The sequence below is a fragment of the Pseudomonas sp. TWI628 genome (assembly GCF_039673865.1).
Taxonomy (GTDB): domain Bacteria; phylum Pseudomonadota; class Gammaproteobacteria; order Pseudomonadales; family Pseudomonadaceae; genus Aquipseudomonas.
The window spans coordinates 1-57,258 of sequence record NZ_JBDJMM010000029.1 but is presented as its reverse complement, the minus strand read 5'-3'; the positions used below and the strand labels follow the sequence as shown (position 1 = coordinate 57,258).

Annotated in this window: 53 protein-coding genes and 2 tRNA genes (1 of these 55 only partly in view); 15 read left to right on the top strand and 40 right to left on the bottom strand. The window is 63.0% G+C overall.

What is annotated here, in order from left to right:
• Positions 1-751: the 3' portion of a nicotinate phosphoribosyltransferase gene (pncB, locus tag ABE528_RS21355; RefSeq protein ID WP_346654000.1), read on the top strand. It extends 455 nt beyond the left edge of the window; only the last 751 of its 1,206 coding nucleotides appear in the window; its start codon lies off the left edge, out of view; it ends in the stop codon at positions 749-751.
• Between the two features lie 3 nt (positions 752-754).
• Positions 755-1,582, top strand: coding sequence for an ammonia-dependent NAD(+) synthetase (gene nadE, locus ABE528_RS21350; protein ID WP_152956981.1), 828 nt, complete (start codon positions 755-757; stop codon positions 1,580-1,582).
• A 43-nt stretch (positions 1,583-1,625) separates the two neighbouring features.
• Here nadE and azu read toward each other — a convergent pair whose 3' ends face one another.
• The gene (gene azu, locus ABE528_RS21345) at positions 1,626-2,072 is read right to left on the bottom strand and encodes an azurin (protein ID WP_261942484.1); all 447 of its coding nucleotides are present in this window, start codon (positions 2,070-2,072) and stop codon (positions 1,626-1,628) included.
• 348 nt (positions 2,073-2,420) lie between these two features.
• Between azu and ABE528_RS21340 the strand changes: the two genes are divergently transcribed.
• Positions 2,421-3,008 (top strand): TIGR00730 family Rossman fold protein, encoded by a 588-nt coding sequence (locus tag ABE528_RS21340; protein ID WP_152956982.1) that lies wholly within the window; start codon positions 2,421-2,423, stop codon positions 3,006-3,008.
• Positions 3,009-3,052: 44 nt separating this feature from the next.
• Here ABE528_RS21340 and ABE528_RS21335 read toward each other — a convergent pair whose 3' ends face one another.
• The 8 genes from ABE528_RS21335 to rnr all read right to left on the bottom strand — a co-directional run bounded on the left by ABE528_RS21335 (position 3,053) and on the right by rnr (position 12,611).
• Positions 3,053-5,356 (bottom strand): YgiQ family radical SAM protein, encoded by a 2,304-nt coding sequence (locus ABE528_RS21335; protein ID WP_152956983.1) that lies wholly within the window; start codon positions 5,354-5,356, stop codon positions 3,053-3,055.
• A 119-nt stretch (positions 5,357-5,475) separates the two neighbouring features.
• Positions 5,476-6,873 carry a replicative DNA helicase gene (gene dnaB / locus ABE528_RS21330; RefSeq protein WP_152956984.1) on the bottom strand — a complete coding sequence of 466 codons (1,398 nt, stop codon included), beginning with the start codon at positions 6,871-6,873 and terminating at the stop codon, positions 5,476-5,478.
• 111 nt (positions 6,874-6,984) lie between these two features.
• Positions 6,985-7,431 carry a 50S ribosomal protein L9 gene (rplI, locus tag ABE528_RS21325; RefSeq protein ID WP_012316464.1) on the bottom strand — a complete coding sequence of 149 codons (447 nt, stop codon included), beginning with the start codon at positions 7,429-7,431 and terminating at the stop codon, positions 6,985-6,987.
• 20 nt (positions 7,432-7,451) lie between these two features.
• The gene (locus ABE528_RS21320) at positions 7,452-8,315 is read right to left on the bottom strand and encodes a hypothetical protein (protein ID WP_152956985.1); all 864 of its coding nucleotides are present in this window, start codon (positions 8,313-8,315) and stop codon (positions 7,452-7,454) included.
• 33 nt (positions 8,316-8,348) lie between these two features.
• Positions 8,349-8,579 carry a 30S ribosomal protein S18 gene (rpsR, locus tag ABE528_RS21315; RefSeq protein ID WP_003249563.1) on the bottom strand — a complete coding sequence of 77 codons (231 nt, stop codon included), beginning with the start codon at positions 8,577-8,579 and terminating at the stop codon, positions 8,349-8,351.
• A gap of 28 nt (positions 8,580-8,607) precedes the next feature.
• Positions 8,608-9,033, bottom strand: coding sequence for a 30S ribosomal protein S6 (rpsF, locus tag ABE528_RS21310; protein WP_013974420.1), 426 nt, complete (start codon positions 9,031-9,033; stop codon positions 8,608-8,610).
• A gap of 258 nt (positions 9,034-9,291) precedes the next feature.
• Positions 9,292-10,038 (bottom strand): 23S rRNA (guanosine(2251)-2'-O)-methyltransferase RlmB, encoded by a 747-nt coding sequence (gene rlmB, locus ABE528_RS21305; RefSeq protein WP_027920757.1) that lies wholly within the window; start codon positions 10,036-10,038, stop codon positions 9,292-9,294.
• Entirely contained in the window at positions 10,035-12,611 is a 2,577-nt protein-coding gene (rnr, locus tag ABE528_RS21300) for a ribonuclease R (protein ID WP_152956986.1), read from the bottom strand. The genes rlmB and rnr overlap by 4 nt, the downstream gene beginning before the upstream one ends.
• Positions 12,612-12,882: 271 nt before the next feature.
• Here rnr and ABE528_RS21295 point away from each other — a divergent pair.
• The 4 genes from ABE528_RS21295 to ABE528_RS21280 all read left to right on the top strand — a co-directional run bounded on the left by ABE528_RS21295 (position 12,883) and on the right by ABE528_RS21280 (position 15,912).
• Positions 12,883-12,969 (top strand) — tRNA-Leu (locus tag ABE528_RS21295).
• Between the two features lie 88 nt (positions 12,970-13,057).
• Positions 13,058-13,144: transfer RNA gene (locus ABE528_RS21290), tRNA-Leu, on the top strand.
• A 189-nt stretch (positions 13,145-13,333) separates the two neighbouring features.
• Positions 13,334-14,347, top strand: coding sequence for an extracellular solute-binding protein (locus tag ABE528_RS21285; protein WP_346653999.1), 1,014 nt, complete (start codon positions 13,334-13,336; stop codon positions 14,345-14,347).
• Positions 14,347-15,912: an iron ABC transporter permease gene (locus ABE528_RS21280; RefSeq protein WP_346653998.1), complete on the top strand. Its 1,566-nt coding sequence runs from the start codon at positions 14,347-14,349 to the stop codon at positions 15,910-15,912. Before ABE528_RS21285 ends, ABE528_RS21280 begins: the two co-directional genes overlap by 1 nt.
• A 50-nt stretch (positions 15,913-15,962) precedes the next feature.
• On the opposite strand, the gene ABE528_RS21275 is transcribed toward ABE528_RS21280, so the two are convergent.
• The 16 genes from ABE528_RS21275 to ABE528_RS21200 all read right to left on the bottom strand — a co-directional run bounded on the left by ABE528_RS21275 (position 15,963) and on the right by ABE528_RS21200 (position 33,102).
• Complete coding sequence (locus tag ABE528_RS21275; RefSeq protein ID WP_152958505.1) at positions 15,963-16,337, bottom strand: hypothetical protein; 375 nt, start codon at positions 16,335-16,337, stop codon at positions 15,963-15,965.
• The gene (locus ABE528_RS21270; RefSeq protein WP_152958507.1) at positions 16,334-17,305 is read right to left on the bottom strand and encodes a hypothetical protein; all 972 of its coding nucleotides are present in this window, start codon (positions 17,303-17,305) and stop codon (positions 16,334-16,336) included. Before ABE528_RS21270 ends, ABE528_RS21275 begins: the two co-directional genes overlap by 4 nt.
• A 9-nt stretch (positions 17,306-17,314) precedes the next feature.
• Entirely contained in the window at positions 17,315-17,803 is a 489-nt protein-coding gene (locus ABE528_RS21265) for a type VI secretion system tube protein Hcp (protein WP_152958509.1), read from the bottom strand.
• 231 nt (positions 17,804-18,034) lie between these two features.
• On the bottom strand, positions 18,035-18,526 hold the full coding sequence (locus ABE528_RS21260) for a DUF2867 domain-containing protein (RefSeq protein ID WP_346653997.1): 492 nt from the start codon (positions 18,524-18,526) through the stop codon (positions 18,035-18,037).
• A gap of 183 nt (positions 18,527-18,709) precedes the next feature.
• A complete protein-coding gene (locus tag ABE528_RS21255; RefSeq protein WP_346653996.1) occupies positions 18,710-20,644 on the bottom strand; it encodes a methyl-accepting chemotaxis protein in 1,935 nt (644 codons plus the stop codon).
• A gap of 183 nt (positions 20,645-20,827) precedes the next feature.
• Positions 20,828-22,120 (bottom strand): adenylosuccinate synthase, encoded by a 1,293-nt coding sequence (locus tag ABE528_RS21250; protein WP_003249542.1) that lies wholly within the window; start codon positions 22,118-22,120, stop codon positions 20,828-20,830.
• 56 nt (positions 22,121-22,176) lie between these two features.
• Entirely contained in the window at positions 22,177-23,364 is a 1,188-nt protein-coding gene (locus ABE528_RS21245; protein ID WP_152958513.1) for an ATP phosphoribosyltransferase regulatory subunit, read from the bottom strand.
• Between the two features lie 301 nt (positions 23,365-23,665).
• Positions 23,666-24,535 carry a protease modulator HflC gene (gene hflC, locus ABE528_RS21240; RefSeq protein WP_152958515.1) on the bottom strand — a complete coding sequence of 290 codons (870 nt, stop codon included), beginning with the start codon at positions 24,533-24,535 and terminating at the stop codon, positions 23,666-23,668.
• Positions 24,535-25,713: an FtsH protease activity modulator HflK gene (gene hflK / locus ABE528_RS21235; RefSeq protein ID WP_152958517.1), complete on the bottom strand. Its 1,179-nt coding sequence runs from the start codon at positions 25,711-25,713 to the stop codon at positions 24,535-24,537. Before hflK ends, hflC begins: the two co-directional genes overlap by 1 nt.
• Before the next feature lie 96 nt (positions 25,714-25,809).
• Positions 25,810-27,111, bottom strand: coding sequence for a ribosome rescue GTPase HflX (hflX, locus tag ABE528_RS21230; protein WP_060510652.1), 1,302 nt, complete (start codon positions 27,109-27,111; stop codon positions 25,810-25,812).
• 12 nt (positions 27,112-27,123) lie between these two features.
• Entirely contained in the window at positions 27,124-27,384 is a 261-nt protein-coding gene (hfq, locus tag ABE528_RS21225) for an RNA chaperone Hfq (RefSeq protein WP_060510654.1), read from the bottom strand.
• A 95-nt stretch (positions 27,385-27,479) separates the two neighbouring features.
• Positions 27,480-28,451, bottom strand: coding sequence for a tRNA (adenosine(37)-N6)-dimethylallyltransferase MiaA (gene miaA, locus ABE528_RS21220; RefSeq protein WP_152958520.1), 972 nt, complete (start codon positions 28,449-28,451; stop codon positions 27,480-27,482).
• Between the two features lies 1 nt (position 28,452).
• Complete coding sequence (gene mutL, locus ABE528_RS21215; protein WP_152958522.1) at positions 28,453-30,342, bottom strand: DNA mismatch repair endonuclease MutL; 1,890 nt, start codon at positions 30,340-30,342, stop codon at positions 28,453-28,455.
• Complete coding sequence (locus ABE528_RS21210) at positions 30,339-31,769, bottom strand: N-acetylmuramoyl-L-alanine amidase (protein WP_152958524.1); 1,431 nt, start codon at positions 31,767-31,769, stop codon at positions 30,339-30,341. The genes mutL and ABE528_RS21210 overlap by 4 nt, the downstream gene beginning before the upstream one ends.
• Positions 31,770-31,780: 11 nt before the next feature.
• Entirely contained in the window at positions 31,781-32,254 is a 474-nt protein-coding gene (gene tsaE / locus ABE528_RS21205; RefSeq protein WP_079229917.1) for a tRNA (adenosine(37)-N6)-threonylcarbamoyltransferase complex ATPase subunit type 1 TsaE, read from the bottom strand.
• Positions 32,242-33,102 (bottom strand): NAD(P)H-hydrate dehydratase, encoded by an 861-nt coding sequence (locus ABE528_RS21200; protein ID WP_346653995.1) that lies wholly within the window; start codon positions 33,100-33,102, stop codon positions 32,242-32,244. Before ABE528_RS21200 ends, tsaE begins: the two co-directional genes overlap by 13 nt.
• Before the next feature lie 64 nt (positions 33,103-33,166).
• Between ABE528_RS21200 and queG the strand changes: the two genes are divergently transcribed.
• Positions 33,167-34,231, top strand: a complete 1,065-nt coding sequence (gene queG / locus ABE528_RS21195) for a tRNA epoxyqueuosine(34) reductase QueG (RefSeq protein WP_346653994.1) — start codon at positions 33,167-33,169, stop codon at positions 34,229-34,231.
• Positions 34,232-34,257: 26 nt separating this feature from the next.
• On the opposite strand, the gene ABE528_RS21190 is transcribed toward queG, so the two are convergent.
• Together ABE528_RS21190 and orn are read right to left on the bottom strand one after the other, a co-directional pair.
• Positions 34,258-34,869, bottom strand: a complete 612-nt coding sequence (locus ABE528_RS21190; protein WP_054887870.1) for a trimeric intracellular cation channel family protein — start codon at positions 34,867-34,869, stop codon at positions 34,258-34,260.
• Positions 34,870-34,960: 91 nt separating this feature from the next.
• Complete coding sequence (gene orn / locus ABE528_RS21185; RefSeq protein WP_054887871.1) at positions 34,961-35,503, bottom strand: oligoribonuclease; 543 nt, start codon at positions 35,501-35,503, stop codon at positions 34,961-34,963.
• 141 nt (positions 35,504-35,644) lie between these two features.
• Between orn and rsgA the strand changes: the two genes are divergently transcribed.
• Both rsgA and ABE528_RS21175 read left to right on the top strand, forming a co-directional pair.
• Positions 35,645-36,676 carry a small ribosomal subunit biogenesis GTPase RsgA gene (gene rsgA, locus ABE528_RS21180; RefSeq protein ID WP_346653993.1) on the top strand — a complete coding sequence of 344 codons (1,032 nt, stop codon included), beginning with the start codon at positions 35,645-35,647 and terminating at the stop codon, positions 36,674-36,676.
• A gap of 113 nt (positions 36,677-36,789) precedes the next feature.
• A complete protein-coding gene (locus ABE528_RS21175; RefSeq protein ID WP_346653992.1) occupies positions 36,790-37,269 on the top strand; it encodes a molecular chaperone Tir in 480 nt (159 codons plus the stop codon).
• Positions 37,270-37,299: 30 nt separating this feature from the next.
• Here ABE528_RS21175 and motB read toward each other — a convergent pair whose 3' ends face one another.
• The gene (gene motB / locus ABE528_RS21170; protein WP_152958537.1) at positions 37,300-38,334 is read right to left on the bottom strand and encodes a flagellar motor protein MotB; all 1,035 of its coding nucleotides are present in this window, start codon (positions 38,332-38,334) and stop codon (positions 37,300-37,302) included.
• 3 nt (positions 38,335-38,337) lie between these two features.
• Positions 38,338-39,189 carry a flagellar motor stator protein MotA gene (gene motA, locus ABE528_RS21165; RefSeq protein ID WP_152958538.1) on the bottom strand — a complete coding sequence of 284 codons (852 nt, stop codon included), beginning with the start codon at positions 39,187-39,189 and terminating at the stop codon, positions 38,338-38,340.
• Positions 39,190-39,319: 130 nt separating this feature from the next.
• Between motA and ABE528_RS21160 the strand changes: the two genes are divergently transcribed.
• The 3 genes from ABE528_RS21160 to asd are packed head-to-tail and all read left to right on the top strand — an operon-like array spanning position 39,320 to position 42,587.
• A complete protein-coding gene (locus ABE528_RS21160; protein WP_346653991.1) occupies positions 39,320-40,855 on the top strand; it encodes an HDOD domain-containing protein in 1,536 nt (511 codons plus the stop codon).
• 44 nt (positions 40,856-40,899) lie between these two features.
• Positions 40,900-41,727, top strand: coding sequence for a rhodanese-like domain-containing protein (locus ABE528_RS21155; RefSeq protein WP_346653990.1), 828 nt, complete (start codon positions 40,900-40,902; stop codon positions 41,725-41,727).
• Positions 41,724-42,587 (top strand): archaetidylserine decarboxylase, encoded by an 864-nt coding sequence (gene asd / locus ABE528_RS21150; protein ID WP_346653989.1) that lies wholly within the window; start codon positions 41,724-41,726, stop codon positions 42,585-42,587. The genes ABE528_RS21155 and asd overlap by 4 nt, the downstream gene beginning before the upstream one ends.
• Before the next feature lie 58 nt (positions 42,588-42,645).
• Here asd and serB read toward each other — a convergent pair whose 3' ends face one another.
• Positions 42,646-43,860, bottom strand: a complete 1,215-nt coding sequence (gene serB, locus ABE528_RS21145; protein ID WP_346653988.1) for a phosphoserine phosphatase SerB — start codon at positions 43,858-43,860, stop codon at positions 42,646-42,648.
• Positions 43,861-43,995: 135 nt separating this feature from the next.
• Here serB and ABE528_RS21140 point away from each other — a divergent pair, with 135 nt between their 5' ends.
• The gene (locus tag ABE528_RS21140) at positions 43,996-45,459 is read left to right on the top strand and encodes an AhpA/YtjB family protein (RefSeq protein ID WP_346653987.1); all 1,464 of its coding nucleotides are present in this window, start codon (positions 43,996-43,998) and stop codon (positions 45,457-45,459) included.
• A 96-nt stretch (positions 45,460-45,555) separates the two neighbouring features.
• Here the strand turns inward: ABE528_RS21140 and ABE528_RS21135 are convergent, their stop codons facing one another.
• The 9 genes from ABE528_RS21135 to ABE528_RS21095 form a co-directional block, all read right to left on the bottom strand.
• Positions 45,556-46,266, bottom strand: a complete 711-nt coding sequence (locus tag ABE528_RS21135) for an ABC-type transport auxiliary lipoprotein family protein (protein ID WP_346653986.1) — start codon at positions 46,264-46,266, stop codon at positions 45,556-45,558.
• Between the two features lie 175 nt (positions 46,267-46,441).
• Positions 46,442-48,700: a DNA topoisomerase IV subunit A gene (parC, locus tag ABE528_RS21130; RefSeq protein ID WP_346653985.1), complete on the bottom strand. Its 2,259-nt coding sequence runs from the start codon at positions 48,698-48,700 to the stop codon at positions 46,442-46,444.
• Between the two features lie 10 nt (positions 48,701-48,710).
• A complete protein-coding gene (locus ABE528_RS21125) occupies positions 48,711-49,229 on the bottom strand; it encodes a TIGR02281 family clan AA aspartic protease (RefSeq protein WP_346653984.1) in 519 nt (172 codons plus the stop codon).
• A complete protein-coding gene (locus ABE528_RS21120) occupies positions 49,226-50,212 on the bottom strand; it encodes an esterase-like activity of phytase family protein (protein WP_346653983.1) in 987 nt (328 codons plus the stop codon). Before ABE528_RS21120 ends, ABE528_RS21125 begins: the two co-directional genes overlap by 4 nt.
• Entirely contained in the window at positions 50,209-52,113 is a 1,905-nt protein-coding gene (gene parE / locus ABE528_RS21115; protein WP_152958556.1) for a DNA topoisomerase IV subunit B, read from the bottom strand. Before parE ends, ABE528_RS21120 begins: the two co-directional genes overlap by 4 nt.
• 35 nt (positions 52,114-52,148) lie before the next feature.
• Positions 52,149-52,757, bottom strand: coding sequence for a YqiA/YcfP family alpha/beta fold hydrolase (locus tag ABE528_RS21110; protein WP_346653982.1), 609 nt, complete (start codon positions 52,755-52,757; stop codon positions 52,149-52,151).
• 145 nt (positions 52,758-52,902) lie between these two features.
• Positions 52,903-53,706 carry a 3',5'-cyclic-AMP phosphodiesterase gene (cpdA, locus tag ABE528_RS21105; protein WP_346653981.1) on the bottom strand — a complete coding sequence of 268 codons (804 nt, stop codon included), beginning with the start codon at positions 53,704-53,706 and terminating at the stop codon, positions 52,903-52,905.
• An 85-nt stretch (positions 53,707-53,791) separates the two neighbouring features.
• A complete protein-coding gene (locus ABE528_RS21100) occupies positions 53,792-54,244 on the bottom strand; it encodes a DUF1249 domain-containing protein (RefSeq protein WP_054887887.1) in 453 nt (150 codons plus the stop codon).
• Complete coding sequence (locus ABE528_RS21095; protein WP_152958561.1) at positions 54,235-54,852, bottom strand: NUDIX domain-containing protein; 618 nt, start codon at positions 54,850-54,852, stop codon at positions 54,235-54,237. Before ABE528_RS21095 ends, ABE528_RS21100 begins: the two co-directional genes overlap by 10 nt.
• A gap of 185 nt (positions 54,853-55,037) precedes the next feature.
• Here ABE528_RS21095 and ABE528_RS21090 point away from each other — a divergent pair, with 185 nt between their 5' ends.
• On the top strand, positions 55,038-55,784 hold the full coding sequence (locus ABE528_RS21090; protein WP_346653980.1) for an RsiV family protein: 747 nt from the start codon (positions 55,038-55,040) through the stop codon (positions 55,782-55,784).
• On the opposite strand, the gene cytX is transcribed toward ABE528_RS21090, so the two are convergent.
• Complete coding sequence (gene cytX / locus ABE528_RS21085; protein ID WP_346653979.1) at positions 55,753-57,036, bottom strand: putative hydroxymethylpyrimidine transporter CytX; 1,284 nt, start codon at positions 57,034-57,036, stop codon at positions 55,753-55,755. The genes ABE528_RS21090 and cytX overlap by 32 nt on opposite strands.
• Between the last annotated feature and the right edge of the window lie 222 nt (positions 57,037-57,258).

The window sequence follows — 57,258 nt, the reverse complement described above, 5'->3', positions numbered from 1 at the left end:
GTATCGCAAGTTCGACTGGCTGCGCGCCCACGCCAGCGAAGACGAACTGGCCGAGCTGCAGGTGGCCGATTTCGGCACCCGCCGGCGCTTTTCCAGCCGCGTGCAGGAAGACGTGGTGCGGGTACTGCGCGATGACTTCCCAGGCCGCTTCGTCGGTACCAGCAACGTCGACCTGGCATGGAAACTGGATATCAAGCCACTGGGCACCATGGCCCACGAGTGGATCATGGCCCATCAGCAGCTCGGCCCGCGCCTGATCGACAGTCAGATCGCCGCGCTGGACTGCTGGGTTCGCGAATACCGCGGCCTGCTCGGCATCGCCCTGACCGACTGCATCACCATGGATGCCTTCCTCAACGATTTCGACTTGTACTTCGCCAAGCTGTTCGACGGCCTGCGCCATGACTCGGGCGAGCCGGTGGCCTGGGCGGAAAAAGCCATCGCCCACTACCAGATGCTGGGTATCGACCCGATGACCAAGACCCTGGTGTTTTCCGATGGCCTCAACCTGACCCGCTCGCTGGAAATCTTCCGTGCCCTGCGTGGTCGCATCAACGTCAGTTTCGGCATCGGCACCAACCTCACCTGCGACATCCCTGGTGTGGCGCCGATGAACATCGTGCTTAAAATGACCGACTGCAACGGCTCGCCGGTGGCGAAAATCTCGGACGAAGCCGCCAAGACCCAGTGCCGCGACGAGAACTTCGTCGCCTACATGCGTCACGTATTCAAAGTCCCCAGCAAGGAGTAACCCATGCAAGCGGTTCAGCAAGAGATTGCCCAGGCGCTGAAGGTTCAGCCGCCGTTCGCCGACGCCGCTGCGCTCGAGGCCGAAGTCGCCCGGCGCGTGGCGTTCATCAAGGACTGCCTGGCCAACGCCCGGCTCAAGACCCTGGTGCTGGGCATCAGTGGCGGCGTCGATTCGCTGACAGCTGCCCTGCTCGCCCAGCGCGCCGTCAACGAGCTGCGCGCCGAAACCGGCGACAAGGCCTACACCTTCATCGCCGTGCGCCTGCCGTACCAGGTGCAGCATGACGAGCACGACGCCCAGGCCTGCCTGGAGGTGATCAAGGCCGATGAAGTGCACACCGTCGACATCGCCCCGGCCGTGCGCGCGCTGGCGGCGGAAGTGGTGGAATTGAAGAACGGCTCGCCGACCCTGGTGGACTTCGTGGTCGGCAACGTCAAGGCGCGCACGCGCATGGTTGCCCAGTACACCATCGCCGGCGCCCGCGCGGGCCTGGTGATTGGCACCGACCACGCTGCCGAGGCGGTGATGGGCTTCTTTACCAAGTTCGGGGACGGTGCTTGCGACCTGGCGCCGCTGAGCGGGCTGGTGAAAAACCAGGTGCGGGCGATTGCGCGCAGCTTTGGTGCGCCGGAGTCATTAGTGGAAAAGGTGCCGACTGCGGACCTGGAAGACCTGGAGCCGGGCAAGCCGGACGAGGCTTCCCATGGCGTGACCTACCAGCAGATCGATGCCTTCCTGCATGGGCAGCCGGTGGATCAGGAGGCGTTCGACATCATCGTCGCTACCTACCGCAAGACCCAGCACAAGCGCGAACTGCCGTTCGCCCCGTGAAAACGAACGGGGCCGCCATGCGGCCCCGGTTATCACTGCATGCTTACTTGAGCGTGACAGTGCCTTTCATCATCGATATGTGGCCCGGGAACGAGCAGAAGAAGCCGTACTTCTGATCAGCGGCCAGCTTGGATACATCGAACGTCAGCTTGTCTGTCTCGCCAGCGCCAATGATCTTGGTGTGGGCGATGACGCGCTCATCACCGGCCTTCAGGTAGTTCTTCTCGATCCCGGCGGCCAGGCCGTCGGTAGCGATCGGCTGCATGTCAGCTTCCTTGCTGATGACCACGTTGTGGCCCATGACGTTCTTCGGCAGGCTGCCGGAGTGGGTCAGGTTGACGGTGAATTCCTTGCAGCTCTTGTCGACGACGATGTCCTTGGTGTTGAAGGACATCTGGTCGGTCGAGTCGACAGTTACCGAACATTCGGCTGCGAAGACAGAAGCGCTGGCGAGGGTCAGCAGGGATACCGCTACAGCTTTCGCAAACATCATGAATCTCCTTGGCAGGGTTTTATCAATTGCGAGACTGCCTGAAACCGTTCAGCCCCCTGCTGATATGGGTCAAGGGGGTGTCAAGTGGCCAGCCAGTTGAATTGTTCAATTGATTGTATACAACCAATCTAAGGGCACATCATGCCCTTTTAATAGACGATGGGACAACCTCTCATTCAGGAGCAATCGCAATGTCCCTCGCAAGTTTCATGAACAGCCTGCTCGCCGCCTACGCCCACGGGGCCACGGGTGCCAGTTGCGAATTCTCCCGACCGGAGTGAAACCGGCCTTGGAACCGGCGGGCATGCGCCGTACCCTGTCGCCTTGAGTGACTGGAGATGAGCAATGCCTGTACGTTCCGTTTGTGTCTTCTGCGGCGCCAGCATCGGCGCCAACCCTGCGTACCGTGAAGCGGCTGTCGCGCTTGGCCAGGCCATTGCCCGCCGCGGCCTGACGCTGGTCTACGGCGGTGGCGCGGTCGGCCTGATGGGCACCGTCGCCGATGCGGCCATGGCGGCCGGCGGTGAGGTAATCGGGATCATCCCGGAAAGCCTGATGAACGCCGAGATCGGCCACAAGGGCCTGAGTCGCCTGGAAGTGGTGGACGGCATGCACGCGCGCAAGGCGCGCATGGCCGAACTGAGCGACGCCTTCATCGCCCTGCCGGGTGGCCTGGGTACGCTGGAGGAGCTGTTCGAGGTGTGGACCTGGGGGCAATTGGGCTATCACGCCAAGCCGCTGGGGCTGCTCGATGTGAACGGCTTCTATGAAAAGCTTGGCGGGTTCCTCGACCATATTGTCGAAGAAGGCTTCGTGCGCCCGCAACATCGGGCCATGTTGCTGCTGGCGCAGCAGGCGGATGAACTGCTGGACGGGATGGAGCGGTTCGAATCGCCGGTGCTGCCGAAGTGGGTCGACAAGAAGCCTGACTGAAGGCTGACATCCTGGGACCGCAAAACGGTCCCAAACTGGATCAGTTAACGAGGAATGACTGGCTGACGCGGCTTCTTGCCCTTGCCGCCACCACCCTTGGCCGCTTCCTTGCGCTCCTTGGCCGCCTGCTGGTTGCGGGCAAACGCCTCGGCCTTGGCCTTCTCGCGCTTGTCCCACGGCTTGCTGCCATCGCTGCCACGCGGTGGCAGGCCAGTGTGCTGGGTGAGGATCTTCTGATCCTTGCCCACCTTGTGGCTGCCGGCCGGGGTCGAGTTCTTGCGGCGCGCACTCTGGTACGTGTCGGTCTGCGGCTGGTGCAGCGGGATCAGCTGGTGCTTGCCCGGCCCGATCAGGTCGGCGCGGCCCATGCGCTGCAGCGCTTCACGCAGCATCGGCCAGCCCTTCGGATCGTGATAACGCAGGAACGCCTTGTGCAGGCGGCGCTGCTCGTCGCTCTTGACGATCTCCACCCCTTCGCTCTTGTACGTGACCTTGCGCAGCGGGTTCTTGCCCGAGTGGTACATGGCCGTGGCCGAGGCCATCGGCGACGGGTAGAACGCCTGCACCTGGTCGGCGCGGAAGCCGTTACCCTTGAGCCACAGGGCCAGGTTCATCATGTCTTCGTCGGTGGTGCCTGGGTGCGCTGCGATGAAGTACGGGATCAGGTACTGCTCCTTGCCCGCCTCTTTCGAGAACTTCTCGAACATGCGCTTGAAGCGGTCGTAGGTGCCGATGCCCGGCTTCATCATCTTGTCCAGCGGGCCACGCTCGGTGTGCTCCGGGGCAATCTTCAGGTAGCCGCCCACGTGGTGGGTGACCAGTTCCTTGACGTACTCCGGCGATTCTACCGCCAGGTCGTAGCGCAGGCCCGAGGCAATCAGGATCTTCTTCACACCCGGCAAGGCACGGGCCTTGCGGTATAGCTCGATCAGCGAGCTGTGGTCGGTGTTGAGGTTTTCGCAGATGCCCGGGAACACGCACGACGGCTTGCGGCAGTGCTTCTCGATTTCGTGGCTCTTGCAGGCGATGCGGTACATGTTGGCGGTTGGGCCACCCAGGTCGGAGACCACGCCAGTGAAGCCCGGCACCTTGTCACGCATCTCCTCGATCTCGTGCAGGATCGACTCGTGGGAGCGGTTCTGGATGATGCGGCCTTCGTGCTCGGTGATCGAGCAGAAGGTGCAGCCACCAAAGCAGCCACGCATGATGTTCACCGAGAAACGGATCATCTCGTAGGCCGGGATGCGCTCCTTGCCGTAGGCCGGGTGCGGCACACGGGCGTAAGGCATGCCGAACACGTAGTCCATTTCCTCGGTGCTCATCGGAATGGGTGGCGGGTTGAACCACACATCCACTTCGCCATGCTTCTGCACCAGGGCGCGGGCGTTGCCCGGGTTGGTTTCCAGGTGCAGCACGCGGTTGGCGTGGGCATAGAGCACCGGGTCGTTACGCACCTTCTCGAAGGACGGCAGGCGGATCACTGACTTTTCCCGGGTCACGCTCGGGCTGTCGAGAATCTGCACCACCTTGGCTTCGTTCGGGTCTTCCTGGTCGCCCTTGGCCTGCTCGATGGCACAGGCCTGGGTGTCCTGGGTGTTCACGTACGGGTTGATGATCTTGTCGACGCGGCCTGGGCGGTCGATACGGGTAGAGTCGATCTCGTACCAGCCTTGCGGCGTGTCACGGCGCACGAACGCGGTACCGCGCACGTCGGTGATGGTTTCGATGGTCTCGCCGTTGGACAGGCGCTGGGCCACTTCGACCACCGCGCGTTCGGCGTTGCCGAACAGCAGGATGTCGGCACTGGCGTCGATCAGGATCGAATGGCGGACCTTGTCCTGCCAGTAGTCGTAGTGGGCGATGCGGCGCAGCGAAGCCTCGATGCCGCCGAGCACGATCGGCACATGCTTATAGGCTTCCTTGCAGCGCTGGCTGTACACCAGGCTGGCGCGGTCCGGACGGCTGCCGGCCAGGCCACCTGGGGTGTAGGCGTCGTCGGAACGGATCTTCTTGTCCGCTGTGTAGCGGTTGATCATCGAGTCCATGTTGCCGGCGGCCACGCCGAAGAACAGGTTCGGCTCGCCGAGTTTCATGAAGTCGTCTTTCGACTGCCAGTTCGGCTGGGCGATGATGCCCACGCGGAAGCCTTGGGCCTCCAGCAGGCGGCCGATGATGGCCATGCCGAACGACGGGTGGTCGACGTAGGCATCACCGGTCACGATGATGATGTCGCAGGAATCCCAGCCGAGCAGATCCATCTCCTCCCTGCTCATCGGCAGGAAAGGTGCTGGCCCGAAGCATTCGGCCCAGTACTTGGGATAGTCGTAGAGTGGTTTGGCTGCTTGCATGTCAGTGACCGGTTCTGGTGTGCAGGGAAATCGCGGGCGCGGAATATAGCACAAATTTTGACCAAATCCGACGGTGGTTGTCGGATTCATGGGAGGCATAGGGAACCCTGTGGGAGCCCTTACTCGTCGTCGTCGAAGTTGTACATCCCCGGCGCCAGGTTCTCGAAGCGGGTGTATTTGCCGATGAACGCCAGGCGCACGAAGCCGATGGGGCCGTTACGCTGCTTGCCGATGATGATTTCCGCCACACCCTTGTGCTCGGTCTCGGGGTGATACACCTCGTCGCGGTAGACGAACATGATGACGTCGGCGTCCTGCTCGATTGCACCGGATTCACGCAAGTCGGAGTTCACCGGGCGTTTGTTCGGTCGCTGTTCCAGAGAGCGGTTCAGCTGCGACAGGGCGATGACCGGGCAGTTGAATTCCTTGGCCAGGGCCTTGAGGGAACGGGAGATTTCGGAAATCTCGTTGGTCCGGTTGTCACCGGACGAACCCGGGATCTGCATCAGCTGCAGGTAGTCGACCATGATCATGCCGATCTCACCGTGCTCACGCGCCAGGCGACGGGTACGCGCACGCATTTCCGACGGGCTGATGCCGGCGGTGTCGTCGATGAACAGCTTGCGGTCGTTGAGCAGGTTCACCGCCGAGGTCAGCCGCGGCCAGTCGTCATCGTCCAATTGGCCAGAACGCACCTTGGTCTGGTCGATGCGGCCCAGCGAAGAAAGCATACGCATGATCAGCGATTCGCCTGGCATCTCGAGGGAGAACACCAACACTGCCTTCTCGCTGCGCAGCACGGCGTTTTCCACCAGGTTCATGGCGAAAGTGGTCTTACCCATCGACGGTCGACCGGCGACGATGATCAGGTCCGCCGCCTGCAGGCCGCTGGTCTTCTCGTCCAGGTCGGTGTAACCGGTGGAGATACCGGTGATGTCACTGTCGGAGTTGAACAGCGTGTCGATACGGTCGATGGCCATCGTCAACAGTTCGTTGACGCCCACCGGGCCGCCGGTTTTCGGCCGTGCCTCGGCGATCTGGAAGATCTGCCGCTCGGCATCGTCGAGGATTTCTGCGGCGTTGCGCCCTTGTGGGTTGAAGGCGTTATCGGCGATGTCGGTACTGATGCTGATCAGTTGGCGCAGGGTCGCCCGCTCGCGAATGATCGCGGCGTAGGCCTTGATGTTGGCCACCGACGGGGTGTTCTTGGCCAGCTCGGCCAGGTACGCCAGGCCGCCGATTTGTGACGACAGGCCTTCCTTGTCCAGCTGCTCGTGCAGAGTCACCACGTCGAATGGCTGGTTGGCGTCGGCCAACTTTTGCACGGCACGGAAGATCAGGCGGTGGTCATGCCGGTAGAAATCGCCATCCGACACCTGGTCCAGCACCCGCTCCCAGGCATTGTTGTCCAGCATCAGGCCACCGAGCACGGCCTGTTCGGCCTCGATGGAATGCGGCGGCACCTTCAGGGCAGCGGTTTGCAGGTCGAGCTGTTCGGAGTTGATGATCTCGTTCATGGCCACGAAAGAATTCTGGAGGATGAAAAAGACAAAGGGCACGGCCTGAATGAACAGGACCGTGCCCGATGTTAACCGGCTATCCCGAAAGGGACCACCAGTCAGCGCAGCTTAGGCAGCTACGACGACCACACGTACAGTGGCTTCAACGTCGCTGTGCAGGTGCACGGCTACGTCGTATTCGCCAACCTGACGGATGGTGCCGTTCGGCAGACGCACTTCAGCTTTGGCCACTTCAACGCCGGAGGCGGTCAGGGCGTCAGCGATGTCGTGGGTGCCGATCGAACCGAACAGCTTGCCTTCGTCGCCAGCGGTGGCAGTGATGGTCACTTCCAGCTCGGCCAGTTGGGCAGCGCGGCTTTCAGCCGACGATTTACGGTCAGCTGCTGCTTTTTCCAGCTCGGCGCGACGCTCTTCGAACGCAGCCAGGTTGGCGGCGTTGGCAACGGTGGCCTTGCCGAATGGCAGCAGGAAGTTACGGCCGTAACCAGCCTTAACTTTAACTTTGTCGCCCAGGTTGCCCAGGTTAGCGACTTTTTCCAGCAGGATCAGTTCCATTTGGTAAAACCTCTTAACTTTTAACCTTCACCGTTCGCGGAGTCTTTCCCCGGAGGGGACTTGCGACCGCGAAAATCAATCAGGCTGTCGACAATGGCCAGGACCATCAGCAACGGGTAGATCAGCTGCATGATCAGCGGCAACGTCACGTACATGCCCACCAGCCAGAAACCGGCCAGTCGCCCCTGTGCCACCAGCCCGTGCATCAAGGCGATGCCGGCCAGCACCAGAACCAGGCTCGACGCCGATGCCAGGATGATGAACTGCGACCCGATAAACGGAGCCACCACCATCACTGCCACCAAGACCGCCATGGTCTGTTTCGGCAACTTCAGTTCGCGAAACTCGCGACCGAAGCCTCCAGGGTTGTACAACGCTGCCTGCCAATAACGCGCCAGCACCAGGGCCAACACGCTGAACAATTGCACCGTCACTGCTGTGGAAGCGACCAGCACAGGGCGGATCAGCTCACCGGAGAGCACCGGCTCCCCTTCGATTTTTGGCATGGCTTCGGCAAACGCCTTGGCCAGCACATCGAAGGTCTGCGCCAATGCCATGTCGAGCACGAGGCTGAAAACCACGGCAAACACGGCACTGGCGACCAGCACACGGCTCCAGGGATGCTCGGCGCGCAACAGCGCGGCCAGGCTCAGGGCACCGGCAATCACCAGGAAGGTGATCGGATCGCCCATGAACCACACGGCCAGCCCGGCCAGCAGGCCGCCGGCGATGACCGTTGAAGCATCCTTGAACCCACGCCGCAGCAGCACAAGGCTGCCGGCAGCGGCACTCAACCAGAACAGCAGCGGCAGTACCGCGCTGATGACCACCACCAGGGTGGCCTGCACACGACCGCGCATGATGAAACTTGCTAACGCTCGCATGCTAATCCCTTACTGCTTGTCGACGACCCGGTCTCAGCGGCCGTGGCTGTCGGTGTAGGGCAGCAGGGCCAGGAAGCGGGCGCGCTTGATAGCGGTAGCCAGCTGACGCTGATAACGAGCTTTGGTACCGGTGATACGGCTTGGAACGATCTTGCCGGTTTCGGATACGTAAGCTTTCAGGGTGTTGAGATCTTTGAAGTCGATCTCTTTCACGTCTTCAGCAGTGAAGCGGCAGAATTTACGACGACGGAAGAAACGTGCCATTTAATAGGCTCCTCTAAAGGTCCGTGGATTACTCGTCAGCGTTATCGCTGGAGTCGCTGTCATTGCTGTCGTCGCCGTCGGCGGATTCAGCATGCTCAGGACGCTCACGACGCTCACGGCGCTCGCTGCGGTTTTCTTCAGCCTTCAGCATCTCGGACTGGCCGGTTACGGCTTCGTCGCGACGGATGACGAGGTTACGGATAACGGCATCGTTGTAGCGGAAGTTGTCTTCCAGCTCGGCCAGGGCCTTGCCGGTGCACTCAACGTTCAGCATCACGTAGTGAGCCTTGTGAACATTGTTGATTGCGTAGGCCAGTTGACGACGGCCCCAGTCTTCCAGGCGGTGAATCTTGCCGCCATCTTCTTCGATCAGCTTGGTGTAACGCTCAACCATGCCGCCGACTTGCTCGCTCTGGTCCGGGTGAACCAGGAAGATGATTTCGTAATGACGCATGAATGCTCCTTACGGGTTAGTAGTCTGCCAGCGAATCTGGTCAGACAAGGAGTGAATGACACTGTATGTCTTGCACGGAGGGGAGGCACATGTGCGCCTGCCAGCTCGGCAAGGGGCGCAATTGTAGAGAAGGCGGGGCGCACAAGCAAGGTGATTGGTGATTATTTGAACAGCCTGATACATATTCACCAGCTGCCGGCCCTTTCGCGGTGGCTCGACGCCACGATAACCCGCGAAAGGGCCAGCACAGGCTGAAGATCAGCGCTTGGCCTGACGCTGGCGCACGGCCTCGAACAGGCAGACGCCCGTGGCCACCGACACGTTCAGGCTGCTGACGCTGCCGCTCATCGGCAACTTCACCAGAAAATCGCAATGCTCACGGGTCAGCCGGCGCATACCCTTGCCTTCCGCGCCCATGATCATCACCAGCGGGCCGGTCAGGTCCTGCTGGTAGATCTCCTGCTCAGCCTCGCCAGCTGTGCCCACCACCCACAGGCCACGCTGCTGCAGTTTTTCCAGGGTGCGCGCCAGGTTGGTCACGGCCACCAGCGGAATCACTTCTGCCGCGCCGCAGGCCACCTTGCGCACTACCGGCGTGAGGGTTGCCGACTTGTCCTTGGGCACAATCACTGCCGTGGCACCGGCCGCATCGGCGGTGCGCAGGCAAGCGCCAAGGTTGTGCGGGTCGGTCACGCCGTCCAGCACCAGGATCAGGGGCGGCGTTTCGCTGCGCTCGAGCAACTCCTCGAGCATCAACTCGCCCCACACCTGGCTCGGGCTGACCTCGGCAACCACGCCCTGGTGCACGCCTTCGACCCAGGCATCCAGCTCACGGCGCTCGGCCTGGCCGACCGGCACGCGGTTTTCCGCGGCCAGCTCCAGCAGCGCCTGGATGCGTGGCTCGCTGCGCCCTTCCGACAGCCAGATCTGCTTGACCCGCTTCGGATGGTGCTGCAGCAATGCCTGCACGGCGTGCACGCCGTAGATCTTTTCCAGCTGACTCATGGCTTGCTCTTGCTCTTGCGTGGCGCACCGGACTTCGGCGGGCCTTTACGGTGCTTGGTCGGCTTGCCGGACGGCTTGCCGCCCTTGTCCGACTTGCTGCTGGCATGGCCACTGGTGCGCGCGTCGCTCATCAGTGCCTTTTTCATTTCACGGCTCTTGCGCACTTCGGCGTTGCGCTGCACGGCGTCTTTCGGGAAGTACGCCTCGGCGGCTTCGCTCTTGCGGCTGCGCGGTTTTGGCGTGGCCTTGGCTTCGACCACTGGCTCGGACTTCTCGGCGACGGGCGCAGCTGCACCACGCCCCTTGCGCCCGATCGGCGCACTGAGCTGCTGCTCGGAGACTTCGAAGTCGATCTTGCGCTCGTCGAGGTCGACGCGCATGACCTTGACCTCGATGGTGTCGCCGAGGCGGAAGCTGCGCCCGGTACGCTCACCCGACAGGCGGTGATGCACCGGGTCGAAGTGGTAGTAGTCGCCCGGCAGCGCACTGACGTGCACCAGGCCTTCCACATAGATGTCGGTCAGCTCGACGAACAGGCCGAAACCGGTGACCGCGGTGATCACACCCGGGAAGGTCTCGCCCACGCGGTCCTTCATGAACTCGCACTTGAGCCAGTTGACCACGTCACGGGTGGCCTCGTCGGCGCGGCGTTCGGTCATCGAGCACTGCTCGCCGAGTTGGTCGAGGGCATTCACGTCGTACGGGTAGATACGCGCCTTGGGGATGCTCATGGCGCCGGCACGCTTGACGTGCGGGGTATCGACCTTGGAACGGATGACGCTGCGGATGGCGCGGTGCACCAGCAGGTCCGGGTAACGGCGGATCGGCGAGGTGAAGTGGGTGTACGCCTCGTAATTCAAGCCGAAGTGGCCGTTGTTGTCGGTGCTGTACACCGCCTGGCTCAGCGAGCGCAGCATCACAGTCTGGATCAGGTGGAAGTCCGGGCGCCCGGCGATGCTCGCCAGCAGGGCCTGGTAGTCCTTCGGCGACGGGTCCTTGCCCTTGTGCAGGGTCAGGCCCAGCTCGCCAAGGAAGGCGCGCAGTTTTTCCAGGCGCTCCGGCGGCGGGCCGTCGTGCACGCGGTAAAGGGCAGGTACTTCGTGCTTCTGCAGGAACGCGGCGGTGGCGACGTTGGCCGCCAGCATGCATTCTTCGATCAGCTTGTGGGCATCGTTGCGCACGGTCGGGCGGATTTCCGCGATCTTGCGCTCGTCACCAAAGATGATGCGGGTTTCCTGGGTCTCGAAATCGATGGCACCCCGGGCGTGACGGGCATCCAGCAGCACCTTGTACAGGTTGTACAGGTTCTTGAGGTCCGGCACGACCTCCTTGTACTCCTCGCGCAGCGCCTTGCCCTCACGGGTACGGGCATGCTCGAGCATGCTGCTGACCTTGTTGTAGGTCAGGCGGGCGTGGGAGTGGATAACGCCTTCGTAGAACTGGTAGTCGACCATCTGGCCGGCTTTGTTGATGGTCATTTCACAGACCATGGCCAGGCGGTCGACGTGTGGGTTCAGCGAGCACAGGCCGTTGGACAGCTCCTCGGGGAGCATCGGCACCACGCGCTCGGGGAAGTACACCGAGTTGCCGCGTTGCTGGGCTTCGTTGTCCAGGGCCGAGCCCAGGCGTACGTAGCTGGATACGTCAGCAATTGCCACATACAGGCGCCAGCCGCCAGAGAACATGCGCAGCTTGCCCAGCGGTTCGCAGTAGACGGCGTCATCGAAGTCGCGGGCATCCTCGCCGTCGATGGTGACGAACGGCAGGTGACGCAGGTCGATGCGCTTCTCTTTGTCCTTCTCTTCGACTTCGGAGCGGAATTTGCGCGCTTCCTTGACCACATCGTTGGGCCAGACATGCGGAATGTCGTAGCTGCGCAGGGCAACGTCGATTTCCATGCCCGGCGCCATGTAGTTGCCGATCACCTCGACCACATCACCCTGCGGCTGGAAGCGCGGCGTCGGCCAGTGGGTAATCTTGATTTCGACGAACTGGCCGATCTTGGCGCCACCGTTACGCCCGGCGGTCACCAGCACTTCCTGCTGGATCTTCGGGTTGTCCGGGGTCACGTAGCCGATGCCGCCTTCTTCGAAGTAGCGGCCGACCACGCTCTCATGGGCGCGGGAAATGATTTCGACCAGCACGCCCTCACGGCGGCCACGGCGGTCAACGCCGGAAACACGGGCCAGGCCACGGTCACCGTCGAATGCCAGGCGCATCTGCGACGGGCTGAGGAACAGGTCGTCGCTGCCGTCATCGGGGATCAGGAAGCCGAAACCATCGCGGTGGCCAGAGACACGTCCGCAGATCAGGTCGAGCTTGTCCACCGGGGCATAAGTGCCGCGCCGGGTATAGATAAGCTGGCCGTCACGCTCCATGGCACGCAGGCGGCGGCGCAGGGCTTCGATCTGGTCTTCTTCATGGAGACCGAACTCTGCCGCCAGCTCCTCGCGCGCGGCCGGTTCGCCACGGTCGGCGAGGCGCTGCAGGATCAGCTCACGGCTGGGAATGGGGTTGTCGTATTTTTCCGCTTCGCGAGCGGCCTCGGGATCGAGGGATTGCCAATCGGCCATCAGAAGGGGTTCACCTTGGGGTATATAGATATGAATTCTGGCATGTGTGTATTGAAACCGGAAATGTCAGCCTTGGACAGCCCCCGCTGCTGTGTATAGAGAGGGGCAATAGGCCTTCGGAATCAACAAGTTGAATTTTTTGAAATTTTTTTTGCCTGGGGGGTTTACAGCCCCCCGGACCGTCCGTATAGTGCGCACCACAACGACGGACAAGCCCGAAGTTGTAGTAGAGATGAACGGCGCTGTAAAGCATCTTTTATCTCGAATGTGTGCCCAGGTGGCGGAATTGGTAGACGCGCTGGTTTCAGGTATCAGTGACCGCAAGGTCGTGGAAGTTCGAGTCTTCTCCTGGGCACCAAATATTTTCAAGTAACAGATGACCAAGGATCTGTTACTACTGTGTGAAAGCGAACGATAGTCGCCTTCTCCAGATGATGTAAAGCTTTGCCCAGGTGGCGGAATTGGTAGACGCGCTGGTTTCAGGTATCAGTGACCGCAAGGTCGTGGAAGTTCGAGTCTTCTCCTGGGCACCATACAAAAAACCCACTAGCTTGCTAGTGGGTTTTTTCTTGCCTGCGATTTTTGCCCCCCCTCCCTCCTCCCTCCAAAGCCCGGCATTACACGTTAGTCTGCCGATGAATTTCTCGTCACCCGGCCACTTGAGAAACGATTTCGTTTACCATTGTTTCCGAATATGTAGCCGTAAGCGAGGAAGTACCCGCATGACGATCCGCCCGCAACCGCTGATGCGTACCCTGGCTGCCGCAGTTCTGAGCCTGGTGATCGGCGCTCCGGCCGCCCTGGCAGACGAACCGGTCACGCTGACCATGTACAACGGCCAGCACAAGGAAATCGGCGAAGCCATCGCCAAGGCCTACGAGGCCAAGACCGGTATCCACATCAATATTCGCAAGGGCAGCAGCAACCAGCTGGCCAGCCAGATCATCGAGGAAGGCGACCGCTCGCCGGCCGACATCATCTATACCGAAGAGTCGCCGCCACTGAACAACCTGGGCGAGCTGGGCCTGCTGGCCAAGATCGACGACGCCACGCTGAACATGCTGCCCAAGGAATACGTGGGCGCCAACGGCACCTGGATGGGCGTTACTGCCCGTACCCGTGTCGTGGTGTACAACCCGAAGAAAATTGACGAGAAAGACCTGCCGACCACCGTGATGGACTTCGCCGGCCCAGAGTGGGAAGGCCGCGTCGGCTACGTGCCCACCAGCGGCGCGTTCCAGGAACAGGCTGTGGCCATCCTGAAGATGCACGGGCGTGAAGCCACCGAAGAATGGCTGACCGGCCTGAAAGCCTTCGGCAAGACCTACACCAACAACATGGTCGCCCTGAAGGCCGTGGAAAAAGGCGAAGTCGCTGCGGTGCTGGTCAACAACTACTACTGGTACGCCCTGGAGCGCGAGCGCGGCAAGCTCGATTCCAAGCTCTACTACCTGGCCGACGGCGACGCCGGTAACCTGGTGACCATCTCCGGTGCTGCCGCGGTCAAGGCCAGCAAGCATCCGAAGGAAGCCCAGGCCCTGCTCAACTGGATGGCCAGCGAAGAAGGCCAGCGCGTGATCACCCAGACCACCGCCGAGTACCCGCTGCACAAAGGCATGGTCTCCGACCGTGGACTTAAACCATTCGAAGAGCTGCGCCCGCCGAAGATCTCGCCAGCCGACCTGGGCAATGCCGAGGAAGCGATCGAGCTTGAACGCGAGGTCGGCCTGCTCTGATGACTGCCGCCCTGTCCACGCCTGCGCAGGTACGTTACGTGCCGCGCCGCAAGCGCCCCTCGATCTGGGTGCTGCTGCCTGTGCTGTTCCTGGTGGCGATGAGCTTGCTGCCGTTGCTGTACGTCGCCATGAAAGCCTGGGAAGCCGGCTGGCGCGAAGCCCTGCACCTGCTCTGGCGCCCGTTCGTCTGGGGCCTGATGCGCAATACCCTGATGCTGATGGCCGGGGTGACGCTGGCGTGCATGGTGGTCGGCCTGGCCCTGGCCTGGCTGCTGGAGCGCAGCAACCTGCCTGGCCGCCGGCTGTGGGGCGTGGTGCTGTGCCTGCCGTTCGCCGTGCCGTCGTTTGTCAGCAGCTTCACGTGGGTATCGCTGAGCTCGGACTTCGAAGGCTTGGGCGGGGCGATCCTGGTCATGGCACTGTCCAAGTACCCGCTGGTGTTCCTGCCGGTGGCGGCGACCCTGCGCAACCTCGACACTTCGCTTGAAGAGTCGGCGCGCACCTTGGGCTACAGCCGCTGGGGCGTATTCCGCAAGATCACCCTGCCGCTGCTCTGGCCGTCGATGCTGGGCGGTGCGTTGCTGATCGCCCTGCACATGCTGGTCGAGTTCGGCGCGCTGTCGATCCTCGGCCTGCAGACCTTCACCACGGCGATCTACCAGCAGTTCGAACTGGAATTCAGCAACGCCAACGCCGCCATGCTGTCGGCGGTACTGTTGGCGATGTGCCTGCTGATGCTGTGGCTGGAACTGCGCGTGCGCGGCAAGGCCCGCCACGTGCGCATCGGTCAGGGCGTGGCACGTCGCGGGCAGCCGGTACGGCTGCGCGGCTGGATGCCGTTGGCGCAACTGTTCTGCCTGGGCCTGGCGATTCTCGGCAGCGGCATCCCGCTGGCCATGCTGGGTTACTGGCTGAGCGTGGGTTCGTCGGCCGCCTTCCCGGTGGCGGCGATCAGCAAGGCATTGCTGACTTCGCTGTCGGTGTCGCTGGGTGGCGCAGGCTTCTGTGTGCTGCTGGCGCTGCCGGTCAGCTTCCTGGTGGTGCGCTACAAAGGCCGCCTGGCAATCTGGGCCGAACGCCTGCCATACCTGCTGCACGCCCTGCCCGGCCTGGTGATTGCGCTGACCCTGGTGGTGTTCTCGCTGCACTACGTGCCGGCGCTGTACCAGACCACCGCGCTGTTGCTGCTGGCCTATGCGCTGCTGTTCCTGCCGCTGGCCCAGGCGCCGGTGCGTACCGCGTTGAACAAGGCTTCGCCGACACTCGAAGAAGCAGCCCGCACTTTGGGCGCCAGCAGCTTTGCAGCGTTTTGCCGGGTGACCTTGCCGATCATCTTCCCGGCGCTGGCGGCGGCGTTTGCGCTGGTGTTCCTTGATGCCATGAAGGAGCTTACCGCTACCCTGCTGCTCAGCCCGACTGGCATGACCACCCTGGCCACCGAGGTCTGGGCGCATACCGCCAACGTCGAGTTTGCGGCGGCGGCGCCCTATGCGGCGTTGCTGATTGTGGTTTCGGGGTTGCCGGTGTATTTGCTGACTACCCGGATGTACCTGAACAAGGCTTGAGAACGAATCCAGGCTGGCAAGCAGCCTGGATTTTTGAACGACACACGAGCTTACCTCCAGTACTCTATCCAAACAAAAAACAGCACAATCAGTGCAATCAGAAAAATTTGTACAGACCACAAGCGCACTAACAACTTCTGCAGGTCGGCGGGAGCCTTAGCAAGGTCATCGCCATCTAATAGACCCTTTCGAACGCTAAAATATTTCATAGATAGCATTGCAGAAATTGACCCTAGCCGCATGACTTTCCCGAGCAACCCGGCATGAGAATATATTTCTCTATTTACAGCCACCATTCGACTATTTGACAAGGCTGATTCGATACGATCCAGATATCGATGTGCAACGAATATCCATACACCAAACATAAAATACGGCGAAATAATCGCGAATACCCCAAGCACTGCCAGGTGCAAGTTACTCATCGCACTGCCTCGTACAAAATCTCCCCTACTCTTTCTCCCAACATCTCGCCAAACTCACCCCCAGCAATACCTCCAGCCGCTCCCCCCAGTACCGCGCATGCGAAAGTTGCCGTTCCACCGGTGGGAACGCCTAAGGCAACACAAGCTATTGGCCCCAATACGCCCCCGACTTTCCCACCAATTCCTCCTAGCCCCAAACCCGCGACTAGCGAACTCCTCTCGACATACTTAGCCTTTTTACACTCATCCTCCCGCCCAAGCACGCAAGCGTTACGAATTGACAGCTCGGTTGACGCCACTTCAAGCGCCATCCCCAAATACGCACCTTTTTTTACCCAATTAGCCGCCTTAGCCACGCCAGATATTTTTTCTGCGTACCCTTTAATCTCACCACCGTGAAGAAATCTTTTGGTGGATATATCCAGTGCATGCTTGATTTTACCCCGATTGCGCAATCCGGCCCCATACGCAGCCATACTGTCTAGCTGCGCCTCCAACGTCAGAAATAACGCTGTACGTTTCGAGTAGAATACATCACGAGCTTTCAACGTACCCTGATGCAAATAATTTCGGTGGAGCCGTTCTATCTCCTCTAACGTTTTCTTGATCGCTTCAAGATGCTTACTCCAAGCGTCACTAGCGGTACCAGCGCCGATGGACCCACGAGCCAGCAAGCTCTGCAGCAGCTCAAAATTCTCCAGAAGGAACCCGTCAAGCCCACCGCCGTTCAATTCGATATCAAGGTGTATACCCAACGCCTTACCCATGAGAAATGCCTCATGAGCAGTACAGGACGGTGTGCTTGGGTCACCCACGATTATCAGTTCGCCAGGGAAAACAACAGTGTTGACGATATGCGCATTCAAAACATCAAACTTGGCCCGCTGGTTCCCGTTCATGGGTGTATCGGCCCTCAGTGACTCATAGGACTGCGCTTTGGGATTAATGTAGCTACGAGCCTCGGACATGGTCGCACCTCACGCATACTTCTTGTTACTGATGCGATCCCAGCCACCGGTTACATTGCCACCGGCGCTGCCATCGAGACGTTTCTGCCGCGTGTAGGTGGTCTTGATGCGGCCATAGTTCAGTTGCACCACCTCCATGGGCACCCCGGTGCTGGCGCTCTGGGCGTAGTCGGCGATGATCACTTCTTCGAGGACCACTTCGAAGTACTTGAGCTTGTCGCCACCCGCACGGCACAGCACCAACTTCACTTCCTTCAGGTGCTGGCCGGCACAGCTGGCTTCCAGCAGCTTGCAGCTGGCGCTGTCCAGGTACTTGGTGAAGGAGAAATTGGTGAGTGTGGTACGGCCTGATGATGCGCCGCCCGCAGAGCTTGCGGTGGCAGAGGTGCTCTGGTTGGCGCCGAACTTGTAGCCAGCAATCTCGATCCAGTTGGTGAACTGCTCGTCCAGTGCTTCGCCAGCAATTTCGGTGATTTGTATATAAGCATCGAAAGCCATGCTTACCTCTCCTTGGCAATATTTGGGCTGAAAGACGATAGAGCTCTCGCATTGTCGTCTTGCGGTTGTGCCTGAAAAGCAGACGGCGGATCAGCACCGTCACCTCGAGGCCCGGTTGACACTAGTTCCCTGTGCCAAGCCAGGCAATAGCACGCACGCCCATAAGCAAACTTGGGAAATTGCCTACAAGATCGGGTAAAAATTCTGATTTATGAGGTAAAAGTATGTTGCTTACCGATGCTTGAAACGATGGCCTTGCAGGTTGCCCAGCATCCGCCGCACGATCACTCCATGAACCCTTCCTACCGGCACCATGTACAAACGGCCAAAGGTGTTGAAACACTTTACCGATGTGGTCACTTTCAACTGCGGGAGGCTGCACTCCCCTGTCGACACATCCATACAGACCATCACCGCCAAGTGCGTATCGCGCGACGTCAGCACCAGTTGCTGGTCGCTGATGGCCTCGACGGTGAAGAAGTCCAGGTGCTCGCCGACGGCTGGCACATGCGCTGGATCGCGGCGACTGAAGCCGTGGATATCGGCGACATTGAAACGGCGTGAGATGAAGTCGCGGATGCGGAAGGCCCTGGCGAGCCAGCCGGGGACGTTCGAAGTCATGGCGCAGTAGGCTTGCAGGGCGGTCATCGGGGCAGTGAGCTGCACGCTGTCACTGTGCAGGAAATTCAGTTCGGCCTGGGCGGCGACCAGTTGGGCGGACATGAGCAACTCCCTTTGTCATGTGTCGCCGACAGCATAGCAACATGGCTCGCTGCAGGAGCGCCTTGTGTCGCGAAAGGGCTGCGCAGCAGCCCTGGGATTTCTGCTTCAACGCTGAAATTGCCGGGGCCGCTTTGCGGCCCTTTCGCGGCACAAGGCCGCTCCTATTAATGGACTGCGCAAGCTTCAAGCCCGGAACTGACCGAGACTGGCACGCAACTGGGCCGCCAGATCATCCAGCACCTTGCTGCTGGCCGTGGTCTGCATCACCACCTCGGCCGAGCGTTCGGCCTGGGCATGGATGTTCTCCACCCTCCCCCTCACCGCCTGGGCGCCATGGGCTTGCTGCTCAGCAGCACGGGTGGCCAGGCCGATGGCCGCATGCACCTGCTCCACGGCCGCCTGCACCGATTGCTGACGACGCTCGTTGTCACGCAGCACCAACAACCCTTCACTGGCCTTGAGCCCGGCCTGGCTGATGGTCGCCACCGCTTCCTTGGCACCTTTCTGCAGCGCGGCAATGTGCGCCTGAATGTCGCCGGTAGAGCTCTGGGTCTTGCTCGCCAGCGCCCGTACCTCATCGGCCACTACGGCAAACCCACGACCAGTCTCGCCAGCGCGTGCGGCTTCGATTGCGGCGTTGAGCGCCAGCAGGTTGGTCTGTTCGGCAATGCCATGGATGACGGTCAGCACCACTTCGATCTGTTCACTTTGCTTGGCCAAGCGCTCGATCACCTGCGAGCCGGTCTCCACCTGCCCGGCCAGGTTCTCGATCAGGCTCGCCAGTTGCGTCGAGGAACGGCTGTTCTCATCGGTCGCCTGGCGAATGTCCACTACCTGCTGCAACGCTGCCTGCATGGCATGGCTTTCAGCCTGGGCCTCATCAGCCATGCTCGACAGGTCGCGCAGGCTGGCGGCCACTTCATCACGCTGCAACGCCGCTGCGGCATCGGCACCGGCGTTGCGCTGGGCCATGGCACCGATCTCGACCCCGGTACGCTGGGCCACTTCGCCAGCCTCGCGGACGATGGGCTGCAACTTGTCGACGAAGCGGTTGACCGCCGAAGCCATGTCGCCGATCTCGTCGCGGCTGTCGAGGGTCACGCGCTTGGTCAGGTCGCCTTCGCCAGCGGCAAGGTCGTTGAGCGCGGCGATCAGCAGGCGCAGCTTGCTGAGCACGCGGCGGCCTAGCACTACGGCGACCACCAGAAGAACACCCAGGCCAACCACCACCAGGCCCAGGCCAATCCGCCAGCGCAGTTCGGCAGCCGCATCGCGCACGGTCTGTGCCGTGTTGGCCTGCATAGCGGTGGCGCTGGCCTGTGCGGTCTCCAGGCGCTCGCGCAGGGCCTTGCCACTGTCGGCGGCCGCCGCGCCCAGGCTATCGCCAACCAGCTGCTCACCGCTGGCGATCAGGGCGCTGAAGCGCTGGTCGAGGGCCTTGAGCGCTTGGTCAACGCCGGCCGTGGAAACCCCCATCAGGACTTTGCCGATCTCGGCACCATTGGGGTTGATCGACGCTTCGACGAAGTACACCGACGGGTCGCGACGCGCGGCGTCGAGCACCTTGTCCAGCGCCCGCTCGCCCTGCCCCTTCTCGATCAGCGCCTGGTTGATCGGGTTCTGCCGGTTCAAGTAGCGGGTCAGGTGCTGGCCCTGGGCATCGTCATAGATCACGAACAGCACGTTGGGGTTGCGCTGGGCCCGACGGGCGAAGTCGGAGAGCATCGGTACATCGTTGTCCCAGATCGCCCGCGGGGCGACCGAAGCCAGCAGCTCGGCCATGTCGTTGGCCGAGTCCTTGAGATTTTTCTCCAGGGTGGCGCGCAACTGCTGCTGTTCATCCTGCAGCCGGGTGGACAGGCCCGCACTCAGACGCTGGCGGGTGCTGCTGGAAAGACTATCAAGGCCCCCGCGCACGTCCTGCCCGGCCTGCTCCAGCTCACCAGCGAGCTGGCGGCTGTCTTTGCCCAGGCGCTCACCCAGGTCAGCCTCCAAGGCCGTCACGGTGCTACGGGTCAGCGCAACAGCAACCAGCACCTGCACCAAAAGGGCGATACCAAGGGCAACAAACACAGGCCGCAATAGGCGGCTTCGTAACAGTGAAAGGATGGCAGACACGGTGTAACCCTCGTGTTTTCTGGCGCCACTATTTTGATGGCATCTACAGAAACTTCTTACAGCAAGGGTTGTGCCGTACACAGCAGGGATAAGCGCCAAGGTCTAGCAACCAAGCCTGCGCCACAAATGAAAACGCCGCGATCCTTTTCAGGACCGCGGCGTCAGATCAGCCTGGAGGGCAGATCAGGCGAACGGATGACGCAGGACGATGGTCTCGTTGCGGTCCGGGCCGGTCGAAATGATGTCGATCGGCGCGCCTACCAGCTCTTCGATACGCTTGATGTAGTCACGCGCAGCTTGCGGCAGCTCTTCCAGGGTTTTCACGCCCAGGGTCGACTCGCTCCAGCCTGGCATCTCTTCGTACACCGGCTCCAGGCCGATGTAGCTGTCGGCATCGGAAGGGGCGTCGATGACGGCACCGTTCTCGTTCTTGTAGCCAACGCAGATGTTGATGGTTTCCAGGCCGTCCAGCACGTCCAGCTTGGTCAGGCAGATGCCCGAGATGCTGTTGACGTCGATGGCGCGACGCAGGATGACGGCATCGAACCAGCCGCAACGACGGGCACGGCCGGTGGTCGAACCGAACTCGTGGCCACGCTTGGCCAGCGTGGCGCCGGTTTCGTCGAACAGTTCGGTCGGGAATGGACCGGAACCCACGCGAGTGGTGTAGGCCTTGGTGATGCCCAGGATGTAGTCCAGGTACATCGGGCCAACGCCGGAACCGGTGGAGATGCCACCAGCGGTGGTGTTGGAGCTGGTGACGTACGGGTAGGTACCGTGGTCGATGTCCAGCAGCGAGCCCTGGGCGCCTTCGAACATGATGTCCTTGCCAGCGCGACGCAGGTTGTGCAGCTCGGCGGTGACGTCGAGCATCATCGGCTTGAGCTGTTCGGCGTAGGCCATGCACTCGTCCAGGGTCTGCTGGAAGTCGATGGCCGGCTCTTTGTAGTAGTTCACCAGCTGGAAGTTGTGGTAGTCCAGCAGCTCACCCAGCTTGGCGGCGAAACGCTCACGGTGGAACAGGTCGCCAACGCGCAGGCCGCGGCGTGCGACCTTGTCTTCGTAGGCTGGGCCAATGCCGCGGCCGGTGGTGCCGATCTTGGCTTCGCCACGGGCTTTTTCACGGGCCTGGTCCAGGGCCACGTGGTACGACAGGATCAGCGGCGCAGCCGGGGAGATGCGCAGGCGCTCGCGCACCGGTACGCCTTTCTCTTCCAGCTTGGTGATTTCACGCATCAAGGCGTCCGGAGCAACGACCACGCCGTTGCCGATCAGGCACTGTACGCCTTCACGCAGGATGCCCGAGGGAATCAGGTGCAGAACGGTTTTCTCACCGTTGATCACCAGGGTGTGGCCCGCGTTGTGGCCACCTTGGTAGCGCACTACGGCGGCAGCATGTTCGGTCAGCAGATCGACGATCTTGCCTTTGCCCTCATCACCCCACTGGGTGCCCAGGACGACGACATTCTTACCCATTACATTGGTCCTCATTCACGCAAACTTGGTTGCCGGCCTACTGCCGACGCAGAAACTCACTGGGCCAGCGGCAGAACCTGCCAGCGCCCGTCTTGCTGAATCAATTGCCGATCACAATCCGCCTCGAGAGCAGCACTCAACGGCTGGCCAGGCAGAGCCTGGACCACACGCTGGCCCTCGTTGCGCAACTGGCAGACCTGCTGCCAGAGGGCCGCGTCGCCACTGTCCGGCATCCAGATGCCGCCAGTTGGCAATACGACCTCCGCTCGCCCCAGTGTGACCAGGGTCTTCAAATCCGTGGAGAAACCGGTGGCCGGGCGTGCCCGGCCAAAGTCGGCGCCGATGTCGTCATAGCGGCCGCCCTGGGCGATCGATTGACCTTCGCCCGGCACGAACACGGCGAACACCACGCCGGTGTGGTAGTTGTAGCCGCGCAGCTCGCCGAGGTCGAAGTACAGCGGCAGGTCCGGGTAGCGCGACGCCAGGCGATCGGCGATCGCCAGCAGGTCGTCGAGCGCCGCCAGTACGCTGGCCGGGGCACGGCCCAGGCGCACACGGGCTTCGGCCAGTACTTCACGGCCACCGCACAGTTCGACCAGGGCGCGCAGCATGTTGCCCAGGTCCTTCGGCAGGTCGGCGGTCAGTGCCTGTACTTCGTCGACGGACTTGCGCTGCAAAGCGTCGAACAGCTGCTGCTCGACCGCGCCCGACAGGCCGGCGGCACGGGCCAGGCCGCGGTAGATACCGACATGGCCAAGGTCCATGTGCACATCTGGCACATCGGTCAGTTGCAGCGTGGCGAGCATCAGGCTGATGACCTCGACGTCGCTGCTCGGGCTGGCATCGCCGTACAGCTCGGCACCCAGCTGAATCGGGCTGCGCGAGGTGGACAGGGCACGCGGCTGGGCGTGCAGCACGCTGCCGGCGTAGCACAGGCGGCTCGGGCCTTCACGGCGCAGGGTGTGGGCGTCGATGCGCGCCACCTGCGGGGTGAAGTCGGCGCGGAAGCCCATCAGGCGGCCCGACTGCGGGTCGACCACCTTGAAGGTGCGCTGATCCAGGTCCTGGCCGGCGCCGGTGAGCAGCGACTCCAAGTACTCGATATGCGGGGTGACGACCAGCTCATAGCCCCAACTCTGGAACAGGTCCAACACCTGGCGGCGCGCGATCTCGATACGCGCAGCCTCAGGTGGCAGTACTTCCTCGATGCCATCTGGCAGCAGCCAGCGGTCTACCGTTGCCATTACGCCATTTCCCCTCTGGTCCGGGCGGCTTGCCAGCTGGCGAGCCGTCAGTAAAGCCGGTATCGCGCACAGCAGCGGGCAGCACTGATCCCAGCGCAGCCACCGTACCCGATACCCTCAAATTGCCTTGCGACCTGACCAAACCGTCAACTGGCGCTTTGCCAATCAACCTTGCAGACGCAAAAAAGCCGGGAAATTTCCCGGCTGCCTCATCATACACCCCTTTTCATTCAGGATGCACCCCGCCTGGTGTTTTAGCTGCCAGGCGGGGCGCTGCTGCATGAAGATCAGGGCCTGAGCATCACGGCTTGCTCTTGTCCAGGAAGCGGAAGAACTCGTTCTTCGCGTCCAGTACCAGCACGTCGTTCTTGCTCGAGAAGCTGTCGCGGTAAGCCTGCAGGCTACGGTAGAACGCGTAGAAATCGGCGTCCTGAGTGTAGGCCTTGGCGTAGATGGCGGCCGACTGGGCGTCGCCGTCACCGCGGGTCTCTTCCGCTTCGCGGTAGGCTTCGGCCAGCAGTACACGGCGCTGACGGTCGGCATCGGCGCGAATACCTTCGGCCAACTCGTTACCTTTGGCGCGGTGCTCGCGGGCTTCACGCTCACGCTCGGTGCTCATGCGGTCGAACACGCTGCGGTTGACTTCCTTCGGCAGGTCGATGGCCTTGACGCGCACGTCGACCACCTCGATACCCAGCTCCTTGCTGGCCATGCGGTTCAGCGATGCGGTGATGTCAGCCATCAGCGCGTCACGTTCACCGGAAACCACCTCGTGCAGGGTACGTTTACCGAACTGGTCACGCAGGCCGCTTTCCAGGCGACGCGACAGACGCTCGTCGGCGATCTGCTTCATGCCGGAAGTGGCGGTGTAGAAGCGCTCGGCATCCTTGACGCGCCACTTGGCGTAGGCGTCGACCATCACCGCTTTCTTCTCCAGGGTCAGGAACCGCTGGGTCGGGGCGTCGAGGGTCATCAGGCGTGCGTCGAACTTGCGTACCTGGTTCACGTACGGAATCTTCACGTGCAGGCCCGGCTGGACATCCGCCTGGACCACCTTACCAAAGCGCAGCAGTACCGCACGCTCGGTCTGGGACACGATGTAGAAGCTGTTCCAGGCCACAATGGCCAGAACCACGGCGGCGATCAGGGCGATCAGCGATCGGTTGCTCATCAGCGGCTCTCCCTAGTGCGCAGTGGCTGCTGTTGCTGTTGCAGGTCCTGCGCGGCACGCGCGGCCGCATCGTTGACCGAGGGGCTGACGCTGGTGCTTGGCGCGGAAGCGTTGCGGCTGCCTTCGACCATCTTGTCCAGCGGCAGGTAGAGCAGGTTGTTCTGCCCGTCCTTGGCCGTGACCAGGACCTTGCTGGTGTTGCTGTAGACCTCTTGCATGGTCTCCAGGTACAGGCGCTGACGGGTCACGTCAGGGGCCTTGCGGTACTCGGCGACCAGCTTGGTGAAGCGGTCGGCCTCACCCTTGGCGCGGGCGATGACTTCGTCGCGGTAACCGTTGGCGTCCTCGATGATGCGCTGGGCCTGACCGCGGGCTTCCGGCACCACGCCATTGGCGTAGGACTCGGCCTGGTTGCGGGCACGCTGCTCGTCTTCACGGGCGCGAATCACGTCGTCAAAGGCTTCCTGCACTTCACGCGGGGCTGCCGCGCTCTGTACGTTGACCTGGGTGACGGTGATACCGGTGCGGTAGTTGTCGAGGAAGCGCTGCAGGCGCTCGCGGATATCCACGGCCATCTGCTCACGACCCTCGGTCAGCACCTGGTCCATCGAGGTGGAACCCACCACGTGGCGCAGGGCACTGTCGGTCGCATGCTGCAAGCTGACCTCAGGCTGGTCGACGTTGAGCACGAAGTCCTGCAGGTTGCTGATCTTGTACTGGACGGTCAGCGGCACCTCGACGATGTTCTCGTCTTCGGTGAGCATCTGCCCCTGCTTGGTGTAGGCACGCTCGCGCGTGACGTTTTCCATGTACTTGCGATCGATTGGCGGGAAGTAGATGTTCAGGCCGGGACCGACCGTCTCATAGTACTTGCCGAAGCGCAGCACTACGGCTTGCTCCTGCTCGTCGACCACGTACACGGCGCTGTACAGCCAGATTGCAGCGAGCACCGCCAGGCCGATGCCCAGCAGGCCGTAGCCGCCACCCTTGCCGACATTGCGGTCACCGCCGCCACGTTTCTTGCCACTGCCGAACATGCCGTTCAGGCTGTCCTGCAGCTTGCGGAAGGCCTCGTCCAGATCCGGCGGACCCTTCTTGTCGCCACCACCGCCGCCACCGCGACGGCCGCCCCAGGGATCCTGATTGTTCGAGTTGCCACCCGGCTCGTTCCAAGCCATAGCGCTCTCCATCTGATAAAGCAAAGACGCGCCCACGGCGCGCCGTCCAATGCTACAGAATGCCTGCCACTGCTGCCCGGCGACCTCACCGGGCATTTATTGCAAAGTGTGTTGCTCGACAAACACTTGCGGCTCCATGCCCTCACGACTGACCAGGCGATTCAACTCGACCCTGGGCAGGCGAACACTCAGCAGGCTGCGCCCTTCTTCGTCATGCTCTTCACTTCGCACGGCACCCAGGGCAAAGAATTGCGCGCGCAAGCGGGCAAAACGCTGCTCCAGGCACAGGGTGCCGACAAACAGATCATCCCCCAACAACTCGGCAATCGCCTGGCCGACAAGCTCCAGGCCACGTCCATCTCGTGCCGACACCCAGACCCGCTGCGGCTTGCCATCGGCATCGCGCTGAATCTGCGGCTCGACATCTTCAAGCAGGTCGAGTTTGTTATAGACCTCGAGGATCGGCAAGCCTTCGGCACCGATCTCACCCAACACGGCCAGCACTTGCTCGATCTGCTCCATGCGCTCTGGCTCATGGGCATCGATCACATGCAGCAGCAGGTCCGAGTTGCTCGATTCTTCGAGCGTAGCCCGAAATGCCTCGACCAGCTTGTGCGGCAGGTGACGAATGAAGCCCACGGTGTCGGCCAGCACGATCGGGCCCAGGTCGGCCAGTTCGAGCCGGCGCAGGGTCGGGTCGAGCGTGGCGAACAACTGATCGGCCGCGTACACCTCGGATTCGGTCAGGGCATTGAACAGTGTGGACTTGCCGGCGTTGGTATAGCCGACCAACGAAACCGAAGGGATATCCGCGCGCTTGCGGCCACGACGGGCCTGCTCACGCTGGCTGCGCACCTTTTCCAGGCGCCCCTTGATCTGGCGGATGCGTACCCGCAGCAGACGGCGGTCGGTCTCCAGCTGGGTTTCACCCGGGCCGCGCAGGCCGATACCACCCTTCTGCCGCTCAAGGTGGGTCCAGCCGCGCACCAGCCGCGTGCTCATGTGGTCGAGCTGGGCCAGTTCGACCTGCAGCTTGCCTTCATGGGTACGCGCCCGCTGGGCGAAGATGTCGAGGATCAGCCCGGTACGGTCAAGCACACGACACTCGAAGACTCGCTCGAGGTTGCGCTCCTGACTGGGCGTGAGGGTGTGATTGAAAATCACCAGGTCTACCTGTTCGGCTTTGACCAGGTCGCGCAATTCCTCGACCTTGCCGCTGCCAATCAGGTATTTGGCCGTAGGCTGATGCCTGGCTACCGTGGCCAACGAGACGATGTCGGCTCCGGCCGACAGTGCCAGTTCCTGAAACTCCTGCGGGTCTTCGCGCGCCTCAGGGTTCTGACCTTCCAAGTGAACGAGCAGCGCCCGCTCACCACCACCGTGGCGCTCAAAGAACAATGCAGGCTCCTATCAGGCGTTGCCTGGCTCGCTGTCGCCGTGCTCGCCGTCGGTCGGGCTTGGCAGGCGGACCGGACGGGCCGGAACTACGGTCGAAATGGCGTGCTTGTAAACCATCTGGCTGACGGTGTTCTTCAGCAGTACCACGAACTGGTCGAAGGATTCGATCGAGCCCTGCAGCTTGATCCCGTTAACCAGATAGATCGATACCGGGACCTTTTCTTTTCTCAGTTGGTTCAAGTAAGGGTCTTGTAGCGAATGCCCTTTTGACATATGCCGCACTCCTGTAAGGATAAATAATTAGAAAATCAGAAAAATTGATAAGTCAGGCCGCCCCTTCGCAAGAATAGACGGCTATCAGCAGGGACTCAGCTCAATATGGAGACGGCCCCAAGGTATTTCAAGGTGCGGGACAGATTGTCGCAGGCCAGGCTGTCAAGCCAATGCACGTCAGGCCAGCCGCGCAACCAGGTGAACTGCCGCTTGGCCAGCTGTCGAGTGGCAATGATACCGCGTTCTCGCATCTCATTCTCAGTCAGCTTGCCGTCGAGGTAGTCCCAGACCTGTCGATAACCCACTGCCCGTATAGACGGCAGTCCGGCGTGCAAGTCACTTCTGGCTCGCAGCGATCGGACCTCGTCGACGAAGCCCTGTTCCAGCATCTGCGAAAATCGTAGCGCAATTCGCTTGTGCAAAATGTGACGATCCGCAGGCGCAATCGCCAAACTCGCGACAGTATAGGGCAAATGCCCGCCAGCGCCTGCGTCTGCGCCGCTACTTTCCGCGAATTGACGTTGCCGATGGGCTGTCATGCTCTCGCCACTCACCCGGTAGACTTCCAGCGCGCGGATCAGCCGCTGCGGGTCGTTGGGGTGAATGCGCGCCGCCGACTCCGGGTCAACCTCTGCCAGTTGCCGGTGCAATTCGGCCAGGCCCAGCGCCTCGGCCTGGGCCTCAAGCTCTGCGCGCACCGCCGCATCCGCCGCCGGCATGTCTGCCAGGCCCTCGATCAATGCCTTGTAATAAAGCATGGTGCCGCCGACCAGCAGCGGTATCTTGCCGCGCGCGGTGATATCGGCCATCGCTTCCAGGGCATCAGCGCGAAATTGCGCGGCCGAGTAGCTCTCGGCCGGGTCGCGGATATCGATGAGCCGGTGCGGGTAAGCCGCCAGAATCTCTTTGGAGGGCTTGGCCGAACCAATGTCCAGGCCGCGATACACCAGCGCCGAATCGACGCTGATCAGCTCGCAAGGCAGGACCTTGGTCAGCTCGATGGCGAGGTCGGTCTTGCCGGCCGCCGTCGGGCCCATGAGGAATATCGCAGGGGGTTTGCCGCTCATGTCATCGACCGCGCAGGAAGAGTTTGTCCAGGTCGTCCAGGCCCATCTGGGTCCAGGTCGGACGGCCGTGGTTGCACTGGCCGCTGCGCTCGGTGTTTTCCATGTCGCGCAGCAGGGCGTTCATCTCGGGAATGGCCAGGCGCCGGTTGGCGCGTACGGCGCCGTGGCAGGCCATGGTACCGAGCAGTTCGTTGAGGTGCGCCTGGATCCGGTCGCTGGTGCCATATTCCATCAGGTCGGCGAGCACGTCCTGGACCAGGCGGTTGGCCTCAGCCTGCTTGAGCAGTGCCGGAATCTGGCGGATCGCCAGCGTCTCTGGCCCCAGGCGCTGCAGCTCGAAGCCCAGGCGCTGGAACCACTGGCCGTGCTCCTCGGCGCAATCCGCCTCGCGCTGGCTCAGCGCCAGGGTTTCCGGCACCAGCAGCGGCTGGCCGCTGAGGCCTTCGCTGGCCATGGCCACCTTGAGGCGCTCGTACATGATGCGCTCGTGGGCCGCGTGCATGTCCACCAGCACCAGGCCGACGGCATTCTCGGCGAGGATGTAGATGCCCTTGAGCTGGGCCAGGGCATAACCCAGCGGCGGGATGTCGCCCTGGCTTTCCGGCAGCGCCGAAGGGGTGGGCGCCCCCTCGTTCAGCGGCTTGTAGAACTCGCGGTAGACCGCCTGGGACTCGGCAGCCGGCAACGGTTGCGAAGGGCGCGGGGTGTACTGGTACTGGTAGCCGGCGCCACTGCCGCCATTGGAAATGGAATGCTGCGGTTGTTCGAGCACTGGCGAGGCCAGGCGCATTTCACCCTGCGGGCCAAACTCACCGACCTGCTGGCCAGTCGGGCGAACCACTTCAGGCACGGCAGCAGGCGCCGCCAGCTGATCTTCCGGGCGCACATCAGCCAGCGCGCGGTGCAACGTGCCATAGAGGAAATCATGCACCGAGCGGCCTTCGCGGAAGCGCACTTCGTGCTTGGTCGGGTGGACGTTGACGTCGACGCCATTCGGCTCAAGCTCAAGGAACAGCACGAAGGTCGGGTGCCGGCCGTTGAACAGGACGTCGCGATAGGCCTGACGCACAGCGTGGGCGACCAGCTTGTCGCGCACTGCACGGCCATTGACGAAGAAGTACTGCAAGTCGGCCTGGCTGCGCGAGAAGGTCGGCAGGCCGACCCAGCCCCACAGCCTCAGGCCATTGCGCTCGACGTCGATTGGCAGCGCCTGCTCCATGAAGCCTGGGCCACAGATGGCGCCGACCCGCCGCGCACGGGCAGTTTCATCGTGAGCCTCATGCAGGCTGAGGATGCTCTTGCCGTTGTGGCGCAGGTGGAAGCCGACATCGAAGCGGGCCAGGGCCAGGCGACGGATGACTTCCTGCAGGTGATCGAATTCGGTCTTTTCGGCCTTGAGGAACTTGCGCCGGGCCGGGGTATTGAAGAACAGGTCGCGCACTTCCACCGACGTGCCGACCGGGTGCGCGGCAGGCTGCACGCGCGGGGTCATGTCACGGCCTTCAGTCTCGACCTGCCAGGCCTCGCCAGCGCTGGCAGTGCGCGAAGTCAGGGTCAGGCGCGCCACCGAGCTGATCGATGCCAGCGCCTCGCCCCGGAAGCCCAGGCTCAACACACCTTCAAGGTCTTCCAGCTCGCGAATCTTGCTGGTGGCGTGACGGGCCAGGGCCAGCGGCAGGTCATCGGCGGAAATGCCACTGCCATCGTCACGTACCCGCAGCAGCTTCACACCGCCCTGCTCGACTTCCACATCGATGCGCCGGGCCCCGGAGTCCAGGCTGTTTTCCAACAGTTCCTTGGCCACCGAAGCCGGGCGTTCAACCACCTCGCCGGCGGCAATCTGGTTAGCCAGCCGCGGGCTTAGCAGCTGGATGCGCGAACCACCACTCATTGCGAAGCCAGCGTGGTAGCGGGGATATCGAGGTGCTGGCCGACCTTCAGCTCATCGGTCTTGAGGCTGTTGCTGCTGCGCAGGCTGGCCACGCTGACCTGGTAGCGCACGGCGAGCATAGCCAGGGTTTCGCCCGGGCGCACGGTGTGCTCACGCGGGCCCTGGGCGATCTTGCCGCTGTCGCGCAGCCAGGCAACGTAGGTACCTGGCGGCGGGTTCTGCTGGAAGTACTGGCGCACGCCGGTATGAATCGAACGCGCCAATGCTTGCTGATGGCTGGCAGTGGCCAGCTTGGCGGCTTCGTTGTTGTTCGAGATGAACCCGGTTTCAACGAGGATCGACGGGATATCCGGCGACTTCAGTACCATGAAGCCCGCCTGTTCCACTCGCTGCTTGTGCAGCGACGTCACCCGCCCCATGTTGCCGAGCACCTTTTGCCCGACGTTCAGGCTGGAACTCAGCGTGGCGGTCATCGACAGGTCGAGCAGCACGCCCGCGAGCATGCGGTCCTTGTCGTCGAGGCTGACGTTACCGGCACCACCAATCAGGTCGGAACGGTTTTCCGTGTCGGCCAACCAGCGCGCAGTCTCGGACGTAGCACCACGGTCGGACAGGGCGAACACCGAGGCGCCAAAGGCAGCGCGCGACGGTGCGGCATCGGCGTGGATCGAGATGAACAGGTCGGCACCCTTCTTGCGAGCGATCTCGGTGCGCTTGCGCAGCGGGATGAAGTAGTCACCGGTACGGGTCAGCTCGGCGCGGTAACCCCTTTCGGTGTTGATCTGGCGCTGCAGCTCCTTGGCGATCTGCAGCACGATGTCTTTTTCGTGCTGGCCGCTCGAGCCGGATGCGCCCGGGTCTTCACCGCCATGGCCGGCGTCGATGGCGACCACGATGTCGCGCTTGCCACTGGGCACGGGCGGCAGCTTGATTGCAGGCTGGGCCGGGCTCACCGGTACGGCTGGCGTGGTTGCCGGGGTCGGCACTGGCGTGGGTGGCGGGGTCGGTGCCGTGGCAGCGACAGCATCGGCCTCCTGGTCGTACAGGTCGACCACCAGGCGGTTGCCGTACTGGGCATTGGGCGCCAGGGTAAAGCTCTTGGGCGTGACCGACTTCTTCAGGTCGACTACCACGCGCAGGTCGGTGGGGGTACGTTGGGCCGAGCGCACGCTGTTGATCGGCGTATTCGCGGTCGACACGTTCAATGGCGCGGCCAAAGTCGCGCCATTGATGTCGATCACCAGGCGATCGGGTGCACTGAGGGTGAAGACGCTATGCTGCACGGGGCCGGACAGGTCGAAGACCAACCGCGTGTTGTCCGGCGCGCGCCACAGGCGCACGCTCTTGACTTGAGTGACGGCCAGAGCGTCAACGGTCACCGCTGTCAGCAGCAATCCAACGACAGCGACCAGTGCGCGTATGCGCATACCTACCCCACTTACTGTTTATAGTGTTCGGCCAGTGCAGTGCACCAGGCCTCGCCGCGAGCCCCCTGCGGCGTAAGGTCAAGCGAGCGGCCGCCCGCTTGGGGGCTTATGGTAATGGTCAGGTCGGGCTTTGGCAAAACGCCCGCACCCTTTTGTGGCCATTCGAACAGACACAGCGGATCGCCCTCGAAATAGTCACGAATCCCCATGAACTCCAGCTCTTCCGGGTCGACCAGGCGATACAGGTCGAAATGGAAGGCGCGCACGTCACCGATTTCGTAGGGTTCTACCACGGTGAAAGTCGGACTTTTCACTGCACCAGTATGGCCCAGGCCACGGATCAGGCCACGCGAGAGCGTGGTCTTGCCCGCGCCCAGGTCGCCTTCGAGAAAAATCACGCCACGACCGCCGGTCACCTCGGCCAGTTTTGCGCCGAAATCGACCGTGGCCGCTTCATCGGCCAGAAACAGGGTTAAGCCAGACACGCAGAATGCTCCTCCAACAACTCACGAATGACCGGCGCCAGATCACTGGCTGCCAGGCCTCTACCTTTGACGCCAAGGCGCTCCCCTGCACAGGCATGCAGCCATACGCCCAGGCCTGCCGCGCTCCAGGCGTCCAGCCCCTGGGCCAGCAACGCCGCCAGCACGCCGGTCAGCACGTCACCCAGCCCTGCACCGGCCATCGCCGGATGGCCGCGCTCGCACAGCGCCAGCTGGCCGGTCGGGTCCGCCACCAGGGTACCGGCGCCCTTGAGCACGCAGACGCTGGCATAGCGGCGAGCCAGCTTGCGCGCCGCACCTGGGCGATCAGCCTGCACGGCCTCGGTGGATATGCCTAGCAGCCGAGCCGCCTCCCCCGGGTGCGGGGTGAGGATGCTGCCACTGGGCAGCGCCAGTGGCGTGCGTGCCAGCAGGTTCAGTGCGTCGGCATCCCACACCTGCGGGCGCTCGGCATTAGCCACCGCGGACAACAGGCTGCGGCCCCAGGCGGCCTGCCCCAGGCCGGGCCCCACCACCAGCACCGAGGCACGCTCCAGCACACCGATCACCTGATTGGCCGACTCGACCCCCAGGCACATGGCTTCCGGCATGCGCGCCAGCCCGGCCACGACGTGCTCCGGGCGTGTCGCCACGCTGACCAGCCCGGCACCGCAGCGCAGCGCAGCCTCGGCACTGAGCAGGACGGCGCCACCGGTGCCCAGGTCGCCACCGACGACCAGCACATGGCCAAAGTCGCCTTTATGGGCATGCGCGTGTCGTGCCGACAGGCGTGCAACGGTCACGCTGCTGATCAGTTGCGGGGCATTGCTGGGGTGTTTGGTCTGCGGCATGGGGTCAAAGGCTCCAATGTCTGGCAGAATTATACGCACCTGAGCCCGTATTGCCTGCCCATCCATGTCCGCTTGTACGCCTGACCTCGCCCAACTGGCCCAATCCATCAAGATCTGGGGCCAAGAACTCGGTTTTGCCCACGTCGGCATCGCCGGTGTCGACCTTGGCGAACACGAACAACACCTGCAAAGCTGGCTCGACGCCGGCTACCAGGGCGAAATGGAGTACCTCGGTGCCCATGGCAGCAAGCGCGCCCACCCCGACCAACTGATTCCCGGCACAGTACGCGTGGTGTCGCTGCGCATGGACTACTTGCCCGGCGACACGCAGATGGCGCATCGCCTGGCACAGCCGGAAAAGGCCTACGTGTCGCGCTACGCCCTGGGCCGCGACTACCACAAGCTGGTGCGCAAACGCGTGCAGTTCCTGGCGGACCGCATCCAGGAAGCGATCGGCCCGTTCGGCTACCGCGCCTTCGTCGACAGCGCCCCGGTACTGGAGAAGGCCCTTGCCGAGCAAGCCGGGCTGGGCTGGATCGGCAAGAATACCCTGCTGCTCAACCGCAAGGCCGGCAGCTACTTCTTCCTGGCCGAACTGTTCGTCGACCTGCCGCTGCCGGTGGACGAGGCGCATACCAGTGAACACTGCGGGCGCTGCCAGGCGTGCCTGGATATCTGCCCGACCCAGGCATTCATCGGGCCCTACGTGCTGGATGCGCGGCGCTGCATTTCCTACCTGACCATCGAATTGCGCGGGCCCATTCCGGTGGAGTTGCGTTCGATGATGGGCAATCGCGTGTTTGGTTGCGATGACTGCCAGATCGTCTGCCCGTGGAACCGCTTTGCCAATTACAGCCAGGAGCAGGACTTCCAGCCGCGGCATGGGCTGGAGAATGCCGAGCTGGCGGAGATGTTCCTGTGGGACGAGCGAACCTTCCTGCGCAAGACCGAGGGCGGGCCGTTGCGGCGTGCGGGGTATGAGCGGTTCTTGCGCAACCTGGCGGTGGGGTTGGGCAATGCGCCTTCGACGATCCCGGTGATCGAGGCATTGAAGGCCCGGCGGGAGGATGGATCGGAACTGGTGCGCGAGCATGTGGAGTGGGCGCTGGCCCGGCATGGCGCTGAATAGCCGGGGCCGCTGCGCGGCCCCAGAATTCACTGCTGGTCGTTGTAGTGGAACTTGGGCATTTCCCAATGGAAACGAATCGCCAGCAAGCGCACCAGAAAGCCACCGAACAAGGTCAGCAGCATCGCCTGCTCCGCGGGTAGCTTGAAGTACACGCAGCCCAGATAGAACCAAGCCGCCGCGAACGACACACTGGCATACAGCTCACGACGGAACACCAACGGGATGTCGTTACAGAAAATATCCCGCAGGATCCCGCCAAATACCCCAGTGATCACCCCGCTGATCGACGCCACCAGCATGCCCTGCCCCATCTCCAGCGCGGTCATGCAGCCAATCAGGGTAAACGCCACCAGACCCAAGGCATCCAGCACCAGGAACAGCGATCGCAAACGGCGCATCATCGGCGCAATGAAAATCGTCAACAGTGCGGCGAAGCTGGTCAACACCAGGTACTCCGGGTGCTTCACCCAGGTCAGCGGGTAGTGCCCCAGCAGCACGTCACGCACCGAGCCGCCGCCCAGGGCGGTCACGCAGGCGATCAGCACAACACCAAACCAGTCCATGCCACGGCGCCCGGCGGACAGGGCACCGGTCATGGCTTCGGCGGTAATGGCGATCAGGTAAAGCATCAACAACATGGCGCAGGTCCGAGCGGGAAAGGCGCGCAGTCTAACCAGTTGCCTGAGGCACCAAAAGAGGGCGCCAGCACAATATCTGCGCCCCTTCGGCTCATACCTTGATGAAATGCTCGCGGTAGTGACGCAGTTCGGCGATCGACTCGCGGATATCGTCCAGCGCCAGGTGGGTGCTGCCCTTCTTGAAGCTGTCACGCACATCCGGTGCCCAGCGCGCGGCCAGTTCCTTCAGAGTGGAGACATCGAGGTTGCGATAGTGGAAGTAGTTTTCCAGGCCGCGCATGTGCCGGTAGAGGAAGCGGCGATCCTGGCAGATGCTGTTGCCGCAGATCGGCGACTTGCCTTTCGGCACCCACTGCTCAAGGAAGGCGATGGTCTGCGCTTCGGCTTCGGCCATGCTGATCTTGCTGTCACGCACGCGCTGGGTCAGGCCCGACGCACCATGGGTGCGGGTGTTCCACTCGTCCATGCGCGCCAGCACTTCGTCACTGTGATGGATGGCGATTACCGGGCCTTCGGCCAGGGTGTTCAGCTCGCTGTCGGTGACGATGGTGGCCATCTCGATGATGACGTCGTGGTCCGGGTCCAGGCCGGTCATTTCCAGATCGATCCAGATCAGGTTCTGTGGGTTCTGCATGAAGGGGCTCCTCGTATAGGCCGTCATATTAGCCTAGCGACGCCGGCCTGCGCATGCGCGGCGCAAAGGTAACCAGAATGGTCCATGAGCGGGCGTGCTAAACTGCCTGCCGTTTTCAACTTGCCCCACCTTGGAAGGTCCATGGCCAAACGCCAGCTCAATCGGCGCCAGAACTGGCGTATCGAAAAAATCCAGAACGAACGCGCCGCTCGCGCCGCCAAACGCGAGCAGCACGCGCTGCAAGAGCTGGAGGGCGGCGACCTGGGGCCGGAACAATTGGGCCTGGTGATCGCCCACTTCGGCGTGCAGGTCGAGGTAGAAGCTCAGGACGGCGAAGCCGCCGGCCAAGTGTTCCGCTGCCACCTGCGGGCCAACTTGCCGGCGCTGGTCACTGGCGACCGCGTGGTCTGGCGCGCCGGCAACCAGGGCATCGGCGTAATCGTCGCGCAGATGCCGCGCAGCACCGAGCTGTGCCGGCCGAACAACCACGGCCAGCTCAAGCCGGTGGCGGCTAACGTCGACCTGATCGTGATCGTCTTCGCCCCGGCGCCGGAGCCACACCCGAACCTGATCGACCGCTACCTGGTGGCCGCCGAGCACGCCGGCATCCGCCCGCTGCTGCTACTGAACAAGGCCGACCTGATCGACGACGAGAACGGCCCGGGCCTGCACGCGCTGCTCGAGGTCTACCGTGAGCTGGGCTACCCGCTGCTGGAAGTCTCCGCGCACCATGGCGGCGGCATGCAGCGCCTGCAGCAGATGCTCGACGGGCACATCAGCGTGTTCGTCGGCCAGTCGGGCGTGGGCAAGTCGTCGCTGGTCAACAGCCTGCTGCCAGATGCCGGCACCCGCGTCGGCGACCTGTCCGAATGGTCCGGGCAGGGCCAGCACACCACCACCACGGCACGCCTGTATCACTTCCCCAACGGCGGCGACCTGATCGACTCGCCGGGCATCCGCGAATTCGGCCTCGGCCATGTCAGCCGCGACGACGTGGAAGATGGCTTCATCGAGTTCCGCGACTTGTTCGGCACCTGCCGTTTCCGCGACTGCAAGCATGATCGCGAACCGGGATGCGCACTGCTCAAGGCCCTCGAAGAAGGCCGTATCAAGCCGCAACGGATGAACAGCTACCGCTCGATCATCGCCAGCCTGCCGGAAGACAGCTACTGATTTGTAGGAAATATTACCGGGGCGCGTAGGACGCCTCCGGTTTTCCTGCCATCTATTGCCCTGGCCGTCGCTTTCCCTGAAGGTCACGACTTCTATCAGGGAGGGCAACCGCGATGCCGGTTTTTATCAGCTACCGCCACGAAGAGCGGCTTGACGCCTTCATCCTCAACGAACGCCTGCTGCTCGAAGGCATCACCGCGCAGCTGGTGGAGTTTGCCAGCGACGGCCAGACCCACGACGATCTCTACGCCAGCGCCTGCCAGCAGATAAGCGATGCAACCCACTGGATTGGCCTGCTGCCCGCAGAAGCCGACCAGGACTGGTGGACCGCCTGGCTGCTGGGGGCTGCAGTGATGGCCAACCGGCGGGTCAGCTTCTATCGCAAAGGGGGCGGCGAACTACCCGCACACCTCGGCAAATGGCCGGTCATGCGCGAGAGAGTGCATATCGACCTGTTCGTGAGGGCGTATCACGATGAGCGCACATTCGAGCGGGCAATGGTGTTGCCAAATGGGAGCGGTACGTGTGCCGACCGGCACAACGCGGATTTCTTTCATGCAGATCTGAAGGCCAAGATCAGGCGGGGGTTTTGAGACTTTGGGGCCGCAAAGCGGCCCCGGCGTTTACTGATCCTTTTGCTCATCCATCTTCAAGGTCCCATCCTCGAAGATGTTCAGCTTCTGACGCAGCTCACGCGGCTGCATCGGCGCCTGGGCAGCGGCATCTCCCGCCGCCGGCGCGGCCGGAGCCGCCGCCCCAGGCGCTGCACCTGCTGGCGGAGCCGGCTGGGCGGGTGCCTCGGGAGCCCCCTGCTCACCCTCGATGTTGCGCTGCGCCTTCTTGGTCAGGACGATGATGTCGATGCGGCGGTTGACCGGGTTGAACGGGTTCTTGCGGTCGAACAGCGACGAAGAGGCATATCCCACCACCCGCGCCACCTGACCATCGGGATAACCGCCGGCAACCAAGGCTCGACGTGCAGCGTTGGCACGGTTGGCCGAGAGCTCCCAGTTACCGAAGTCGCCCGTACCGGAGTACGGTTTGGCATCGGTGTGGCCACTGATGCTGATCTTGTTCGGCACCGCCTTGATGGTGTCGGCCATGGCCAGCAGGATGTCTTCGAAATACGGCTGCAGGCGCGCACTGCCGATGTCGAACATCGGCCGGTTCTCGGCGTCCATGATCTGGATGCGCAGGCCGTCCTGGGTAATTTCAAACAGGATCTGGTCCTTGAACTTCTGCAGCTGCGGGTTTTCCTCGACCTTGTTCTGCAGTTCCTGCAACAGCAACTCGAGGCGCTCGCGCTCGACCTGTTCGGCCATGGTCTCGACCTGATCCTTGTCCAGCTGGATGCTGGTATCAGGTGTAGGTTCGGACTTCACTTCCGGGTTGATGGTCTTTTCCGGCGCCATCTGCGGCGAGCCACCCAGGTCGATGACGTAAGGCGTGCCACTTTCGGAAAAACCGATCGGGTCCTTGAAGTAGCCGGCAATGGCGATCTTCTGTTCAGGCGTGGCCGTGGAAAGCAGCCACAGCACCAGGAAGAACGCCATCATCGCCGTGGCGAAGTCGGCGAACGCGATCTTCCAGGCGCCGCCATGGTGCCCGCCACCGAAGCGCTTGACGCGCTTGATGATTATCGGCTGATTGTTCTCCATGACTCAGCGACCGCGAACCGCTTGTTCCAGCTCGGCAAAGCTTGGGCGATGCTTCGGATACAGCACCTTGCGCCCGAACTCGACGGCCAGCGAAGGCGGCATGCCGGAAGCCGAGGCCACCAGCGAGGCCTTGATCGATTCATAGAGGTTGAGCTCTTCCTTGGCATCGTGCTCAAGGCACTTGGCCAGCGGGCCGAAGAAACCATAGGCGGCGAGAATACCGAAGAAGGTACCGACCAGTGCCGCACCCACGTGCAGGCCGATCGACTTCTGGTCACCATCACCCAGCGATGCCATGGTCACCACGATACCCAGTACCGCCGCGACAATACCAAAGCCCGGCATGCCGTCGGCGATGCCACTGACGGCGTGAGACGGGTGCTCGAGCTCTTCTTTCATGCTCAGCAGTTCCATGTCGAACAGGCCTTCGAGCTCATGGGGTGCCATGTTGCCGGTGGACATGATGCGCAGGTAGTCGCAGATGAACGCGGTCATGCGCTCGTCGCCCAGCACCGCCGGGTACTTGGCGAAGATCGGGCTGGCGGCGGCGTCTTCGATGTCGCTCTCGATCGCCATCATGCCTTCGCGGCGGCTCTTGTTGAGGATTTCATACACCAGGCCCAGCACTTCCAGGTAGAAAGCATGGGAGAAGCGCGAGCCGAACATCTTCATCGACTTCTTGATTACATGCATGGTCATGTAACCCGGGTTGGCCTGCATGAAGGCGCCAAAGGCTGCACCGCCAATGATCAGCACTTCGAACGGCTGGATCAGCGCCGCGATCTTGCCGTGGGAGAGTACATATCCGCCGAGCACGCTCGCGAATACGACGATGATGCCGATAATTTTAGCCATAGGATCAAAGCACTTGCTGTCGTGGTCAGGGAGTGGGACGGGAGCTTTAAAACTCTTCTTCTACTTATCGGCAGAACTGCGCCAGACTATAGCCACTAAAAGCGAAAAGCCAGTTCGGACTGATGTCAAAATGCCAATGGAATCCAAGGTGCCCACTCAGAATCCGCGTACGGTAGAAGCCTGGGTCAAACTGCTAGACGGTATTCGTGTACCGGTCCCGAAGCAGAGTTATGACCGGGTCATGAGCGCCATCAACGACAACCGTCGCTCGTTGCGCGAGATTGCCGAACTGATGCAGGACAGCCCCGCCCTGGTATTGTCGGTGATGCGCGAGGCCAACCACCCTGCCAATGCCAGCCAGGCCGAACCGGCCGAAAGCCTGGAAATCGCCCTGAACCGCCTGGGCCTGGCGCGCAGCAGGGAACTGCTGATGCGCTTGCCTGCCGTGCCGGAAGACGACATTCCGCCGGTGCTGCGCCAGTTCCTGCTGATCAGCCAGCACGCCGCGCAACAAGCCAGCGGCCTGTTCGCCAGCCGCCTGGCGCGCCTGTGGCAGGAGATCCACTGGGGCAGCCTGCTGTTCCTCGCCCCGCTGTGGCCGCTGGCCCTGGCCCAGCCCAAGCTGCTGGACGCGTGGGAGCTGCGGGTCATTCACAAGGGCGAAACCGCAGCCGACGTGGAGCAGGAACTGTTCGGCGTGCGCATCTTCGCCCTGTGCCAGGCCATGGCCGAACACTGGCGCCTCCCCAAGTGGGTGACCCAAGGCTATCGCCTGCTGCTCGAAGAGCGCGACCAACTGGCGCTGGTGCTGAGCATCGCACGTGATGAAGACCCGCTCAGCCAGCAGCATCGCCTGGACGAGGCACCTGGCTTGCGCCGCTGGTTCAATGAGCCGGCCAATACCGTGCTGCTGGCCAACAACCTGGCCCTGGCGGCGCAAGTAGGCTGGGACAACCCGCACCTGCTGCGCTGGCAACTGCTGACCGCGCTGTACCTGCAGACCTCGCTTGAAGACGTGCAGCAGCAAGTTCACCAACAAGCAGCGGCCAGCGCCCGCCGCCACGCCCGCCATGCCCTGTTCCACCCCGCCGAGGCGCTGATCTGGCCCTGGGACCAGCGTCGCCCGCACCCGGACATGCTCACCCCGCCGCCGCCTTCCAGCGACGCCCTCGGGCGCTGGCGCAAGCTATGCCAGGAATTACTGACCCAACCCAGCCCGTTCACCAATGCCGTGCACCTGGCCACCCATGCGCGCGAAGCGCTGGAAGCCTGCGGGATGCAGCGCATCATGCTGCTGAGCCTGGACAAAGCCAGTGACTGCCTGCGCGTGCAGCAGATCGCCGGCCTGCCCAAGGAAGCAGGTGGCATCGCCCTGGAGATTGAGCAGAACAAGCTGCTGCAAAAGCTGATGAGCAAGGCCGGCCAACTGCGCCTGACGCCCGAGAACCACACCCAGTTCTCGGCGCTGCTGCCAGCCCCGCTGCGTGCACTGTTGCGCAGTGAACACCTGTTGCTGCGCTCGTTGGCCGTCGGCGACCAGGTATTGATGCTGGTCGTCGCCGATCAGGGCGGCAAGCCACTGGCCGATGTCAGCGTGCAGGCCTTCGGCAAGACTTCGCAATGTATCGAGCGTGCGCTGGCGGTGTTTGCCAAACGCGGCGCCTGAGCCTTGCGTTACAATCGCCCCTCTTTCCACACTGGAGAACGTGGATGACTGACTTTTCCGGCCTGCCTTTGGTGATCGAAGCCGCAGACCTGCTGCCGCGCCTGGGTTCACGCCAGCTGATCCTGGTCGACCTGAGCAGCGCCAACCGCTATGTCAGCGGGCATATCCCCGGCGCCCGCTTCGTCGAGGGCAAGCGCACCCAGCTTGGCCAGCCTCCGGCACCCGGCCTGCTGCCGGCCCTGGGCGATCTGGAAAAGCTGTTCAGCGAACTGGGCCACCGTGACGATGCCGTCTACGTGGTGTACGACGATGAAGGCGGCGGCTGGGCCGGGCGCTTCATCTGGCTGCTCGATGTCATCGGCCATACGCGCTACCACTATCTCAATGGCGGTATCCAGGCCTGGCCGGCAGACAAGCTCACCACCGACGTGCCCTTGCCTGGCAAGGACCCCGTGCACCTGCAACTGCACGACGAACCGACTGCCACGCGCGAATACCTGCAAAGCCGCCTGGGCGCCGACGACCTGGTGGTCTGGGATGCCCGCGGCCCGCAGGAATTCAACGGCGAAAAAGTCCTGGCTGCCAAAGCCGGGCACATTCCCGGCGCCGTCAACTTCGAGTGGACGGCCGGCATGGACCTCAACGACCATCTGCGCATCCGCAAGGACATCGCTGAAGTCCTGCAACAATTGGGCATCACCCCGGACAAGGAAGTGATCACCCACTGCCAGACCCACCGCCGCTCCGGTTTCACCTACCTGGTGGCCAAATCCCTCGGCTACCCACGCATCAAGGCTTATGCCGGTTCGTGGAGCGAATGGGGCAACCACCCGGACACGCCTGTCGAAGTTCAAGGACAATCAACTCAATGAAATCCCGTCTGTTCATCCTCAGCCAGTACCTGCTGCCGCACCACTTGCTGTCGCGCCTGGCTGGCTGTGTCGCCGAGTGCCGTGCGCGCTGGTTCAAGAACGCCTTCACCGCCTGGTTCGCCAAGCGTTACCAGGTGAACATGAACGAAGCGCTGGTCGAAGACCTCACCGCCTACGAGCACTTCAACGCCTTCTTCACCCGCGCCCTCAAGCCAGGTGCACGCCCGCTGGACGAAACCCCGGGCGCAATCCTCTGCCCGGCCGATGGTGCCGTCAGCCAGCTGGGCCCGATCGAACACGGTCGTATCTTCCAGGCCAAGGGCCACAGCTTCAGCGCGCTTGAGTTGCTCGGTGGTGATCCGGCACTGGCCGCGCCATTCATGGGCGGCGAGTTCGCCACCATCTACCTGTCGCCGAAGGACTACCACCGCGTGCACATGCCGCTGGCCGGTACCCTGCGTGAGATGGTCTACGTGCCGGGCCGTCTGTTCTCGGTCAACCAGACCACTGCCGAGAACGTTCCGGAGCTGTTTGCCCGCAACGAGCGTGTGGTGTGCCTGTTCGATACCGAGCGCGGGCCGATGGCCGTGGTGCTGGTCGGTGCAATGATCGTCGCCTCGATCGAGACTGTCTGGGCCGGCCTGGTCACGCCACCGAAACGTGAACTGAAGACTTTCCGTTACGACGAAAGCAGCCGTGCACCGATTCACCTGGAGAAAGGTGCCGAGCTGGGCCGCTTCAAGCTGGGCTCGACCGCCATCGTGCTGTTTGGGCCAGAGCAAGTGAAATGGGCCCAGACCCTCGGCGCAGCTTCGGCTGTGCGCATGGGCGAACTGCTGGCGACCCCTGCCCAGGCTTGAGCCTGGCCACAAAAAAAGGCCCTGCATGAGCATGCAGGGCCTTTTTTTTAACCTTGGATCAGCCGCGGGCGTCGCGGTCGCGCAGGCCCAGCAGGTACAGCACGCCATCCAGCCCCAGGGTGGAAATCGCCTGCTTGGCCGACTGGCGCACCAGCGGCTTGGCGCGGAAGGCCACGCCCAGGCCGGCCAGCGACAGCATCGGCAGGTCGTTGGCGCCATCGCCCACGGCGATGGTCTGCTCCAGTTGCAGGCCTTCTTCACTGGCCAGATGTTGCAGCAAATCAGCCTTGCGCTGGGCATCGACGATCGGCTCTACGGCCACGCCGGTCACCTTGCCATCGACCACTTCCAGTTCGTTGGCAAACACGTAATCGATGCCCAGGCGCGCCTGCACCTGCTTGGCGAAATACGAGAAACCACCGGACAGGATCGCCGTCTTGTAGCCCAGACGCTTGAGCTCGGCGAACAGGTTCTCGGCACCTTCGGTCAGGCGCAGGGAAGCACCGATTTCGTCGAGTACGCCGACATCCAGGCCCTTGAGCAGTGCCATGCGTTCCTTGAAGCTGGCGCGGAAGTCCAGCTCGCCGCGCATGGCCCGCTCGGTGATCGCGGCAACCTGCTCGCCCACACCCGCTGCCTTGGCCAGTTCGTCGATGACTTCCGCCTCGATCAGGGTCGAGTCCATGTCGAATACCGCCAGGCGGCGGTTGCGGCGGAACAGGTCGTCCTTCTGGAACGCAATGTCGATGTTCAGCTCTTCAGACAACGCGAAGAAGTCAGCACGCAGCGCCTGGGCGTCGCTCGGTACGCCACGCACGGAAATTTCCAACGCCGCCTTGCCCTTTTCGCTCGATGCGCCCAGGGCAACCCGCGCCGACAGGCGTTCGATACGTTCGATGGTCAGGCCATACTGGCTGATGACTGCGCTGACGCGTTGCAGTTGCTCGGGGGTGATCTTGCGGCTGAGCAGGGTCGCGATATGTCGCGCTTCGCCCTGGGCATCGGCCCAATGCTGGTAATCGGCCTCGGAGATCGGCGTGTAACGCGCTTGCAGGTTCAGCTCGTGGGCCTTGGACTGCACGCTCTGCAGCAGGCTGGTAGCCACTTCGTTATCCGGGATATCGACCAGGATGCCGAACGACAGGGTGCCGTGCATGACCGCCAGGCCGATGTCGAGGATGTTCACACCGCCCTGGAGCAGGACGCCGGTAATGGCGGCGGTAAGACCCGGGCGGTCCTCACCGGTGATGTTGATCAGAACGATTTCGCGCACAACCTGGCTCCGACTTCGATGAAAAATGCGCATTCTACCGATTTTCCATGACCATCGGGCGCCAACTCTACTTTGCCGACAAAACACTGCTCGCTATACTGCCCAACACTTTTATGCCATTAAGAGCCGAGCTCTGTGAACCGGCCCACGCCCGTCAAAACCGACAACTTCTTCATCATGATCTTCCGAGCCCTGCGCCAACGTCGCGTGCCCCTGGCATTGCGCATCGCCACCACCAACATTTTCCTGGTGGCGCTGGCGTTGGTGATCTATGCCTGCGTGATGGGCCTGCAGTTCAAGCAGGCCATGCACGAGCAGGCCGACGCCCTCGGCCAGAGCCTGACCACCCAGACCGCCACCTCGGCCACCGAGCTGCTGGTGTCCAACGACATCCTCAGCCTCAACGTGCTGCTGGGCAACCTGGTGAAAAACCCGCTGGTGGCCCATGCGGCCATCTACAGCGTGGATAACCGCATCCTCGCCGAGGCAGGCCAGCGCCCGCGCAACAGCCTGCTGGGCGAGGCCGAAGGCCTGTACCAGACCAAGATCACGTTCCAGGACGTGACCGCCGGTCAGCTGCGCATCAGCCTGGACATGAGTCAGTTCCAGCAGCCGATGCTGATCAGCCTGCAGAGCATGGGCATCCTCGCCGCCATCCTGCTGGCCCTGGCGCTGAGCCTGAGCCTGCGCCAAGGCCGCCACATCACCCTGCCGCTGCTGCAGCTGCGGGTGTGGCTGCGTGACCCGCACCCTTACACCCCGGCCATCGACCGTCAGGACGAGATCGGCGACATCGCCCGCCAGCTGCACGCCCGCTTGGCACCGCCACCTCCGCCCGAGCCGGAACCGGAGGAAGAAGAGGACGAACACGAGTTCGATGACCTGCACGACGAGGCCCCGGCCAAGCCCGCACAGCGCGCCAAGGCCGTGGTCCAGGCGGACGAGGACGACGACGCTGCCTTCGCTGGGTTGCTGGACGACGAGGAACAACCCGCGGCCAAACCTGCCGTGGTCGAGTCCGACGAGCCGCAGAACACCGCGGTACTGGCCGTGCAACTGGGCTCCCAGGAACAACTGCGTCGCCTGCCGCGCACGCGCCTGACCGAGCTGCTGGAGCGCTATCGTGGTTGCCTGGAACAGGCTGCTTCGCTGTATGAAGGCGATATCCACACGCTCAACGATGGCAGCACCCTGGTGCTGTTCCACAGCCGCGACTGCGGTGAGGACTACCTGACCAACGCCATTTGCTGCGGTGAGCTGCTGCGCGCGCTGGGCCATGCCCTGCAGATCGAAGTGGCCGACAGCGGCATCACCCTGCAACTGCAACTGGGCCTGGCCCTGGGCGATGACCTGCAAGGGCTGGAGCAGGTCGACCTGCTGATGGCCGAAAAGGCCCAGGACGCGCTGGCACTGTCGCAGCACAGCCGCAACCTGCTGCTGGTGGAGCGTCAGATCAGTGATGACGAACTGATCCGCAAGCGCGCCCGCATCCGTCCGATCGCCAGCCCTGAAGGGGCTTGCTGTGTGGAGCGGTTGATGGAGCCTTACCCGTCGATGCTGGAGCGCCAGTTGGCGCGGATGCACGAGCGCCGGGCCTGATTTCACATCCTTGGGGCTGCTTTGCCGCCCCAGCCATTTCAGAGACCCACAAAAAAGCCCGCGAATGTGCGGGCTTTTTTGTGGGTGGCGGCTCGATCAGAAGCGATAGACTTCCATATCGGTACGAATCGGCGAAGCCATCGGGATCTTCGACTTCTCCGGCTCTTTCTTCACCTGTACCGGTGCTGCCTGCTTCTTCGGCGCCTCTTCGGCAACCGCAGGCTGATTGGCCAGCGGCTTGACCGCCGAGCTCAACTGTTCGGCCAGCTTCTGCAGCAACTGCCCCTGGGCCTGAACCTGGGACGACTCGCTGCCCTCGTGGGGCTGCTCGAGATGAACGATGCGGTTGTCACGCACATGGCCACGACGGTCGAGCAGGCGCCATTGCGCATCGAGAATCGCTGGCTGGTTCTTGCCCGAATCCAGGCGAGTGATCGACAGCAGCACCTGCACGTCCGGGGTGAAGCCAGTGCTGGCCGGGGCCAGCACCACGCGCTGGCTGTCCAGGCGCCAGGCCAGCTGACGCACCAGCAATTGATCGATGTCCGCCGACAGGCTACCCGCCCAACGACCGTCGGTCGCCGAACTCAGGCTGCCATCGGCCTGACGCTGCAAGAAGGTTTCGCGCTGCAGGTAATCGGCTACCGACACCGGGCCGAGTACCACGGCCATGCCCGCACTCTGTGAAGGCTGGCCAGGATCACCGCTGTCGAGTTGGTACAGGGCAACCGGCTGATGCATGCTGCACCCGCTCAGTCCCAGCAAACCCGTCATCAACAGCGCAAATGGAAGGCGCAGGAGTTTCATTCAACCCATCCAGGCGGTCGCCACCAGGCAAACCGCAGTGATACTGATAGAGATTCAATCGGGCACACGGCCACGCCGGCACCACAGGGGCACTATCATCCGCGAAATAGCGGCCCGACTCCAGCATTTCTGCCTGGAACGGCGCTGAAATTGCCGTTCCAGACATTTCGTCGGATTATGCCGGCCCTTCCACCTGCAGGCTGTCGACCCGCTGGAAGCCGCGGGGCAGCTTGCTGCCACGGCGGCCACGTTCGCCCTTGTAGTGCTCCAGGTCGTCTGGCTTAAGAGAGAGGGTACGCTTGCCGGCCTGCAATACAAGGGTTGCACCCTCGGCAATCACCGCCAGATCGGTGACAAATTCTTCACGACTGGCGACCCGATCACCGGGCACACCGATGATCTTGTTGCCCTTGCCTTTGCCCAGCTGTGGCAGGTCGGAAACCTTGAACACCAGCAGGCGACCTTCTGTGGTCACCGCTGCCAGCCAGTCCTGTTCACGATTGGCCACCGGGCGCGGCGTCATGACTTTGGCACCGTTAGGCAGGCTGAGCAGCCCTTTGCCAGCCTTGTTCTTCGCCTGCAGGTCTTCACCCTTGACCACGAAGCCGTAGCCGGCGTCCGAGGCCACCACGTACAGCGCTTCATCGTCTGGCAGCAGCACGCACTCGAACGTTGCCCCTGGCGGCGGCGTCAGGCGGCCAGTCAGCGGTTCGCCCTGGCCCCGCGCCGATGGCAGGGTATGCGCGGCCACCGAATAACTGCGCCCGGTGGAGTCGATCAACACGGCGAACTGGTTGGAACGCCCGGCAGCGGCGGCCTTGAAGCCGTCGCCGGCCTTGTAGGACAGGCCGGTGGCGTCGATGTCGTGGCCCTTGGCGCAGCGCACCCAGCCCTTCTCCGACAACACCACGGTGACCGGCTCAGTCGGCATCAGCTCGTTTTCTGACAGGGCCTTGGCTTCGGCGCGCTCGACGATTGGCGAGCGGCGGTCGTCGCCATAGGTTTCGGCGTCCTTGATCAGTTCGCTGCGCACCAGCTTGCGCAGCTTGGCGTCGCTGCCCAGCAGGGCCTGCAGCTTGGCCTGTTCCTTGAGCAGTTCGTCCTGCTCGCCGCGAATCTTCATCTCTTCCAGGCGCGCCAGCTGACGCAGGCGGGTCTCGAGGATGTAGTCGGCCTGGATCTCGGTCAGCTGGAAGCGCTCGATCAGGGCCTGCTTGGGGTGCTCTTCGGTGCGGATGATGTGGATCACTTCATCCAGGTTGAGGAACGCGGTGAGCAAGCCTTCCAACAGGTGCAGGCGCTTCTCGACCTTGTCCAGGCGGTGCTGCAGGCGGCGGCGGACGGTATGGGTGCGGAACTCCAGCCACTCCAGCAGCAATGCACGCAGGTTCTTCAGCTGCGGGCGACCGTCGAGGCCGATGATGTTGACGTTGACCCGGTAGCTGCTTTCCAGGTCAGTGGTGGCGAACAGGTGCTGCATCAGTTCATCGGCATCGACGCGGTTGGAACGCGGGATGATGACGATGCGGCATGGATTCTCGTGGTCCGACTCGTCACGCAGGTCGGCGACCATCGGCAGCTTCTTGGCCTGCATCTGCGCGGCGATCTGCTCCAGCACCTTGGCCCCGGAGACCTGATGCGGCAGCGCGGTGACGACAACGTCGCCGTCCTCGACGCGGTACACGGCGCGCATGCGGATCGAGCCACGGCCGCTTTCGTAGATCTTCTGGATTTCCGCACGCGGCGTGATGATTTCGGCCTCGGTCGGGTAGTCCGGGCCCTGGATGTGCTCGCACAACTGCTCGATGGTGGCCTTGGGCTCGTCGAGCAGGCGCACGCAGGCGCTGGCCACTTCACGCAGGTTGTGTGGCGGCACGTCGGTGGCCATGCCCACGGCGATACCGGTGGTGCCGTTGAGCAGGATGTTCGGCAGGCGCGCCGGCAGGACCGCAGGTTCCTCCAGGGTGCCGTCGAAGTTCGGCACCCAGTCGACGGTGCCCTGGCCCACTTCACTGAGCAGCACTTCCGAGTAGCGCGACAGGCGTGCCTCGGTGTAACGCATGGCGGCGAACGACTTCGGATCGTCCGGGGCACCCCAGTTGCCCTGGCCGTCGACCAGGGTATAGCGGTAGCTGAACGGCTGCGCCATCAGCACCATGGCTTCGTAGCAGGCCGAATCGCCGTGGGGGTGGAACTTGCCGAGCACGTCGCCGACGGTACGGGCAGACTTCTTGTGCTTGGCGTCGGCATTGAGCCCCAACTCGCTCATGGCATAGACGATGCGTCGCTGCACCGGCTTCAGGCCGTCGCCGATGTGCGGCAAGGCCCGGTCCATGATCACGTACATGGAATAGTTGAGGTAGGCCTGTTCGGTGAAGTCAGCCAGCGAGCGGCGTTCGACGCCGTCCAGGCTGAGTTCCAGTGAGTCGCTCATGCGGGCCTCGTCATTTCAGGTTCTGGCGCAACAGCATGGTGCCGCCGCGCTGGGTAAATTCAAGTTGTTTCAGGGCGCTCATGCCCAGCAGCACGGTCTGCCCGTCCAGGCCTGGCACCACCAGGGCGCGCACGTTCTGCAGGTGGATATCGCCCAACTGCAGGGTATCCAGCCGGGTGCGGTAGCCTTCGGTGCGGCCGTTGGCGGTGCTCAGCATCACCGAACTGCCGTGCTGCAGGTTCAGGTCCTTGGCCAGTGACTCCGGGATCGCCACGTCGGTGGCGCCGGTGTCGAGCATGAAATGCACCACTTGGCCGTTGATCGCGCCGTCCAGCACGAAGTGCCCCTGGCCATTGCTCAGCAGGCTCAATTCGATGAAACCGTCACCATGCGACGACTGCACCTGCGCATTCGGGTTGCGCTCGTGGTTTTCCCAGTGCCCAAAGTAACGCGTGGCAAGGAACAGCCCTGCCACCCAGGCCACCATCATCAGTAGCTTGCCGGCGCGTTTGCCCGGTGGCTGGCTCATGGCGTGGCGCTCCAGCCGCCCTGCGGCGCGTCGAAGCGCCAGACGATCGGCCGGCTTTCGCCATCGGCACGATCACCGTTGTTGTTGTCCAGGCCGATCCAGGCGCCCTTGGCATCGATCACCAGCGCTTCGGCCAGGCCGTACGGCTGGTCGTAGCGGCGCTGCGGCACCAGTGCCTCGGCGGCGAATGACCAGCATTGCTCGACGTTGCCGCTCGTGGCATCACGCCGGCACACGCGGTAGGCATTGCGCTCGAGGGTGAACAACTTGCCCTCGAACCAGGCGAGGTCGGCGAAGTCGCGCGACAGCGCCCGGGGGTTGGGCATCTGAGGCGGCTGCATCTCGACCCCGGCTTCGCTCAGCAACACGCAGCTGCGTCCGCAAGTCCATACCGACTGCTGGCGCTCGATGGCCACCAGGCCGCGCCGTTCGCGCTCGGCCGCCAGCCACAGGCGGTCACCTTGCGGATTGATGGCCAGGCCCTCGAACAGGGCATTGAAGTTGAGCAGCATGCCGCTGGCACGGGCCTGACGCACCATCGCCGGGTCGATCTTCAACCACTCGGGCTCACCCTCGGCAGGTAGCTGCAGCACTGCCGCATGGGCCTCGCTGACCAGGTAGAGGTTACCCGCCTGGTCACAGGTGATGCCTTCGTAGTCCAGCTCGCCACCGCGCACGTAGGACGCCGCCCAGTTACGCGACTTCAACCCCCACGGCAGGCCACTCTCGGGCACCGGCGGTGGCGTAAAGGTCAGCGGCTGCGCGCGCCAGGCGGCGTTCTGCTGGTCGAAGCGGTAAATGCGATCGTCATCACGGTCGGAAACACCCCATAGCCCGCCCCGGCATTCGGCCAGGCCGGACAGGTTGCCGCCGCGCATGCCATCGATCGGATGCTCGGAGGCCAGCTTCAATTCCGGCCAGTTGCCCGCCAGGCTCGGCAAGGCAACCAGCGCCAGGCATGCTGCAAGCAACAGACGAATCAAACCATGACCTCAGCCAGGTTCCCCTTGGTTTCCAGCCAGCTCTTGCGATCACTTGCGCGCTTCTTGGCCAACAGCTTGTCCATCAGCTCGCAGGTGGCTTCGACATCTTCCAGGGTCAACTGCACCAGGCGCCGGGTGTTCGGGTCCATGGTGGTTTCGCGCAGCTGCGGCGGGTTCATTTCACCCAGGCCCTTGAATCGGGTGACCTGCGGCTTGCCGCGCTTCTTCTCGGCCACCAGGCGGTCGAGGATGCCGTCACGCTCGGCTTCGTCGAGGGCGTAGTAGATTTCCTTGCCCAGGTCGATGCGGTACAGCGGCGGCATGGCAACGTAGACATGGCCGGCTTCGACCAACGGGCGGAAGTGCTGAACGAACAGTGCGCAGAGCAAGGTGGCGATGTGCAAACCGTCGGAGTCGGCGTCGGCGAGGATGCAGATCTTGCCGTAGCGCAGTTGCGACAGGTCGGCCGCACCCGGGTCGACACCGATGGCCACGGCGATGTTGTGCACCTCCTGGCTGGCCAGGACTTCACCGCCATCCACTTCCCAGGTGTTGAGGATCTTGCCGCGCAGCGGCAGGATGGCCTGGAATTCCTTGTCACGGGCCTGCTTGGCCGAACCACCGGCGGAGTCACCCTCGACCAGGAACAGTTCGGCGCGCATTGGGTCCTGCCCGGCGCAGTCGGCCAGTTTGCCAGGCAACGCCGGGCCCTGGGTGATGCGCTTGCGCTCGACCTTCTTGCTCGCCTTGAGGCGACGGCCGGCGTTGCTGATGGCCAGTTCCGCCAGCTGCATGCCCAGCTCGGGGTGGGCGTTGAGCCACAGGCTGAAGGCATCCTTGACCACGCCCGAAACGAACGCTGCCGCCTCGCGGGACGACAGGCGCTCCTTGGTCTGGCCGGAGAACTGGGGTTCCTGCATCTTCATCGAGAGGACGAAGGTGATGCGCTCCCAGACGTCTTCCGGCGCCAGCTTGACGCCGCGCGGCAACAGGTTGCGGAACTCGCAGAATTCCCGCATGGCATCGAGCAGGCCCTGGCGCAGGCCGTTGACGTGGGTACCGCCCTGGGCCGTGGGAATCAGGTTGACGTAGCTTTCCTGAACGCTGTCTCCGCCTTCGGGCAGCCACAGCAGGGCCCAGTCGACGGCTTCCTTGTTACCCGCCAGGCTGCCGCAGAACGGCTCGTCGGGCAGACGCAGGAACTCGCTGACCGAGTCGACCAGGTAGGAACGCAAGCCATCTTCGTAGTGCCACTCGACCTTCTCGCCGCTGGCCTTGTCCTCGAAGCTGACCAGCAGGCCCGGGCACAGTACGGCCTTGGCCTTGAGCACGTGCTTGAGGCGGCTGATGGAGAACTTCGGCGAATCGAAATACTTCGGGTCCGGGCTGAAGTAGACGCTGGTACCGGTGTTGCGCTTGCCGACCGTGCCAACCACTTCCAGCTCGCTGGCCTTGAAGCCATCGGCAAAGGTCATCTGGTACTCGTTGCCGTCACGTTTGACGCGCACGCGCACCTGGGTCGACAGGGCGTTGACCACCGAAATACCCACGCCGTGCAGGCCGCCGGAGAACTGGTAGTTCTTGTTGGAGAACTTGCCGCCGGCGTGCAGCTTGGTGAGGATCAGCTCGACACCCGACACGCCCTCTTCAGGATGGATATCCACCGGCATGCCACGGCCATCGTCGCTGACTTCCAGCGAATGATCGGCGTGGAGGATGACCTGCACCGAGCGGGCATGGCCGGCCAGGGCTTCGTCGACGCTGTTGTCGATGACTTCCTGGGCCAGGTGGTTAGGCCGGCTGGTATCGGTGTACATACCTGGGCGTTTACGCACCGGGTCGAGGCCGGAGAGGACTTCGATGGCGTCTGCGTTATAGGCGCTAGCGCTGGGATTGGCCATGGATTCTCGTCGTCAGTCTGGTGAATGCAAAAAGATCAAAATACAGAAAAATCGAGCGCCGCATACTGCTGCCGGGCAATACCGGCAAAGGCCAGCAGGCCAGGCAGCTGCTCGGCAAAGCCCTGGAAGCTGTGGTCGCCACCGGCCTGGATGCGCAGGGCGCAAGCCCGGTAATAGTGCTCGGCGTGGCGGTAGTCCAGGGTTTCATCGGCGGTCTGCAGCCACACTTGATAGCGGCATGGGTCGGTCGGCGCCGGCACTTCCAGTTCGGCCAGGGCCTGCACATGGTCCAGGGTCAATTCCCACGTCTCGCCAGTGTAGTGGTTGCGCTGGGAACCCAGATAACCGTCGAAGCGCTTGTGCGGGGTGACTGCCGGGTTGACCAGCAGGGCTTTCAGCCCATGGCGCTCGGCCAGATGGGTGGCATAGTAGCCGCCGAGCGAACTGCCGACCAGCAGGGGCGCGCCAAGCTCGGCGATGGCCGCTTCGAGCTGGACCATGGCTTGACGTGGATGGTGGTGCAAGTCCGGGACGCGCAACTGCTGCGACAGGCCGATTTGCTGCATGACTGCCACGAGCTGGCGTGCCTTGGTGGAAAGCGGCGAGCTGTTGAAGCCATGGATATAGAGGATGGAACCCGACATGCTGCCCCCGGAATCTGTGGCTTTGCACCCGATCGAGTGGGCGCAGGGACGCGCAGTGTAGCGCGTTAGCCGGGTTTTGGCGCCGGATGGCCAATTTCGCAACAATTTCTTCAAAGAGCCGGGCTGCGCAGCAGCCCCGGTATCTTCAATATCCCGCGCTATTGAAGTCGAGCGTCACTTCAAAATCAGCGGCCCGCTCTACCCCAGTCTCCAGCTGCCCATCGGCATGCAGGCGCAACCAGCGATATCCCGGCTGCTCATCGCTGACCTTGAAGTCCTCGCTGCCCGCTGCGAACTGGATGCAGGTCGACGGCGTGGCCAGCAGGCGCAAACCCTCGCGCAGCTCATCCCACTCCTGGTGAATGTGCCCCCAGAGCAACGCCTTCACCTGTGGATAACCACGCAACCGCTGCAACAGTTCATCGGCATTGCGTAGGCCGATCGGGGCGATCCAGGCGCAGCCGATATCCACCGGCTGATGATGGCAGCACACCAGGCAATGGCGCGCGCCGGCCGAGGCCAGGGCGTCATCGAGCGCCGACAGCTGGTCCCGCTCGAGCAGCCCATGGGTAGCACCCGGTACCGCCGTGTTGAGCATGACCACGCGCCAGCTTCCGATGTCGGTCACCGACTGCACCAGCTCTGGTGCAACTTCAACCATGACCTTGGCTTCATCATGGTTGCCCGGCAACCAGCGGGTCAGCACAGGCATTTCCCGGGTCACCTGACGGAAGGCTTCATAAGACGCGACACTGCCATCCTGGGACAGATCGCCGGTGCATAGCAGCAAGTCGACACGCGGCTGCTCACGACCGACCTGAGCCACCACATGGCGCAGGCTGTCACGGGTATTGAGGCCCAGCAAGGTGCCCGCCGGATCGGCGAACAGGTGGGCGTCGGTCAGTTGCACCACATGCACGGGCGCAGGGGAAGGGTCTGGGTGCGGCAACGGCCGTCTCCTCGAACGGGTACTGCACGAATTATGGCGCTGGAACGGCTGCGAGCAAACACTCGAAACCGACCCAGGTCACAATTCAGCGCACACTTGCCAGTTCATGGCCGCAGGCCAGGCAATGGCTGAGCCATTCGCCGAGGAACAGATTGAGCTGCGCCTTCTCGTCCGGCTGATGCATGGCTTCGTTGGGGTACGGGTAGATGCTGCGCAGGCGGCGGGTATGCTCGGCGCTGATCACTTCGGCCATGCGCGCATCGTGATACACCTGCACCTCCAGGTGCGGCACCGGCAGCCAGGGCAGGCTGTGCTCCTGGCGCACCCGCAAGGTGGTGGTGTACGGGCAGGCCAGCAGCACATCGAGCACCAGCACGCCCAGCATCTGGTCGCCCTGGGTCATGCCGATGCGCCGCGAACTCTGGGTGGTGCGCATATCGGGCAGCAGGCGCATGAGCCGGGCATAGTTGGCCTCGCAGGCTGCTTGCAGCCCGGCCAGATCGACCCGATATCGCTCACGCAAGAGATTCACTTCCACATACCTCGAATTTCATCTTTGTTCAGCGCCAGCCACTGCAGGCTGATGATGGTCGCCGCGTTGCAGATTTGACCATCGCGCACTGCCTGCATTGCATCGTCGAACGACCACACGCGCACACGGATGTCCTCGCCCTCTTCTTCCAGGCCATGCAGGCCACCCGCGCCTTCACTGCTGCAGCGGCCGAGGTACAGGTGCACGTACTCGTCACTGCCGCCGGGCGAAGGGAAGTAGCGGGTAATCGGCCACAAGGCCCCTATGCTCAGCCCGGCTTCTTCCTCGGCTTCACGATGCGCGACGTTTTCCAGCTCTTCTTCCCTGTCGATCAGCCCGGCGACCATCTCGATCAGCCAAGGGTTGTCGATTTTGCCCACGGCACCGACACGGAACTGCTCGATCAATACCACCTCATCACGCAGTGGGTCATACGGCAGCACACAGACCGCATCGTGACGCACGAACAGCTCACGGCTGATCTCACGGCTCATGCCACCCGCGAACAGTTCATGGCGCAGCTGCACCTTGTCGAGCTTGTAGAAGCCCTTGAAGCAGTTGGCCCGCTTGACGATCTCGACCGCCTTGGGCACCGAATTCAACGTGTCTGACATGGAAACCCTCATGACCTCAATTACCGCATCGCGCCATCCTACTCTGCACGGTTGCCCGTTTCACCCCTTTCCGGCAACCGTTCGCGCACTCGGGACAGCACGTCTTCACTCTGTTAGCTTAGTGGCGAACTGAAGGCCGCGCAGACGGTCAAAGGCCGACTTTTCCCTGTTCTGCAAGGATCACCATGACACTTGTCAAACTGACTTCCGTGGCCGTGCTGGCACTCGCTCTGGGCGCCTGCCAGAGCCTGTTCGCACCCAATTACCGGACCCCGCTGGAGGTCAAGCGTGATGCCTGGGAGCACGTCAAGCCCGGCTGCAGCGCCAGCGACTGCCCGCTGGTGAACATCGACACCGTGCACTTCCCGGCCCAGCCCAAGCTCGATGCCATCGTCGAAAAACGCCTGCTGCAGCTGACCGAAGACAATCAGCATGGCACCGCGCCAAGCACCCTACAGGCCTACGAGCAGCAATACCTGGCCACTGCCGACAAACGCAACAGCAGCTACCTGCAAGCCAAGGTACGCGAGCAGCATGACGGGCTGGTGATCATCGAGCTGTCCAGCTACCTCGACAGCGGCGGCGCCCACGGCATGCCGGGGCGCGGCTTCATCAACTACTCGCGCAAGCAGGACAAGGTACTGACCCTGCAAGACATGCTGCTGCCCGGCCAGGAGGAGACCTTCTGGAAGACCGTGGAGGCGTCGCACCATGCCTGGCTGATCAGCGTGGGCATGGACAAGGACGCCGAGTTCGTCAAGACCTGGCCCTTCAAGCGCTCGCCGCACATCGCCCTGACCTACGGCGCGCTGGTGGTGAAGTACGAGGTCTACGCCATTGCGCCCTACTCCATGGGCCACGTGGAACTGAAGATCCCTTACCCACGCCTGAACGGCGTGCTCAAGCCTGAGCTGTTTCCCGGCCGCGGCTGAAACTCAGCAGGCCATGCAGCCCACCTGCCAGCAGCAGTGCTGGCAGGGTAGCCCCCAGCTCCGGCGCCTTGGCGGCGATCACATGATAGGCCGCCACACCCACCACCCAGGCCAGCAGCGCCTGCCAGTGCAAGCCACCGATCTGTGCCGGCAGGCGACGGCGGCGGATCACGTAGTGGTCCATCAGCACCACGCCGAACAGCGGTGCGAACACCGATCCGATCAGCAACAGGAAGTTTTCGTACTGGGCCAAAGGCGCCAGCAAGGCGATCAGGGTGCATAGCACACCAATGGCCAAGGCCAGGTGCTCGACCTTCAGTGGCAACAGCACGCCAGTGGAAACGGCAGCCGAGTGGATATCGGCAAAGGCCTTTTCCGACTCGTCCAGCAGGATCAACAGCAGTGGGATGCCCATGCCAGCGCCCGCGAGGGCCAGCAGCAGCGCATTGACCTCGCCACTGGCGGCAAACGCCAGGGTGTAGGCCACGCCCAGGCTCATCAGCCAGGTATTGCCGATGAAGTAGCCCAGGACGGTTCCGCCGAATACATGCTTGCCGTTACGGGCGAAACGCGAGTAGTCGGCGATCAGCGGCAACCATGACAACGGCATGGCGATGGCGATATCGAAGCCCACCGCCAACGACATCGAACCGTCCCCGGCGCGGTTCCACAGCTCAGCCAGGTCGGCCTTGGCGAACAGGTTCCAGGTCAGCCACAGGCACGCGCCCAGCAGCAGCCAGATCCCCCAGGCACGCAGCACCTTGCGCACGAACGCCAACGGGCCGCTGACCGCCAGCAGGGTGGCCAGGCCACCGAAGCACAGCGTCCAGAGCATCGGGCTGTTCCAGGCACTGTCTTCGCCGAACGCCCGTGCACCCAGCAGGCTGGCAGCATCGCGCATGACGATGATCTCGAATGCGCCCCAGCCCACCAGTTGCAGCAGGTTGAGCAGTGCCGGCAAGCGCGCGCCATGGCTACCCAGGCTCAGCTTCAGGGTACCCATGGCCGACAGGCCGGTATCACTGCCGATGACCCCGGCAGCGCCGAGCAGCAGCACGCCGACACCGGTGCCAAGGGCGATGGCCAGGACCGCGCCGGCCAGGCCAAGGCCAGGGGCCAGCATGGCGCCAACCTGCAGGACCATCAGGCCGATGCCGAGGGAGAACCACAACGAAAACAGGTCACGGGCGCCGAAAATGCGCTGGTGGGTGGGGACCGGGTGGCCGGGGGAAAATGGGCTGGTGGTGGTCATGCTGATGTGCGCTCGCCAGAAAATAGGGTTGAAACCAATCGCCGGCAAGCCGGCTCCCACAGGGCCCGCACTGCCTTCAAGGTCAGCGCCGTGCCTGTGGGAGCCGGCTTGCCGGCGATGCGGTGCGCCTCGCGCCACGCCCAGTGTGTGTAATTACACCATGTGGGTCAGCAGGCTGCCATCCTGGCGGTACCGCGCGGCCGGCGCGCGCATGCCGTGCTC

Coding starts and splice junctions, on each gene's coding strand:
- nadE (WP_152956981.1), top strand. CDS start 755: ATGCAAGCGGTTCAGCAAGAGATTGCCCAGGCGCTGAAGGTTCAGCCG.
- azu (WP_261942484.1), bottom strand. CDS start 2,072: ATGTTTGCGAAAGCTGTAGCGGTATCCCTGCTGACCCTCGCCAGCGCT.
- ABE528_RS21340 (WP_152956982.1), top strand. CDS start 2,421: ATGCCTGTACGTTCCGTTTGTGTCTTCTGCGGCGCCAGCATCGGCGCC.
- ABE528_RS21335 (WP_152956983.1), bottom strand. CDS start 5,356: ATGCAAGCAGCCAAACCACTCTACGACTATCCCAAGTACTGGGCCGAA.
- dnaB (WP_152956984.1), bottom strand. CDS start 6,873: ATGAACGAGATCATCAACTCCGAACAGCTCGACCTGCAAACCGCTGCC.
- rplI (WP_012316464.1), bottom strand. CDS start 7,431: ATGGAACTGATCCTGCTGGAAAAAGTCGCTAACCTGGGCAACCTGGGC.
- ABE528_RS21320 (WP_152956985.1), bottom strand. CDS start 8,315: ATGCGAGCGTTAGCAAGTTTCATCATGCGCGGTCGTGTGCAGGCCACC.
- rpsR (WP_003249563.1), bottom strand. CDS start 8,579: ATGGCACGTTTCTTCCGTCGTCGTAAATTCTGCCGCTTCACTGCTGAA.
- rpsF (WP_013974420.1), bottom strand. CDS start 9,033: ATGCGTCATTACGAAATCATCTTCCTGGTTCACCCGGACCAGAGCGAG.
- rlmB (WP_027920757.1), bottom strand. CDS start 10,038: ATGAGTCAGCTGGAAAAGATCTACGGCGTGCACGCCGTGCAGGCATTG.
- rnr (WP_152956986.1), bottom strand. CDS start 12,611: ATGGCCGATTGGCAATCCCTCGATCCCGAGGCCGCTCGCGAAGCGGAA.
- ABE528_RS21285 (WP_346653999.1), top strand. CDS start 13,334: ATGACGATCCGCCCGCAACCGCTGATGCGTACCCTGGCTGCCGCAGTT.
- ABE528_RS21280 (WP_346653998.1), top strand. CDS start 14,347: ATGACTGCCGCCCTGTCCACGCCTGCGCAGGTACGTTACGTGCCGCGC.
- ABE528_RS21275 (WP_152958505.1), bottom strand. CDS start 16,337: ATGAGTAACTTGCACCTGGCAGTGCTTGGGGTATTCGCGATTATTTCG.
- ABE528_RS21270 (WP_152958507.1), bottom strand. CDS start 17,305: ATGTCCGAGGCTCGTAGCTACATTAATCCCAAAGCGCAGTCCTATGAG.
- ABE528_RS21265 (WP_152958509.1), bottom strand. CDS start 17,803: ATGGCTTTCGATGCTTATATACAAATCACCGAAATTGCTGGCGAAGCA.
- ABE528_RS21260 (WP_346653997.1), bottom strand. CDS start 18,526: ATGTCCGCCCAACTGGTCGCCGCCCAGGCCGAACTGAATTTCCTGCAC.
- ABE528_RS21250 (WP_003249542.1), bottom strand. CDS start 22,120: ATGGGTAAGAATGTCGTCGTCCTGGGCACCCAGTGGGGTGATGAGGGC.
- ABE528_RS21245 (WP_152958513.1), bottom strand. CDS start 23,364: ATGGCAACGGTAGACCGCTGGCTGCTGCCAGATGGCATCGAGGAAGTA.
- hflC (WP_152958515.1), bottom strand. CDS start 24,535: ATGAGCAACCGATCGCTGATCGCCCTGATCGCCGCCGTGGTTCTGGCC.
- hflK (WP_152958517.1), bottom strand. CDS start 25,713: ATGGCTTGGAACGAGCCGGGTGGCAACTCGAACAATCAGGATCCCTGG.
- hfq (WP_060510654.1), bottom strand. CDS start 27,384: ATGTCAAAAGGGCATTCGCTACAAGACCCTTACTTGAACCAACTGAGA.
- miaA (WP_152958520.1), bottom strand. CDS start 28,451: ATGAGCGGCAAACCCCCTGCGATATTCCTCATGGGCCCGACGGCGGCC.
- mutL (WP_152958522.1), bottom strand. CDS start 30,342: ATGAGTGGTGGTTCGCGCATCCAGCTGCTAAGCCCGCGGCTGGCTAAC.
- ABE528_RS21210 (WP_152958524.1), bottom strand. CDS start 31,769: ATGCGCATACGCGCACTGGTCGCTGTCGTTGGATTGCTGCTGACAGCG.
- ABE528_RS21200 (WP_346653995.1), bottom strand. CDS start 33,102: ATGCCGCAGACCAAACACCCCAGCAATGCCCCGCAACTGATCAGCAGC.
- queG (WP_346653994.1), top strand. CDS start 33,167: ATGTCCGCTTGTACGCCTGACCTCGCCCAACTGGCCCAATCCATCAAG.
- ABE528_RS21190 (WP_054887870.1), bottom strand. CDS start 34,869: ATGTTGTTGATGCTTTACCTGATCGCCATTACCGCCGAAGCCATGACC.
- orn (WP_054887871.1), bottom strand. CDS start 35,503: ATGCAGAACCCACAGAACCTGATCTGGATCGATCTGGAAATGACCGGC.
- rsgA (WP_346653993.1), top strand. CDS start 35,645: ATGGCCAAACGCCAGCTCAATCGGCGCCAGAACTGGCGTATCGAAAAA.
- ABE528_RS21175 (WP_346653992.1), top strand. CDS start 36,790: ATGCCGGTTTTTATCAGCTACCGCCACGAAGAGCGGCTTGACGCCTTC.
- motB (WP_152958537.1), bottom strand. CDS start 38,334: ATGGAGAACAATCAGCCGATAATCATCAAGCGCGTCAAGCGCTTCGGT.
- motA (WP_152958538.1), bottom strand. CDS start 39,189: ATGGCTAAAATTATCGGCATCATCGTCGTATTCGCGAGCGTGCTCGGC.
- ABE528_RS21160 (WP_346653991.1), top strand. CDS start 39,320: ATGCCAATGGAATCCAAGGTGCCCACTCAGAATCCGCGTACGGTAGAA.
- ABE528_RS21155 (WP_346653990.1), top strand. CDS start 40,900: ATGACTGACTTTTCCGGCCTGCCTTTGGTGATCGAAGCCGCAGACCTG.
- asd (WP_346653989.1), top strand. CDS start 41,724: ATGAAATCCCGTCTGTTCATCCTCAGCCAGTACCTGCTGCCGCACCAC.
- ABE528_RS21135 (WP_346653986.1), bottom strand. CDS start 46,266: ATGAAACTCCTGCGCCTTCCATTTGCGCTGTTGATGACGGGTTTGCTG.
- parC (WP_346653985.1), bottom strand. CDS start 48,700: ATGAGCGACTCACTGGAACTCAGCCTGGACGGCGTCGAACGCCGCTCG.
- ABE528_RS21125 (WP_346653984.1), bottom strand. CDS start 49,229: ATGAGCCAGCCACCGGGCAAACGCGCCGGCAAGCTACTGATGATGGTG.
- parE (WP_152958556.1), bottom strand. CDS start 52,113: ATGGCCAATCCCAGCGCTAGCGCCTATAACGCAGACGCCATCGAAGTC.
- ABE528_RS21110 (WP_346653982.1), bottom strand. CDS start 52,757: ATGTCGGGTTCCATCCTCTATATCCATGGCTTCAACAGCTCGCCGCTT.
- ABE528_RS21095 (WP_152958561.1), bottom strand. CDS start 54,852: ATGTCAGACACGTTGAATTCGGTGCCCAAGGCGGTCGAGATCGTCAAG.
- ABE528_RS21090 (WP_346653980.1), top strand. CDS start 55,038: ATGACACTTGTCAAACTGACTTCCGTGGCCGTGCTGGCACTCGCTCTG.
- cytX (WP_346653979.1), bottom strand. CDS start 57,036: ATGACCACCACCAGCCCATTTTCCCCCGGCCACCCGGTCCCCACCCAC.